44 protein-coding genes, 1 tRNA gene, 1 pseudogene and 1 other annotated feature (1 of these 47 running past the window's edge) are annotated in these 57671 nt (G+C 46.0%); of the genes and pseudogenes, 14 read left to right on the forward strand and 32 right to left on the reverse strand.

Features of this window, described 5'->3' with window-relative positions; genetic code table 11:
- Positions 1-214 precede the first annotated feature (214 nt).
- The 4 genes from QUA25_RS09015 to crtD all read left to right on the forward strand — a co-directional run bounded on the left by QUA25_RS09015 (position 215) and on the right by crtD (position 4895).
- Positions 215-871, forward strand: coding sequence for a HEAT repeat domain-containing protein (locus tag QUA25_RS09015; RefSeq protein WP_333037129.1), 657 nt, complete (start codon positions 215-217; stop codon positions 869-871).
- Between the two features lie 222 nt (positions 872-1093).
- Positions 1094-1456 carry a hypothetical protein gene (locus QUA25_RS09020; protein WP_333037130.1) on the forward strand — a complete coding sequence of 121 codons (363 nt, stop codon included), beginning with the start codon at positions 1094-1096 and terminating at the stop codon, positions 1454-1456.
- A 220-nt stretch (positions 1457-1676) separates the two neighbouring features.
- Entirely contained in the window at positions 1677-3095 is a 1419-nt protein-coding gene (locus QUA25_RS09025; RefSeq protein WP_333037131.1) for a ribbon-helix-helix protein, CopG family, read from the forward strand.
- Positions 3096-3278: 183 nt separating this feature from the next.
- A complete protein-coding gene (crtD, locus tag QUA25_RS09030; RefSeq protein WP_333037132.1) occupies positions 3279-4895 on the forward strand; it encodes a C-3',4' desaturase CrtD in 1617 nt (538 codons plus the stop codon).
- Between the two features lie 144 nt (positions 4896-5039).
- Here the strand turns inward: crtD and rplL are convergent, their stop codons facing one another.
- The 9 genes from rplL to rplS all read right to left on the reverse strand — a co-directional run bounded on the left by rplL (position 5040) and on the right by rplS (position 9616).
- Entirely contained in the window at positions 5040-5432 is a 393-nt protein-coding gene (gene rplL, locus QUA25_RS09035; protein WP_333037133.1) for a 50S ribosomal protein L7/L12, read from the reverse strand.
- A 138-nt stretch (positions 5433-5570) separates the two neighbouring features.
- Positions 5571-6179: a 50S ribosomal protein L10 gene (gene rplJ / locus QUA25_RS09040; protein WP_333037134.1), complete on the reverse strand. Its 609-nt coding sequence runs from the start codon at positions 6177-6179 to the stop codon at positions 5571-5573.
- 29 nt (positions 6180-6208) lie between these two features.
- Positions 6209-6381 (reverse strand) — a sequence feature (ribosomal protein L10 leader region).
- A 110-nt stretch (positions 6382-6491) separates the two neighbouring features.
- Positions 6492-7205, reverse strand: a complete 714-nt coding sequence (gene rplA / locus QUA25_RS09045; protein ID WP_190663916.1) for a 50S ribosomal protein L1 — start codon at positions 7203-7205, stop codon at positions 6492-6494.
- 199 nt (positions 7206-7404) lie between these two features.
- Positions 7405-7830 carry a 50S ribosomal protein L11 gene (rplK, locus tag QUA25_RS09050; RefSeq protein WP_006635588.1) on the reverse strand — a complete coding sequence of 142 codons (426 nt, stop codon included), beginning with the start codon at positions 7828-7830 and terminating at the stop codon, positions 7405-7407.
- 3 nt (positions 7831-7833) lie between these two features.
- Entirely contained in the window at positions 7834-8472 is a 639-nt protein-coding gene (gene nusG / locus QUA25_RS09055; protein ID WP_242721257.1) for a transcription termination/antitermination protein NusG, read from the reverse strand.
- Positions 8469-8702: a preprotein translocase subunit SecE gene (secE, locus tag QUA25_RS09060; RefSeq protein WP_172186534.1), complete on the reverse strand. Its 234-nt coding sequence runs from the start codon at positions 8700-8702 to the stop codon at positions 8469-8471. The genes nusG and secE overlap by 4 nt, the downstream gene beginning before the upstream one ends.
- Before the next feature lie 143 nt (positions 8703-8845).
- Entirely contained in the window at positions 8846-9055 is a 210-nt protein-coding gene (locus QUA25_RS09065; RefSeq protein WP_333037135.1) for a hypothetical protein, read from the reverse strand.
- A tRNA-Trp gene (locus tag QUA25_RS09070) sits at positions 9026-9098 on the reverse strand. Before QUA25_RS09070 ends, QUA25_RS09065 begins: the two co-directional genes overlap by 30 nt.
- A 134-nt stretch (positions 9099-9232) precedes the next feature.
- Positions 9233-9616 carry a 50S ribosomal protein L19 gene (rplS, locus tag QUA25_RS09075; protein WP_333037136.1) on the reverse strand — a complete coding sequence of 128 codons (384 nt, stop codon included), beginning with the start codon at positions 9614-9616 and terminating at the stop codon, positions 9233-9235.
- Between the two features lie 40 nt (positions 9617-9656).
- Here rplS and QUA25_RS09080 point away from each other — a divergent pair, with 40 nt between their 5' ends.
- Positions 9657-11036, forward strand: coding sequence for an inorganic phosphate transporter (locus tag QUA25_RS09080; protein WP_445242205.1), 1380 nt, complete (start codon positions 9657-9659; stop codon positions 11034-11036).
- Positions 11037-11347: 311 nt separating this feature from the next.
- Here the strand turns inward: QUA25_RS09080 and QUA25_RS09085 are convergent, their stop codons facing one another.
- The 6 genes and pseudogenes from QUA25_RS09085 to QUA25_RS09105 all read right to left on the reverse strand — a co-directional run bounded on the left by QUA25_RS09085 (position 11348) and on the right by QUA25_RS09105 (position 23187).
- Positions 11348-12670, reverse strand: coding sequence for an acetamidase/formamidase family protein (locus tag QUA25_RS09085; RefSeq protein WP_333037138.1), 1323 nt, complete (start codon positions 12668-12670; stop codon positions 11348-11350).
- A gap of 94 nt (positions 12671-12764) precedes the next feature.
- The gene (locus QUA25_RS29450) at positions 12765-13022 is read right to left on the reverse strand and encodes a HepT-like ribonuclease domain-containing protein (RefSeq protein WP_445242206.1); all 258 of its coding nucleotides are present in this window, start codon (positions 13020-13022) and stop codon (positions 12765-12767) included.
- A pseudogene (locus tag QUA25_RS09090) lies at positions 12964-13521 on the reverse strand (transposase); the annotation flags it as partial. The pseudogene QUA25_RS09090 and the gene QUA25_RS29450, both read right to left, overlap by 59 nt.
- Positions 13522-13638: 117 nt before the next feature.
- Positions 13639-13899, reverse strand: coding sequence for a hypothetical protein (locus tag QUA25_RS09095; RefSeq protein WP_333037139.1), 261 nt, complete (start codon positions 13897-13899; stop codon positions 13639-13641).
- A 260-nt stretch (positions 13900-14159) separates the two neighbouring features.
- Positions 14160-18209: an amino acid adenylation domain-containing protein gene (locus tag QUA25_RS09100; RefSeq protein WP_333037141.1), complete on the reverse strand. Its 4050-nt coding sequence runs from the start codon at positions 18207-18209 to the stop codon at positions 14160-14162.
- Positions 18210-18354: 145 nt separating this feature from the next.
- Positions 18355-23187: an amino acid adenylation domain-containing protein gene (locus tag QUA25_RS09105; protein ID WP_333037142.1), complete on the reverse strand. Its 4833-nt coding sequence runs from the start codon at positions 23185-23187 to the stop codon at positions 18355-18357.
- Between the two features lie 154 nt (positions 23188-23341).
- On the opposite strand from QUA25_RS09105, the gene QUA25_RS09110 reads away from it, so the two are divergent.
- A complete protein-coding gene (locus tag QUA25_RS09110) occupies positions 23342-24451 on the forward strand; it encodes an alpha/beta hydrolase (RefSeq protein ID WP_333037143.1) in 1110 nt (369 codons plus the stop codon).
- A 76-nt stretch (positions 24452-24527) separates the two neighbouring features.
- Here QUA25_RS09110 and QUA25_RS09115 read toward each other — a convergent pair whose 3' ends face one another.
- Together QUA25_RS09115 and QUA25_RS09120 are read right to left on the reverse strand one after the other, a co-directional pair.
- Positions 24528-25625 carry a HAMP domain-containing sensor histidine kinase gene (locus tag QUA25_RS09115; RefSeq protein WP_333037144.1) on the reverse strand — a complete coding sequence of 366 codons (1098 nt, stop codon included), beginning with the start codon at positions 25623-25625 and terminating at the stop codon, positions 24528-24530.
- A 237-nt stretch (positions 25626-25862) separates the two neighbouring features.
- Entirely contained in the window at positions 25863-29198 is a 3336-nt protein-coding gene (locus QUA25_RS09120; RefSeq protein ID WP_445242208.1) for a non-ribosomal peptide synthetase, read from the reverse strand.
- A gap of 538 nt (positions 29199-29736) precedes the next feature.
- On the opposite strand from QUA25_RS09120, the gene QUA25_RS09125 reads away from it, so the two are divergent.
- Entirely contained in the window at positions 29737-31524 is a 1788-nt protein-coding gene (locus QUA25_RS09125; RefSeq protein ID WP_333037146.1) for an EamA family transporter, read from the forward strand.
- Between the two features lie 107 nt (positions 31525-31631).
- The gene (locus QUA25_RS09130) at positions 31632-32192 is read left to right on the forward strand and encodes a Uma2 family endonuclease (protein WP_333037147.1); all 561 of its coding nucleotides are present in this window, start codon (positions 31632-31634) and stop codon (positions 32190-32192) included.
- Positions 32193-32238: 46 nt separating this feature from the next.
- Here QUA25_RS09130 and QUA25_RS09135 read toward each other — a convergent pair whose 3' ends face one another.
- The 4 genes from QUA25_RS09135 to QUA25_RS09150 all read right to left on the reverse strand — a co-directional run bounded on the left by QUA25_RS09135 (position 32239) and on the right by QUA25_RS09150 (position 36414).
- Positions 32239-34269 carry a bifunctional serine/threonine-protein kinase/formylglycine-generating enzyme family protein gene (locus QUA25_RS09135; RefSeq protein WP_333037149.1) on the reverse strand — a complete coding sequence of 677 codons (2031 nt, stop codon included), beginning with the start codon at positions 34267-34269 and terminating at the stop codon, positions 32239-32241.
- Positions 34270-34678: 409 nt separating this feature from the next.
- Positions 34679-35305, reverse strand: a complete 627-nt coding sequence (locus tag QUA25_RS09140; protein ID WP_333037150.1) for an FMN-binding negative transcriptional regulator — start codon at positions 35303-35305, stop codon at positions 34679-34681.
- 236 nt (positions 35306-35541) lie between these two features.
- Complete coding sequence (locus QUA25_RS09145; protein WP_333037151.1) at positions 35542-35976, reverse strand: MAPEG family protein; 435 nt, start codon at positions 35974-35976, stop codon at positions 35542-35544.
- A gap of 15 nt (positions 35977-35991) precedes the next feature.
- Complete coding sequence (locus QUA25_RS09150) at positions 35992-36414, reverse strand: DUF6220 domain-containing protein (protein ID WP_333037152.1); 423 nt, start codon at positions 36412-36414, stop codon at positions 35992-35994.
- 92 nt (positions 36415-36506) lie between these two features.
- On the opposite strand from QUA25_RS09150, the gene QUA25_RS09155 reads away from it, so the two are divergent.
- Positions 36507-37250: a LuxR C-terminal-related transcriptional regulator gene (locus tag QUA25_RS09155; protein WP_333037153.1), complete on the forward strand. Its 744-nt coding sequence runs from the start codon at positions 36507-36509 to the stop codon at positions 37248-37250.
- A gap of 128 nt (positions 37251-37378) precedes the next feature.
- Here the strand turns inward: QUA25_RS09155 and QUA25_RS09160 are convergent, their stop codons facing one another.
- The 5 genes from QUA25_RS09160 to QUA25_RS09180 all read right to left on the reverse strand — a co-directional run bounded on the left by QUA25_RS09160 (position 37379) and on the right by QUA25_RS09180 (position 39854).
- On the reverse strand, positions 37379-38452 hold the full coding sequence (locus QUA25_RS09160) for a M14 family metallopeptidase (protein ID WP_333037155.1): 1074 nt from the start codon (positions 38450-38452) through the stop codon (positions 37379-37381).
- A gap of 140 nt (positions 38453-38592) precedes the next feature.
- The gene (locus tag QUA25_RS09165; protein WP_333037157.1) at positions 38593-38715 is read right to left on the reverse strand and encodes a hypothetical protein; all 123 of its coding nucleotides are present in this window, start codon (positions 38713-38715) and stop codon (positions 38593-38595) included.
- Between the two features lie 18 nt (positions 38716-38733).
- Positions 38734-39153, reverse strand: coding sequence for a hypothetical protein (locus tag QUA25_RS09170; protein ID WP_333037158.1), 420 nt, complete (start codon positions 39151-39153; stop codon positions 38734-38736).
- A 119-nt stretch (positions 39154-39272) separates the two neighbouring features.
- Positions 39273-39491 carry a hypothetical protein gene (locus QUA25_RS09175; protein ID WP_333037159.1) on the reverse strand — a complete coding sequence of 73 codons (219 nt, stop codon included), beginning with the start codon at positions 39489-39491 and terminating at the stop codon, positions 39273-39275.
- 141 nt (positions 39492-39632) lie between these two features.
- Positions 39633-39854: a hypothetical protein gene (locus QUA25_RS09180; RefSeq protein ID WP_333037160.1), complete on the reverse strand. Its 222-nt coding sequence runs from the start codon at positions 39852-39854 to the stop codon at positions 39633-39635.
- Positions 39855-39942: 88 nt separating this feature from the next.
- On the opposite strand from QUA25_RS09180, the gene QUA25_RS09185 reads away from it, so the two are divergent.
- Positions 39943-40116 carry a hypothetical protein gene (locus tag QUA25_RS09185; protein WP_333037161.1) on the forward strand — a complete coding sequence of 58 codons (174 nt, stop codon included), beginning with the start codon at positions 39943-39945 and terminating at the stop codon, positions 40114-40116.
- 174 nt (positions 40117-40290) lie between these two features.
- Entirely contained in the window at positions 40291-45999 is a 5709-nt protein-coding gene (locus tag QUA25_RS09190) for an AAA family ATPase (protein ID WP_333037162.1), read from the forward strand.
- Positions 46000-46360: 361 nt separating this feature from the next.
- On the opposite strand, the gene QUA25_RS09195 is transcribed toward QUA25_RS09190, so the two are convergent.
- The 6 genes from QUA25_RS09195 to QUA25_RS09220 all read right to left on the reverse strand — a co-directional run bounded on the left by QUA25_RS09195 (position 46361) and on the right by QUA25_RS09220 (position 54635).
- On the reverse strand, positions 46361-47299 hold the full coding sequence (locus QUA25_RS09195) for a hypothetical protein (protein WP_333037163.1): 939 nt from the start codon (positions 47297-47299) through the stop codon (positions 46361-46363).
- Between the two features lie 222 nt (positions 47300-47521).
- The gene (gene ndhD1, locus QUA25_RS09200) at positions 47522-49108 is read right to left on the reverse strand and encodes a photosynthetic/respiratory NAD(P)H-quinone oxidoreductase subunit D1 (RefSeq protein ID WP_445242207.1); all 1587 of its coding nucleotides are present in this window, start codon (positions 49106-49108) and stop codon (positions 47522-47524) included.
- A gap of 550 nt (positions 49109-49658) precedes the next feature.
- Complete coding sequence (locus tag QUA25_RS09205; protein ID WP_333037164.1) at positions 49659-51704, reverse strand: NAD(P)H-quinone oxidoreductase subunit 5; 2046 nt, start codon at positions 51702-51704, stop codon at positions 49659-49661.
- A gap of 224 nt (positions 51705-51928) precedes the next feature.
- Positions 51929-53380, reverse strand: coding sequence for a Tic22 family protein (locus QUA25_RS09210; protein WP_333037165.1), 1452 nt, complete (start codon positions 53378-53380; stop codon positions 51929-51931).
- A gap of 118 nt (positions 53381-53498) precedes the next feature.
- On the reverse strand, positions 53499-53876 hold the full coding sequence (locus QUA25_RS09215) for a thioredoxin family protein (RefSeq protein ID WP_333037166.1): 378 nt from the start codon (positions 53874-53876) through the stop codon (positions 53499-53501).
- 45 nt (positions 53877-53921) lie between these two features.
- Positions 53922-54635 (reverse strand): NnrU family protein, encoded by a 714-nt coding sequence (locus QUA25_RS09220; RefSeq protein ID WP_333037167.1) that lies wholly within the window; start codon positions 54633-54635, stop codon positions 53922-53924.
- Positions 54636-54871: 236 nt separating this feature from the next.
- Between QUA25_RS09220 and QUA25_RS09225 the strand changes: the two genes are divergently transcribed.
- The 3 genes from QUA25_RS09225 to QUA25_RS09235 form a co-directional block, all read left to right on the forward strand.
- Complete coding sequence (locus tag QUA25_RS09225; RefSeq protein ID WP_015174889.1) at positions 54872-55876, forward strand: LysR family transcriptional regulator; 1005 nt, start codon at positions 54872-54874, stop codon at positions 55874-55876.
- Between the two features lie 118 nt (positions 55877-55994).
- Positions 55995-57440: a serine/threonine-protein kinase gene (locus QUA25_RS09230; RefSeq protein ID WP_333037168.1), complete on the forward strand. Its 1446-nt coding sequence runs from the start codon at positions 55995-55997 to the stop codon at positions 57438-57440.
- A gap of 13 nt (positions 57441-57453) precedes the next feature.
- Positions 57454-57671 carry the start of an asparagine synthase-related protein gene (locus tag QUA25_RS09235; RefSeq protein ID WP_333037169.1) on the forward strand. 1456 nt of this gene lie beyond the right edge of the window, so the window shows 218 of its 1674 coding nt (coding positions 1-218); it begins with the start codon at positions 57454-57456; its stop codon lies beyond the right edge, outside the window.

Below are 57671 nucleotides of genomic sequence, written 5' to 3' on the forward strand. Positions count from 1 at the left end.
CTATTTCAGTTTAGTTGATTGCGGGATATTTGACAGGTATCCGTGACGTTAAAACCGCATAAGTTAAACGGAAAAACTTTTTGACTCCAACTTTTTACAACTGATAAAAAAATTCCACACACATCTGCGGAATGTGGGTTTGAATCTGCCCAAAATCCGGGAATAATTGCTAAAATTGTAAATAAAAGTAACAAAAGTAAATTTTAATTGGCTTATGGAAATTAGCGAAATCCAAGCAGCGCTGCAAAGTTCGGATTCTCAAGAGAGGCTGCGGGGGGTAACGGCTCTGAGAAAGTGCGATTCTGCGGTGGCGCTACCGATGTTGCTGAGCAAAGTGGAGGATCAGGAGTTTATCGTGCGATCGTGTGTGGCGATGGGATTACGCCAGATTCAAACTTCGGAAGCTTTTGCGGCGCTGTTAAAAATGATGCAGTTCGATCGCGATCCGAACGTGCGAGCAGAAGCCGCTAACTCTTTGTCAAGGTTCGGAACCGAGGCAATTTCTCATTTAGTGGAAGCTTTTCGCCGCGATGATAATTGGCTCGTCCGCCGCAGCATTATGGCTCCTCTGTATGAAATGCAGTGTCCTGATGCAGTATTTGAAATTTGTGCGATCGGTCTTGGCGACGAAGATTTACCTGTTCAGGAAGCAGCAATTGACGGATTTGGTGTGCTGGCAAATACCCAGAAGCAAGAAGAGGCATTGCAGCAATTATTACCTCTAGTAAGTTCGGATTACTGGGGAATTCGGCTGCGAGTTGCTCGCGCCCTGAGCAAATTTGACAATCCTCAAGCTCGCGCTGCTGTGAGCTATTTGGCAAAAGATCGAGATCATCGGGTTGCAGGTGGGACTTTGGAAGCTTCGCTGTAAAACAAGGGCTTACAACCTCAAGCAGACCTTAAACTCTTAAACCCCCCCTAGATTAGCCCGATCGCCCTCCCAATATTACGGATTGTTACTTTGTTTCTAATAAACGAGACAGGGGCGATCGGTATGCTTGACGCTCGCTCTTAGTTTTGCCATCTGAGTTAATTCGCCATGTACCAGCCTTTTTGGGAATACCTAGAGCAATAGCTGTTTCAAAGGTTTGATTTGCAAAGTCGGGCTATTCCTTCGGCGTTGGAAGTTAATGTCAGCCGTGGCAAAACCCCCGCTACTATCGGCAGTTGGTGTTACGACTGTCGGCAATTACGGAAAATCCGCTACACTTACATCGATGCGGGTGAATCTGCTCAACTTTTTAATGGCGTGATTTATCCGACTCACAATTACGATTTGCCGCTGTTGGGAATTCACCTCTTGTCTTTGGGCAAGAAGAAAATTTTGGTGCTTCTCGACTTTCAGCCGCTATTTAGAGATGAGGCTTATATAGCAAAATACTTTCTGGCGGCTTATTTGGATTTGGTCGATCGCGCCGAACCGGTGAAATCGGGCGCAAAGTTAGATAGTATCTAACAAGCTCAACTGTTATATCTGCGGTATCGTGCCGAAAAAAAAACCGTGCCAGGGAATCTTCACGGGGTTCTACGGCGAGGAATCGACCGAATGGTATATTCACGAATTTTTGTTCAATTGGGAACAGAAGCTGGCACAATTGGTAAGTAACAAGAATTAATTTTAATAGAAACTTCAGCCACTACACTTATTAGTGTAGGTTGGCATGAGGAAAATGCCAATGGTCAAAAAAAATCGCAATGTAGTTAGTTCCAATTCAGAAAGTAAAGTCAAAGTCGGACTTTCGCTGACTTCTTCTAGTGCCGATCGATTAAACGTGATCGCTCGCAAGCTCGGAATATCAAGGTCAGAACTCCTAGAACGCTTGGCACAAGGCGCTCTGGATATTTCTAAGGACAAGACGGAAGTTACTGTCACTTGGAAAAAAGGTGAAGAAACGGAGGTAGATGCCCCCGACTTGCAAGGGGAAACACCCGAAGAAAGCGAAATTAATGAGGCTGTAACGGCAGAAACTCTATCGGACTCGGTGAGTGTAAAGCCAAATCCGCTGCAAGAAAGTTACGAAACTTTACAGCAGCAGTTGACTGAACGCGAAAGTTTGATCGCTTCTTTGCAGCAGCAATTAGCTACCGAAAAGCAAAATCTCGAAAGCCAATTGCAAGAAACAGTAGCCAAGTCAAGTTACGAAAGTTTACAGCAGCAGTTGAGTGAACGTGAAAGTTCGCTCACTTCTTTGCAGCAGCAATTAGCTACCGAAAAGCAAAATCTCGAAAGCCAATTGCAAGAAACAGTAGCCAAGTCGAGTTACGAAAGTTTACAGCAGCAGTTGAGTGAACGCGAAAGTTCGCTCGCTTCTTTGCAGCAGCAATTCGCTACTGAAAAGCAAAATCTCGAAAGCCAGTTGCAGGAAACAGTAGCCAAGTCAAGTTACGAAAGTTTACAGCAGCAGTTGAGTGAGCGCGAAAGTTCGCTCGCTTCTTTGCAGCAGCAATTGGCCGAAAGAGAACACCGGGAACACGAGTTTCAGCAACAGCTAGGCGAAAAATCCAGTGTTCTGGAATCTCTGCAGCAACAGCTAGGCGAAAAAGAACACCGGGAACACGAGTTTCAGCAACAGCTAGGCGAAAAATCCAGTGCTCTGGAATCTTTGCAGCAACAGCTAGGCGAAAAATCCAGTGCTCTGGAATCTTTGCAGCAACAGCTAGGCGAAAGAGAACACCGGGAACACGAGTTTCAGCAACAGCTAGGCGAAAAATCCAGTGCTTTGGAATCTTTGCAGCAGCAACTAGCCGAAAAATCCAGTGCTCTGGAATCTTTGCAGCAGCAATTCGCCACCGAAAAGCAAAATCTCGAAAGCCAATTCCAGGAAACCGTGTCGAAGTCGAGTTACGAATCTTTGAAGCACGAGTTAGCAGAAAAGTCAAGTGCGATCGGCGACTTCCAAGTTAAACTGACCAAGTTGCAATATCTGGAAAATGAATTGAGCCAGAGTGCGGCGATACAGCGAAATTACGAGGCTTTGCAGCAACAGTCTCAAGAACAGCTAAGAACCATCAAAGCTTTACGGGAACAGCTAGCTCAAATGCAGGCTGTGGCGGGGATTGGCGAAGCTTATCTCAACAAGTGGCGGCGTCCCTGATTCTGCCATCGGCTACGGCAAAAACTCCGGTTGCTTTGGGCGATCCGGCTGCACCTTACCCCTGAAATGTCCTGTCAACTCGGACTCCTTCCTCTTGTAGCGATAGATTTAAAACTGTCGCCACAAGAGCTTTTTATTGCCAAATATGAGCATACTATTAAGAAATATTACAATAAATAAATTATGAGAGGCGATCGCACCCCTTTTGGCAAATCCAATCCAGCAGACACTAAGGGCCGCGTCACGGTAATTGGAGGCGGAATCGGCGGGCTGACAGCAGCAGCTCTGCTAGCCCGCAGAGGATACAAAGTGCTAGTCTTAGACCAGGCGATCGTCCCCGGAGGATGCGCTTCCACCTTCAAACGCAAAGGCTTTACCTTCGATGTCGGCGCCACGCAGGTTGCAGGATTGGAACCCGGAGGCATTCACCACCGAATTTTCTCAGAATTAGACATAGAACTTCCCGCCGCCACACCCTGCGATCCAGCTTGTGCGGTGTTTTTGCCGGGAGAAACCGCACCGATTAGCGTATGGCGAGATCCGCAAAAGTGGCAGGAAGAAAGGCAGCGGCAGTTTCCTGGAAGCGAAGCTTTTTGGCAATTATTGTCTGCATTGTTCAAAGCTAGCTGGAACTTTCAAGGGCGCGATCCAGTTTTACCGCCCAGAAACTTATGGGATTTCTGGCAATTAATTCAAGCTGTTCGCCCCGATACTCTAATTACTTTGCCTTTCACTTTTATGACAGTGGGAGATGCTTTGCGGCTTTGTGGGTTGGGCGACAATTTGCGCTTGAAAACTTTTCTGGATTTGCAGTTAAAATTGTATTCTCAAGTCGATACCGAAGAAACGGCGCTACTTTACGCGGCGACGGCTTTAGGAGTTTCGCAAGAGCCACAGGGATTGTATCATCTACAAGGAAGTATGCAGGTATTGAGCGATCGACTGGTAGAGGCGATCGAACGAGACGGCGGCAAAGTTTTGTTGCGGCACACAGTTGAAAGTATTGTCACCGCCAACGGCAAAGCCACCGGTACAGTGATTCGCAATCAAAAAACAGGCGAAGTTTGGACAGAAACTGCCGATCGCATTGTTGCCAACGTGACCGCGCAAAATTTAGTAAAATTGTTGTCAAGGGAGCCGATTGGCGGAAATGCAACAGATAATTTATCCGTTAAATCAGAGAGTTCAGAGACAACACACAAACTCCCAAATCAAATGGCAGGCTACAAATATCGAGTTGATAAATTGCCGCCCGCATCCGGGGCATTTGTCATCTATTTGGGAGTGCATGAAAGCGCAATTCCGGCCAATTGTCCGCCGCACCTTCAGTTTCTCTACGATTACGACGGCGAGATTGGGGAGAATAATTCATTATTTGTTTCTGTTAGCCATCCGGGTGATGGCCGAGCACCGAAGGGCATGGCGACAATTATCGCTTCCTCATTTACTGATACTCGAATGTGGTGGAATTCTGTTGATTATGAAGGATTAAAGCAAAAATATACCGCAGGGGCGATCGCGCGTTTGAGCGAACATTTCAATTTGACGCCAGAGTTGATCGTACATCAAGAAGCCGCCACACCCCGCACCTTTGCCCACTACACAGCGAGAGATAGAGGCGTTGTAGGTGGAATCGGGCAGCGAATACCAACCTTCGGGCCATTCGGATTTGCCAACCGCACACCAATTAAAAATTTGTGGTTAGTAGGCGACTCCACCCATCCCGGAGAAGGCACTGCCGGTGTTTCCTATTCTGCTTTAACAGTAGTGCGACAAATGGAGACCGCCTCTAAAATCTAAGAGGACACGGCAATGCCGTTTCCCTACCCCAAAAATAATTAATCGCGCGAGAGATGTAACTATCGCGCGATTAATTTTAGGGAATAGTTAACAGTCAACCATCATTCCGGTGTCACCGGAATTGATATCAACTACATTCTCTGACTACTTGATAGAAATTTTTGCGCCCACAGCTTCAAGCTGTTTCTTCATTTCTTCAGCAGCTTCCTTAGCAATAGCTTCCTTAACTGCTTTCGGTGCGGCTTCTACCAAATCTTTTGCTTCCTTCAGGCCCAGACCGGTAATTGCGCGGACTTCCTTCAGAATGGCGATTTTCTTGTCAGCAGGAACTTCTTCCAGCATGACAGTAAATTCGGTTTGCTCTTCTACGGGTTCAGCAGCGGCTCCACCACCTGTACCGGGCATCATCATCATGCCGCCGACAGGAGCCGCAGCGCTGACGCCGAAAGCTTCTTCAATTTGCTTGACCAATTCAGAAGCTTCGAGCAAAGTCAGAGACTTAAGTTTTTCCAAGATTTCATCAGTTGCAGTAGACATTCGTTAAACTCCTAGTTCGATTGTAGGTTTGGGATTTGGAATTTGAGATTTGCTCATTCATCATTAGTTTTTCGTCTCCAGTCTTCTATCTATTGCTAAATACTAATGACTGAGGACTAATGACTAATTACTAATGACTTACACAGATGCGCTTTCTGCTTGTGCTTCTGGTTGCGCTTCTGCTTGTGCTTCTGGTTGTGCTTCTGCTGCTACTTCTGCTGAATCGCCGTCTTTTTCAGCATAAGCTTTAAGACCGCGAGCGATCGAAGTAGGAACTTGATTGATACCCACAGCCAACTTGGTTGCGACACCGTTGATAGCGCCAGCAATTTGAGCCATGAGTTGTTCTTTCGACGGCAGATCAGCTAATGCTTTAACATCAGCTTCTTTCAGTACCCGTCCTTCCATCACGCCGCCGCGAAGTTCAGTCTTCTTAGAGACTTTTTGGAATTCTTGGTAAGCTTTAATCGCGCCGCCAATATCTTCTTGCACGAACAGAAATGCCGACGTACCGGTCAGCAATTCCTGTATCGGCTGCCAGGTTTCGTTGCCTTCAACCGCAATTCGCATCAGCGTGTTTTTTGCCACTTGGCAACTGCTGCCTTTCGGACGCAAACGCCGACGCAAATCTGTAATTTCAGCAACAGTTAAGCCCGTGTAGTCGATCACGATCGCCAGTTGAGATTCGCTCAAGGTTTGCTTGAGGTCTGCAATAATCTCATTTTTTACTGCTAAAGTTTTGCCCATACTTATTTCACCTCCTTTTAGGATCGAAAACTGCCCACCAAAAACCCCGACCTTAGAGCCGGGGCAGAGAATTAAAAATTAACAAGTCAGAATTAAAAATAGAAAATTTCTAATCTTTGAGTCTTGAGTTTTTATTTCTTCAGCCTCGGCAGGAAATTAAGCGGTCGGCACCTGCGGTCTTCAGCTTATTGATTTTTGATTAGGCTATCATCAGAAGGCAGAGATTAGCAAGGGTCTGGCGTAAGTCTTGTGAGAGATTTACACAGACAGCCGAAGCTGTCTTTTACCTTCTGCCTTCTGCTTAATTCTGTACTAGGCAGCATCAAGTTTGGTATCGCGCAGAGCACTGATATCGACTTCGATCGACGGGCCCATTGTTGCGGATACGTACAAACTGCGCCAGTAGCGACCTTTAGCACCAGAAGGACGGTTGCGGTCAACAGTTTCTTGCAAAGCATGAAGGTTGACGAGCAAATCTTCCGCTGAGAAAGCTGCCTTGCCAAACATAACATGAACGATGCCAGTTCGATCGGCACGGAATTCTAGTTTACCACCTTTAAACTCGTTGATCGCCTGAGCAATGTCAGTCGTCACCGTGCCACCTTTCGGAGAAGGCATCAAACCGCGCGGGCCCAACAACCGACCCAATTTTGCCACCAACGGCATCACGTCTGGGGTAGCAATCAGGCAATCGAAGTCCATCATGCCCTTTTGAATTTCATCGATCAACTCTTCCGAACCAGCAATATCCGCGCCGGCATTCAAAGCTTCTTTAACTTTTTCGCCCTTAGCAATCACCGCAATTCTGACTACTTGACCAGTTCCTTTTGGTAGCGATACAGTTGTCCGCAACTGTTGGTCAGTATATTTCGGGTCAATTCCCAAACGGATGTGAGCTTCAGCAGCTTCGCCAAACTTAGCGGTTGCTGTTTCTTTCAAAAGTTGCAGAGCTTCCAGCGGTAGATAAGGTCTGTCTTCAACTTTCTTTTGAAGTTCTTGCAGTCTTCGCGATACTTTCTTTGCCATTGCTATCTCCTGGGGTCAGTTGATTTTAGAGTTTAGATTTTAGAATTGAGCCGTTTTGGCCATTTCAAATCTAAAACATTTGCGATTCTTAGCGAAGCTTTGCTTCTCCCCCTGAATCGACTTAGGACTTACGATTTGAGCTTGAAGATTTTAGCTTCAAAATCATGAATTACTGACAACTGCCAACTGGCAACTGACTTTAATCCGCGATCGCCACGCCCATATTTTTAGCCGTTCCTGCCACAATTTTCATAGCAGCCTCAACATCATTAGCATTGAGGTCAGGCATTTTGGTTTCAGCGATTTCTCGTAACTGAGCCTGTGTAATCGTCCCTACTTGCTTGCGGTTAGGTTCTCCCGAACCTTTAGCAATGCCAGCCGCTTTTTGAATCAAAACCGACGCCGGCGGGGTTTTGAGAATAAACGTAAAACTGCGGTCTTCAAAAACCGAAATTTCTACCGGAACCACCAGACCTGCTTGGTCTGCGGTTCTAGCATTGTACTCCTTGCAAAACATCATAATATTGACGCCGTGCTGACCCAGAGCTGGGCCGATCGGAGGAGCTGGGTTGGCTTTTCCCGCCGTAATCGCCAACTTAATTACTGCAACAACTTTCTTTGCCATTAGTTAGTTCTGTTTCTGAACCTGATTGAACTCCAATTCTACAGGCGTATCGCGCCCAAAAATCGAGAGTAAAACTTTGAGCTTGTTTCGTTCCGGGCTAACTTCAATCACATCACCTTCAAAATCCTTAAACGGCCCGGAAAGTACCACAACGTGGTCTCCAGTAGACATCGATACTTTGACAACTGGTTCTGATTCCTGAGCGTTTCTGAAGATCCGTTCTACTTCCGAATGACTCAGAGGTAGCGGTTTGACGTGACCCCTGCCGCGCCCGTAGCGGCGTTTCTGCTCTGCCCCGACAAAATTAATTACATTCGGGGTATTCTTGATCACCTGCCACGTATCCTCGTCCATAAACATACGGATGAGTACGTAGCCTGGAAAGATTTTTTCATCTGACTGCCGCCTGGAACCGTCTTTGCCGACTTTGATTGCCGGAGTTTGCGGAATTTCTACTTGAACGATGCGATCGGCAACATCCAAAGTTTGAATCCGCTGATCCAAGTTTGCCTTCACCCGCTTCTCGCAGCCAGAGGCAACTTGAACAGCATACCAGCGAGCATCAATCTCCGGCACATCTGGCGATGCTGCCTGTCCAGTCGCTTCTGTGGAATACTCAGATTCTTCTGATGCAAAAGTCATGGCCCAAACACCTTTCCCGCGCCCCAGTTAAAGAAGTTATCCACCAAATAGATCAGACTTGCTGAGAGGATTACCATCAAAAGCACGGCCAAAGACTCGCTGATTAGCTGCTGCCTGCTGGGCCAAACCACTTTGTCGAGTTCTTCTCTAGTTTCCTTAAAAAAACCCGCAGGGTTAAACCCAGGCGCCGTTATTTCTTGAGTTTCTTGAGCTTCGTCTTTTTTCGCCACGATTCAATCCCCCTTGCGATTTTAGATTTTAGATTTTAGCTGGTGTGAGTGGCTCGCGGCTCTCAGATTTTGTGACACTAACCACTTACGCCCAAGTCCCAAATCTCAAATCTAAAGCCACGACTTTTTACAAGCCCAACCAATCAACGGCGTAAATGCCGATCGCCGAAACCGATGATCGAGAAGCCACACCGAGCATTTGTTAATGGCATTTTTTGCGAACCGCCCACAAAAATTAATTCTACCCGAAAGTTTGCGGTTTTGACTGTTGCCAGCCAATAGTCCGGGCGCTTTCGGGCAGAATTTAATGTTTGGTGATTCAGCGCGCCCTGGAGGACTTGAACCCCCGACATCAGGTTTTGGAGACCTGCGTTCTACCAACTGAACTAAGAGCGCACAGGTGAGGTTGCTGAAATTCGCTTAACCTCTAGATTTCTATTTTAACACAGTGCGCTCGTAAATGGGAAACTTTTTTTTGAAATTTTTTAATTTCCCATGAACCATGAACCAAATGGAAGCTGGGTGCATTCCTACAGGGAGCGATCGAACCGCTGTTTGACGCGAGTAGCTTTGCCCACCCGATCGCGCAGGTAGTAAAGTTTTGCTCTGCGGACTTTCCCGCGGCGCATCACTTGGATCGTAGCGATGCGGGGCGAGTGAATCAAAAACACCCGTTCCACGCCGACGCCCTGAAACACGCGGCGGACGGTGATTGTTTCATTAATCCCGCCGTTACGCATGGCAATCACAGTCCCTTCGTAGGGCTGAACCCGTTCTTTGTTACCCTCTCTAATTTTCACGCCGACTCGCACTGTGTCGCCGACGTAAATTTCGGGAACTTGTTTATTGAGTTCTTGCTTGACTCTATCTATTTCTGCCGTCTCGATAGAACGGATTATTTCTGCGCCTTTCATCGGATTTACCAAAACTCACAATCCCTTATCATATATCGAAATGCCCGTTTTATGTCAAAAAAATTCTATGTTAGATACCTCTGGGGTCGTATTTCTGCAACTAGGGGCAATGGCCGCACTCGCCTTGTACGTCGCCGCCAACTTGGGAGCCAACGATGTCGCTAACTCGATGGGAACATCCGTAGGCTCGAAGGCGCTAACGCTGCGACAGGCAATAATTGTTGCAGGCATACTGGAGTTTTCCGGCGCAGTGCTCTTCGGGCAAGGAGTTTCCGAAACTCTCGCAACAGGAGTTGTGAATGCACAAGCGTTCGCTGCCAAACCGCAAGTATTTTTGATCGGGATGGTGTCAGTGCTGATAGCTTGCGGGATATGGCTGCAAATCGCTACCAGTCGAGGTTTGCCGGTTTCTTCATCCCATGCAGTGGTGGGCGCGATCGCGGGTTTTAGCTGTGTTGCAGCGGGAATTAATGCGGTTGATTGGCGAACCATCGGCACAATCTCCCTAACTTGGGTGGCGACTCCTGTTGCTAGCGGTGCTTTAGCCGCACTATTTTACAGTGTCGTGAAGTATTCGATTCTCGATCGGCCAGATCCTCTATCTCAAATGCGCGAGTGGATACCTTGGCTGAGTGCAGCAATGCTGAGCGTATTTGGGATAATTGTACTGCCGTCAGTTGTGAATGTCGCTTTGGTGCAGACAGGGGCGATCGCCGCCGCGCACGATCGATTTGGCTGGAATCTTCCAATTCACGATATTGTCATTGGCATTGGGAGTATTGGGGCGATCGCCTTGACACTCAATAGCTGGAAAAAATTAGAATCAGTTGAAAACCCAGAAGGCAGAGGGGAAAAGGCAGAAGGAATAAGTACAAACTCATCCCCCACTCCGACACACCGTCACTCTCTCATCGAGCAACAAATGGCGAGATTTCAAGTCTTGAGCGCTTGTTTTGTAGCATTTTCCCACGGTTCCAACGACGTAGGAAATGCAGTTGCTCCCCTAGCTGCGATCGCCTACATCCGGCGCACAGGTTCCTTTCCCTCAGAGGATTTCAGCGTTCCCCTGTGGATTTTAGTCCTCGGAGGCGCAGGAATAGTCATCGGTTTAACCCTCTGGGGCAAAAATGTAATTGCCACAGTCGGCGAAAAGATCATCGAACTCCAACCAAGCGGCGGATTTTGCGCGGAATTAGCCACAGCCACCACAGTCTTGCTAGCATCCCGCTTCGGTTTGCCAGTTTCCACATCCCACGCTTTAGTGGGTGCAGTCGTCGGAGTCGGGCTGATCAAAGCTTGGAAATCAGTACGCTTGCAAACTTTGCTGTCAATTGGTTCGGCTTGGCTGGTGACAATTCCGATCGCAGCAGGTTTGGCTGCTATCATCTTCAGCATCGCCCAATCCCTTGGGCAATTTTAGATTTTAGATTTTAGATTGAGGCATTTCAGAACAGTCATCAGTCAACAGTCAACAGTCAACAGTTAACTAATCCGGCGTTGCTGAATACAGGTATGAATGGAAGATTTCGGAATTGCTATAAGCCAAGTAGGGTGAGTTTTGTAACATCAAGCGAAAAGTTGCTTCATACCGTGAATCAGCAACGCCCAAATTTAATTCTGGTAAGCCAAGTTAATGATCTTCAAGTCCCCCTTTTGTTGGCGTAGCCTGTCCAAAGGACATAGGGGGATTTAGGGGGATCCCACCACCACTTATCTGAACGCAAACTGCTGTTAACTTCTGACCCAGAGAGACTTGGGCATCAAGCAATGTAGATGTTTTGCTCCCGGCTCTATTTTGCCAATCCGTGCATCCATGGCTAAACTGGCAAGGGAATAGGCATCAAGGGGTACAAGTCCTTTTAGGGTCTGCATTCTCTCAATTAGACTCATGGCCGCCATGTTCATAGCCTGCATTGCATCACCATCGATGGCATGGGTGACAAAACTATCTGAGGTATCAGTGGTAGGGTTAGGGGCAAGGACTGGAGTTGGTTGTTTCGGTAACATGCAATAGACCCCTTTTAGTTGATTGACCACCTCTGCTACTCGACAATCACCGTAGTTTGCCATGTATTGACGAGCTTCAGTACTGTTTAAGCCTTTAGATTCAGCAAGAAATTTTAGGGTTTCTTCTTCCAGAATATTGATTGCAATATTGAGGTCTCGATCATAACCCATCGTTATCCAATGAGTATCTGACTCAATCCGTGGCCAAGTCAGGCGTTTACCCTTAATTACTTCTACAGTCAGGTTCAGTTCATTAAAGGCAGACTCGATCGCTGTTAAATTAATCTCACCATTACCTTGCACCGCATGGGAATCCCCAGACCACAATAAAGCTCCATCCACAAACACTGGTAAGTAAATCGTTGTGCCTTCTACTAGTTCTCTACAGTCGAGGTTTCCGCCAAAAGGTCCAGGGGGTACGGTGCTATATTGTCCACTTTCAGCCCTCGCCACCCCAAGAATACCGGGGAACGGACGCACAGGTAATTCAATCCCCGGCAAAAATTCTGTAACCCCACGCTTGAGGTCAAGGAAGAAATGTTTTACTTGGGGTTCAGGGAATCTAGTTGGGAATTGCCCTAGGGCAAGATTACCCGGCAGGTTCCAGTTGGAGCCATAGGTACGAGGCACAATCCGATTAATTTTGACTTTGAGAGTATCTCCGGGTGCTGCGCCCTCTACAAAGATCGGTCCTGTAATCGTATGGGGTCCACGACCGGGATTATTTACCCGCAGTCTAGTAATTTCTTCGATCGATACCCCCGGCAAAATTTGATTCATGGAAGCCATCATGGTTTCCATGACAACGGTGTCCCCTGATTTAATCCGAGCGCGGGGTGTCTCTGCATTATTAAACCAACCCCATTGGACTGTCTCATCATTGGCTGGCAGTAAATACACACCACCCTGATACTGTCCCACATATCCTTCCTGTAAAGCTGCCATTTCCGGTCGATTGGTTGGAGTTTGAGCAGTCAATTTATTTGGTAACAAGGTCGCAGCCGCAGCTACAGTCCCACCAAGAAGAAAACCACGTCGATTCGGCATAGCTTGCTTTTTTATGATAAATGTCTGTAATCCTCTGATCCATCTAGATCAAAGCAAATATATTATTCAGGCTTATTCTTTTAAAATTTGTTATCTAAAATACAAATAGCTTACAAAAGGAATAAACACTCACCATAAATCCATATCTTAAAGATGACAGATTTTGAGCATATTTACATCTAATGTCTGAAAAAATAAGGATATTTCTGAGTCCGGTGATTTTTCGCCACTCAATTTCTGGATATTGAGACCGTACTTCTAGAGGGATATTTTTAACGGGACTTAAACAAATTTCAAGCCCAAATAAAGCCCAAACTAGCTTTGTAAGCAGAGAATACCTCCCAATTTTCATTCAGCCACTTGACAAACCTAAAAGATATTGCTGTCCGAAATGCTTCAAGCGCTTCCGTAAAGGTGTTTAAAGGTTTATTTGCCCATCTACGTCTTAATCCGCAGGTTTTGGTATGCCAGAGGATAAAACTGTAGGCACAAAATACCAAAATTAAATGCCTCATTAGACTGCGTTTATCTCTCACTTGATATTCTTTTAACCCTAACCATCCCTTGGCTTCTCGATAGAAAACTTCTACCCAATTTCTTTGGGAGTATGTCTTTACTACCCACTCTTCTGTTGCTGTTGATAACTCCACATTAGTCATCAAATAATCAATTTCACTGGCTTGTTCGACAGTCGCCGCATTCATGACGATGGCTACTACTTTCTTGCCTGTATACTTTGATAACTCGATTTCCATTGTCGCTACCCATAAAGTTCTGGGTTTTTCTCCTGGGAGTTGAATAAGCGTGAAAGTTTCGGAGGGTAAGGCTCTTGCTAAATCATCTACTCGAATTTCGGCGTTGCTGAATACAAGTATGAATTAAAGTTTTCGGAATGGCTATAAGCCAAGTAGAGTGAGTTTTGTAACATCAAGCGAAAAGTTTATTCATACCGTGAATCAGCAACCCCACTAATCCTTCTGATTGCCTCGGTTGGGATAAACTCGTGAAGGCAAAAGCTTCCAAGCCGCAGCATCTGCACCCCAGTTGCGAAAAATCTTCACTGAAGCGAAAATTTTAGCGAAACGCCAATTATAGCAACGTTTCCAGTCAGGAGGCCACTGGGCGGTTTCGTCAGCGGCTTGCAAATCTCTGACTTCAGCTTCGAGTGCTGCGGCGTGGCGCTGCATGATGATTTCTAGTTGCAAAAAGTGTTCTTCGGGCGATCGCAATTTTTTGACATCCTAACTACAAGGGTGATAAGCTGTTCTGCACTTAAATTGTATGTTAAAGAACAATCAAACTCTTGTGGGGAGTAGGGTTGGGCGTCCCGCCCGCCCTGAATATACAATTTAAATGCGCGACAGCTTAGACATCTCCAGAAAAGCCAGCTTTGAACAGGCAAGATGCCTGTTCCACAATAATTATTGGAGATGGCTAATAGAAATTTCGCACATCAAACCTGGTTTCGACGCATAAGCACGCGGGCCACTCAATCACTTAATTCCTCCTCAAAGCAATGCTTCAGCTTTTGAGCCAGTACCTCAACGTTAGGCTTTCTCAGCATAGTCAGGTGATTCCCAGGAACCCTAATCACCTCTACTTTTTCCGTCGTTAATTCACTCCAGCCAACAGTCGGATCTTGAGGACTCATGCTTAGCTGTTCCCTCGATCTAAACAGAGTAATTCGCTGCGGATAAATTTTCGGTACATAGCTGAGAGTTGCTTGACTATTAGCCTGAAATACAGTAAACATCGAGGGTATTGCCAGCTCGTGCCAGCTCCGTTCTTTTGACTCCTGAGATAGAATGCTAACCATAACGGCCTGTTTCCAATTCCAGCGATGCAAAAAATTAGCTGCCAAATTAAGCATCTTATTTAATTTCGGAAATTTGGCAGCAATACCGCCACTTTGAACATTTTCTGGCGCAGCCACCAAGCGAAAATAATCTACTACAAAAGGCCAAATAGAGCGGGAAACAGTAGTCAGAATAAACTTGCAACCGTCCCAAAAAGAAGGTTTGTTAGCAGAAACCGGCGCTAAAGTATCCAGCACAGCAAGCAAAGCCACTTCATCCCCCGCTGCGAGCAACTGTTGAGCCATCTCAAAAGCAACCAAACCTCCAAAAGACCAACCTCCTAAAAAATAAGGCCCTTTTGGTTGAACGGTACGCAAGGCTGCGATGTAGTCAGTCGCCATGTCTTCAATGCTAGTTAACGGAGAACTTTCGCCGTCAATCCCCTTTGGTTGCAGCCCGTAAAACGGTTGATTTTCTCCTAGCCCAAACGCTAACTCGATATAAGGAAATACCACGCCAAAGATGGGATGGACGCAGAAGAAAGGCGGCTTTTTACCGCGAGGCTTAATTGCAACTAAAGGCGACCATTCCAGAGAATTTGTTTCTGAAGATAGCGAATCGGCTAAACCTTCAATTGTCGGATTTAAAAAAAGAGCAGACAGCGGCAACTCGCGCTGAAATTGCTGGTTAATCTCATTGATGAGGCGGATTGCCAGCAGGGAATCTCCACCCAAATCGAAGAAGTTGTCGCGAATGCCAACGCACTCGGCGTTGAGGATTTCGGCCCAAATTTGGGCGAGGGTTGACTCGGTTGGTGTGCGAGGTGCAATGCAGCTTTTATCTATGGAATTGCTAGTTAGAGTTCCCGGTACAGGTAGGCGCTGGCGGTCGATTTTGCCATTGGGAGTTAGGGGCAGAAAATCCATCGCCACAAAAGCATTGGGAATCATGTAATTGGGCAGTTGTTGTTTGAGGAAATTGCGTAGTTCCCCGGGATTAAGGGTCTGATTGTGATTGGCGACGACATAAGCAACTAGGCGTTTGTTGCCGGACAAATCATCCGCAGCAACCGCTGCTGTTTCTTTGACTGCTGGATGCTGAACCAGCAGCGCTTCCATTTCTCCCAATTCTATTCGATAACCGCGAATTTTTACCTGTTCGTCTGTGCGGCCTAAAAACTCAATATTGCCGTCGGGAAAATAGCGAGCTAAGTCACCTGTTTTATAAATTCGTTCTCCTGCTTTCTGGCTAAACGGATTAGCAATAAATCGCTGGGCGGTTAATTCGGGGCGGTTCAGGTAGCCTCGCGCCAATCCGCTGCCGCCGATGTACAATTCACCGGGAATTCCAACGGGTACAGGCTGTAAATTTTTATCTAAAATATAGAGTTGAGTGTTAGCTATTGGGCGGCCGATGGGCGGTTTTTTGCTATCGCCAATTTCGGCCAAACTTGACCAGACTGTCGCTTCTGTAGGGCCGTAAGCGTTAAAAAATCTGCGCCGGGAAGCCCAGCGTTTAACAATATCGGGGGAACAGGATTCGCCAGCACAGATGATTGTTTGCAGTGCGGGAAGTTTGGCGTTTGGAAGGACAGCTAGCAGCGAGGGGGGGAGGGTAGCGTGGGTAATAGCATTGTCCTGCAAAAATTGGATTAATGTTTGTCCTGGCAACAAAGATTCTTTCTTGGCACAGTAAAGTGTTGCTCCGGTTCCCAAGGCCATGACAATCTCAAAGATTGAGGCATCAAAACTCAGGGATGCGAATTGCAAAATGCGGTGATTTGAGTTTAAGTTAAAAGCTTCTATTTGAGCTAGGGCTAAGTTGTATAGTCCCCGATGTTCTATTAAAACGCCTTTAGGTTTTCCGGTTGAACCAGATGTGTAAATGACGTAGGCTAGGTTTTTTGGTAGGATATTTGTAGTTGGGTTTTCTGGGCTTTTTCGGGCGATAATTTCTCTGTCGGAATCCAAACACACTACTGAAAAAACTCCGTAATTTTCCGGCTGCGTTAAGTTTTTTGCTAAGTGCTGCTGAGTTACCAAAATCGACACCTGAGCATCTTCTAACATGAAGTTAAGGCGCTCTTGAGGATAAGTTGGATCTAAAGGCAGGTAGGCTGCGCCTGCTTTGATAATGCCTAGCAATCCGACGATCGCATCTAAGGAACGTTCTACACAAAGGCCCACTAAAATTTCTGGTGCTGCTCCGAATTGCTGCAAGTAACGTGCAAGTTGGTTGGCTCGGCTGTTGAGTTGGCGGTAGGTTAACTGCTGGTTTTCAAAGACGGCGGCGACAGCATGGGGCGATCGCGCGACTCGATCTTCAAATAGCTGATGGAAACACTGGTTTTGCGGATAATCTCTCTGAGTGTCATTCCAATCATTTAATAATTGCTGGTATTCTGGCGCTGTCAGCAAAGCCAAGTCGCTGAGGTGCTGTTTGGGATTGGCAACAATGGCTTCGAGCAGGGTTTGGAAATGTCCCGCCATGCGCGCAATTGTGGCGCTATCAAATAAGTCTGTGCTGTAGACAAATTGCCCTTGAATACTTCCTGCATTTTCCCACAAATGGCACTCTAAATCGAGCTTGGCGGTTCCCGCGTCAAAGTCGATCGCCTCTCCAACGATTCCCGGCAATTCTAGCGCTGCTACAGGAGTGTTTTGCAGGCTGAAACTAACTTGAAATAGGGGGTTGCGGCTCAACTCGCGATCGGGGTGCATTTCCTCGACCAACTTCTCGAAGGGCAAATCTTGGTGCGCGTAGGCTGCCATTGCGACGTTTTTTACCCGATGCAATAGTTCCCGAAAAGTTGGGTTTCCCGAGAAATCTGCACGCAGCACTAAACTATTGACAAAAAAACCGATTAATGCTTCTATTTCGCTCTGGTTGCGATTGGCGATCGGCGTTCCTACTGCAATATCTACTTGTCCTGTGTAGCGGTACAGCAAAGTTTGAAAAGCGGCTAGTAGAGTAATAAATAAAGTCGCGCTTTCTTGCTGGCTCAATGACTTTAGCGCCTCGCTCAAAGCAGGTGATAGTATTATAAATTGTTTGGCGCCGCGGTAGGATGGAACGGCAGGTCTTTGCCTGTCTGTTGGTAGATTGAGGGTGGTAATTCCGTTTAACTGCTGCCGCCAATAAGCTAACTGGGTTTCTAATACTTCGCCGGGGAACCATTGGTGCTGCCATTCTGCAAAGTCGGCGTACTGCACGGGCAGTGCTGGCAAGTGCGAGATCCCATTTTTTACAAAGGCTGTGTAGAGCGTTCCCAGCTCTCGAATTAGCACTCCAATCGACCAACCATCAGCCACAATATGATGTAAATTCAGCAACAATATATGTTCTGTTTCACTGAGTTTTAGAAGCGTTACTTTGAATAACGGCCCGGCGGCTAAATCAAAAGGGCATTGCGCTGCATCGGTTGCGAGTTGCAGCGCTGCTGTTTCCTGCTGATTTGGCGATAGATTTTGTAAGTCGATTGTGGGGAGAGATACCGTTAAAATGGGAGCAATAACTTGTACGAGTTCCCCTTCCAAAAGCGTAAAAGTAGTGCGTAAAGTTTCGTGCCGCTGCACAATTTCATTGAAAGTTTGCTCTAAGCATCTTAAGTTGAGCGAACCAGTTAAGCGGAGCGCTGCTGAGACATTGTAGAAAGGATTGCCCGGTGCTAATTGATTGAGGAACCAAAGCCGCTGCTGAGCAAACGATGCCGGGAAGACGAAAACTTCTATTTCTTGCTGCATATTTATCGAAATTGCACCTGTTCAACAGCCATCATTTTTATTGAATTTCTAGATTATCTCTTGCACTCATTCACAAACCCTCTTAAAATTATCTGCGTTAATCTGCGTTAATCTGCCTTATATCTGCGGTTGACCGATCAAAAATTTATGCAAGAGGTCTATTAAAAGATGATAGCTTCCGCCGCCGACTATCGCGCGAAATCGGCACTAAAGCCGGAGCTTCACTTTTAGAATTCTTATCTTTCAAACTCTCAACAATCTTAGATAATTCTGAAATTGTTGGCGCTTCAAAAACCCGGCGCAAAGGCAACTCTACCCCGAAAGCATCTCGCACTCTAGAAACAAGCTGAGTCGCCAGCAGCGAATGGCCTCCTAATTCAAAGAAGTTGTCCCGGATACCCACTCGCTTTATCCCCAAAACCTCAGCCCAAATTTTCACTAAAACTTCCTCAATAGAAGTATGAGGCGCAACATAACCGCCCACCCATTCTAACTTAATCGGCTCCGGTGCAGGCAAAGCGAGGCGATCGACCTTTCCGTTAGCCGTCACCGGTAGCGACTCCAGCACCACAAAAGCCGACGGAACCATATATTCCGGCAGTTTTTCTGCTAGATAAGCCTGCAACTGCGGCACTAATTTACGCGCTGCTTTAGCTTGTAAGGGATTGTTAGCATAAGAGCCCCAAGGACGCAAGTTATCGCTTCGGGTTTCTCCCACAAAATCTCTAATTTCGCCCCGTGCAAACATTACATCGTAGCGCCCTTGACTGTCGGAATTAGACCAACTAATATTAACATTATACGGAACTTCCAAAGCATACCACGCTTCGGGATATACTCCTAAATTTTCGACTTTTTCCACGGCTTTCTGCAACTGACCTGCCGTTGAAAATTTATCGACAACAGACAGCAACTCTGCCGCCTTAACTGCTGCCGTTACCCGCGCATTAGGCACATTAGCAATTCTTAAAACATCGAGTTGATTTTGCACTAATATTTGTTGCACCTTGGTAACAGTCAGATTCTGATTTTCATCCAACCAATCCAGCCGTTTTTCTGCGCTGCACTCCCCTTTCGGCGCTGATTTTGGGCGTGCTGTTTCAGACGCAATATGCAAAATAGCATTGTACCGAAAATCAGTTAACTCATTGTGGTAACTACCGCGAATTAATTGAATCTCTACGCCACCAATCTGCGGAAAGCGCTGCTTTAATGCGTTAAAAAAATCTGGTTCAATAACTAACTCTGTTTCTTGAAAAATTTGCATTTGTACTCGCTGCTGCAACTGTTCGCCAGAGAGAGAAGGTTCGGCTTGATACAGTTGTACGGAAGCGTGGAAAGCTGCCAGCAACGGCAAGCTGCGGACATCTCCGATGAATATAAAGCCGCCGGGGGCAGTTGCTTTCACCGCACCTTCTAGCACCTGCACGAGATAGTCGATATTCGGGAAATATTGCACGACAGAGTTGAGAATTACTGCGTCAAAAGCTGCTGTCTCTACTCCTTCCAAGTCTGTCGCCATTTTCTGAAGCAGCGTTACATTAGCTAACTCTTGATTTGCCAAGTGCTGCCGAATATAGTTGAGCGAAATAGGTGAAAAGTCTGTGCCGCAATATTGAGTGCAGCGAGAGGCAATTTGGAACAGCAACAAACCTGTGCCGCAGCCAATTTCTAACACTCGGCTAGGCTGCAAAGCTAAAATTTGGGCCGCTTGATTTTTCGCCCAGTCGCGCATCTGTTCTGCTGGGATTGGCTGATTAGTATAACTGCTATTCCAGCCGACAATATTAAAGGTTGGATCTGAGTCAACAGCAGGTTGATTGTAAGTTTCATTGTAGAGCATTTGCCACTGCAAAACCTGTTCGTCCTGCAATTGCATTATTTGGTTTTTTTCGCTGGCACTGCTATATTCTGGATTCAGGGCAATATAAGCTACTAAACGTTTATCTCGTTGTCCATCTTCCGAAGCTATTGCTACAGTTTGCTGCACGGCCGGATGTTGAGTTAATAGTGTCTCGATTTCTCCTAATTCGATGCGGAAACCGCGAATTTTTACTTGTTCGTCAATGCGTCCTAAAAATTCAAGGTTGCGATCGCCTCTGTAGCGCACTAAGTCGCCGGTTTTGTAAAGTCGCTCTCCTGAATTTGGTTTAAAAGGATTGACAATAAAGCTTTGTGCGGTTAAATCTGGGCGGTTGAGGTAGCCGCGAGCGAGTCCGTTTCCGCCGATGTACAATTCGCCAACAACCCCGATCGCCACTGGCTGCAAATATTTGTCTAATATGTAGATTTGAGTGTTAGCAATGGGGCGGCCAATTGTGGGGGCGATGTCTGTTTGCTCTGTTGCAGGAATATAACCGGAAGTTGTGACGACGGTGTTCTCGGTTGGACCGTAATTATTTACTAGCTTAAATGGATGGGATTTTAAAGGATGTTGTTGCAGTTTTTCGCCACCTGCGAGCAATATTCGCAACGCTGTTGTTTGAGGCCAATCTAATAGCAAAACTTTCTCGGCTAAAGGTGTTGGCAAAAAGCTAATGGTGATGGCTTTTGATACTAACCAGTTTTGCAGTTTTTCAGGATCTCGCCTGATGTCATCTTCTGGGAAGTAGATGCTAGATCCTGCGGCGAGATAAGGCCAAATTTCCCACCCGCAAGCATCAAAGCCGATCGCTGCTATTTGCGTTGCTCGATCGCCCGCTGACACCCCAAACTCTCTTTGATGCCAAAAAACGAGATTTAGCAAGCTCCCGTGCTCAATTTCCACTCCTTTCGGCTTTCCCGTGGACCCGGAGGTGTAAATCGCGTAAACCAGATTTTCGGCTGTGGCTGCGCTGGTGGGATTGTCGGCGATTTCTTGGGAAATCATCTCCCAGTCTGTGTCTAAACAAACTATCTGTAAATTGGGCGATTCCCTGCGGGATAGCTTCGCTTGACGCAAATTCTCTACCCATTGCTGCTGAGTTAACACAACAGATAATTGAGCATCTTTTACCATAAAGCTCGATCGCTCAGCAGGATAGCTCGGATCTAAAATTAAGTAAGCTCCTCCCGCTTTCAGGATACCCAACATCCCCACAATCAGATCGAGCGATCGCCCGCAGCAAACCCCGACTAAAACTTCCGCCCCAACCCCCATTTTTTGCAAATAATGTGCTAGTTGGTTGCTGCGGAGATTTAGCTCTCCATAGGTGACTCGCTCCTCTCCAAATACCAGCGCCACCGCATCCGGTGTCCGATCGGCCTGCATTTCAAATAGCTGATGGATGCACAAATCTTGCGGATAATCCACCAGAGTATTGTTGCATTCAACTAACAAATGATAGCGCTCTTGGGCGCTCAAATATTGCAAGTTGGCAATTCGCTGTTCGGGATTTGTCACAATGCTTTCTAACAAGGTTTGAAAATGCCCGATCAGGCGGGTAATCGTAGCTTCATCAAATAAATCGGCGCTGTAAATAACCATGCCGCTGATGCCCTCTGAGCTATCAACCCACAGCTTATTGCTGGGCGATTGGTTGCTTCCCGAGCTGTTGGGCGATCGCTCCCACAAATGAAACTCCAAATCAAACCGCGCTGTACCAACATCTAACTGCTGCGGGCTGAGTGTTAATTCTGGCAATTCTAACCGATTCCCCGGCGCGTTTTGCAGCGCAAACGCCACCTGAAATAAGGGGTTTTGGTTCAACGCGCGATCGGGGTGCAGTTCTTCTACTAACTTCTCAAACGGCAAATCTTGGTGAGCGTAAGCTCCTAATGCTACCTCTTTGACTCGGTTTAAAAGTTCCCGAAAAGTTGGATTTCCCGACAAATCTGTACGCAGCACCAAACTGTTGACAAAAAAACCGATTAATGCTTCAATTTCACTGCGGTTGCGATTGGCGATCGGCGAACCTACAACAATATCTTCTTGCTGCGCGTAATGGTAAAGCAACGTTTTAAAAGCTGCCAGCATTGTCATAAACAGCGTCACTCCTTCGCGCTGGCTCAACGTTTCTAAAGCCTCGCTCAGTTGTTTTGGCAGTTGCAAAAATTGCCTTTTGCCTCGGTAACTTTGAATTGCTGGTCTGGGTCGATCCGCAGGCAAATTTAGCAGAGAAATGCCGTTTAACTGCTGCCGCCAGTAAGCAAGCTGCGTTTCTAAAACTTCCCCTTGCAGCCATTCGCGCTGCCATTTTGCAAAATCAGCATACTGGATTGACAAAGCCGGTAAAGGCGAAGGTTTTTCCCTCGCAAATGCCGTGTAAAGCGCGCCTAATTCCTGAATTAGCACTCCGATAGACCAACCATCGGATACAATATGGTGCATATTCAGCATTAGTAAATATTCCGCATCATCTAACTGCAACAATGTGACTCGCAGCAACAAGTCATTGGACAAATTGAAAGAGCGTTGAGCTTCCTCAGCCGTGAGCCTGTTTGCTTCAGTTTGTCGAGATTCCTTTGGCAAATTTCGCAAGTCCACTACATTAATTGGAAGGTGGAAAGCAGCAGCTATTCTCTGAACGGGTTGGCCCGAAACTACGGCCAAAGTCGTGCGTAAAGCTTCGTGGCGGCGCACAATTTCATTGAAAGTTTGTTGCAGCGCCGCAAAATTGAGCGAACCTGTCAAACGCAATGCTGCGGGAACATTATAAAAAGGATTGTTCGGTACTAATTGGTCGAGAAACCACAAGCGCTGCTGTGCAAAGGAAAGCGGTAAATTTCCGTCCCGTCCCATCGGAACAATCGGTGTAGGAGTGAAACTAGAAGTACGATTAGCTGCTTTTAAAAATGAAATAATTTCGGCTTTTTTCTGAGAAATTTCGGCGCGCAGTTCGGGTGTAAGAATTCCTTCAGGAGCGTTGCAGCGCAGGCGATATCCCTCAACAAAAATATTAATATCTAGACTGCGAAGGTAAGATAAAAACTCAACTAACTCCACCCTGACAGAATCTCTGGCATTTGGCGATGAACTCGCTATTGTTGGATCGGGCATTTTGAGTCATCCTGTCATTACTTGGGCAAATCAATCAAAGAAATTCCACCAGCGCACAAGTTAAGAGCTTAACCGATCGCTTGCTTACTGTGGCCTAACCTGAGTATGATTCTGTTTGAATCCGCAACCAAAATCCTACCCAAGGTTTCAGCTTATGCCGTTCATGCCCTTCAATTTTCTGTTTCTATGGCTGGTGGGACTGCTGTCCATCGGGGTACTTGGCGGAGGTATATACATTATTTACGAATGGTACATCGGCGCACTTGTAGGGATTTCCTACTTAGTCAGCGGAGTCTTAATGCTTCTTTGGTCTGTTGGTGGCCGCTTTATCAGTTTGCCGCTGTTCCGCCGCCCCGGCGCTGACGAACCCAAGCCGACGCGGACGGGTACGGTGCAGCGCATAGAGAGGCCTGATGGCACTATTTTACAAGTAGAATTCTACGGCCCAGAGGACGGACAGCCGATTATTCTCTCCCACGGTTGGGGGCCGAACAGTATGGTTTGGTATTACGCGAAACGGCAACTAAGCGATCGCTTCCGAGTGATTGTTTGGGATCTTCCAGGTCTGGGAAAATCCACTCGACCAAAAAACAGCGACTACTCCCTAGAAAAATTTGCCCGCGATCTCGAAGCCGTCATTGCCATAGCAGGAACTAAACCTGTTATCCTACTCGGACACAGCATGGGCGGCATGATTTCTCTAACATTCAGTCGGCTGTTTCCAGAACTTCTCGGTAGTCGAGTAGCTGGTTTAATTCTGGTAGATACCACTTATACTAATCCCGTCAAAACCGCTATTTTTAGCGGTTTATTACGCGCTTTGCAGAAGCCGCTGCTTCAACCTATCCTCTATCTCACAATAGCTCTTGAACCGATTATGTGGGGAATGACTTGGCTGAGCTATCTCAATGGTTCACTGCACATCAGTGTAGAATTATCGGGATTTAAAGGCACTGAAACGCGCGGTCAATTAGAGTTTTCCGCTTTCTTATCAGCCTTGGGTTCTCCCGGCGTTCTCGCTCGCGGCACATTGGGAATGCTCAAATTTGACGAAACAAAAACTTTGCGATCGATTGACATTCCTGTGTTGGTGATATGCGGCGATTCAGATATTGCCACTACCCCCCCAGCTAGCTTGCGAATGAAAGCAGAATTACCTCAAGCAGAGCTAGTTACTATAAAGCGAGGAGGACACATGGCATTAATGGAACACAACCAGCAGTTTGCCGAAGCTGTCAGGGCATTCTGCACTGAAATTTCGTGACTAAAAATGTGATTTAAAATCCTGTAGGTTCTGGCTGGGGATACCCTATTTTTCTTCTTAGTCTTAATGTCCCGAACTAAAGAAGAATCTTTGATAAAGTGATAATAAAGCTTGTCCCCTTGCCCTCTACACTTTCAACCGCAAGTGTCCCTTTATGGGCTTCAATAATACTCTTTGCTAAAAATAATCCTAATCCCCAGCCAGTTTGCTCCTCGGCACAAATGGTTCGACGAAATTGTTGAAATAGGATGGATTGAGCGTCTAGCGCGATCGGATCGCCTTCATTATGGATAGTAAGGCTGATCTGCGTTTCAGTTTGCTGGATCGTGAGTGTAATAGGCGTACTAGGCGCACCATATTTCACAGCGTTAATTGCTAAATTTTCAATCACCCGCCGTATTTCTTTACGGCTGCAAAAAGTCCTCATTTCAGAATTAGAGACTACAACAAACCGCTCTCCATACGCGAAGCTCAAATCTTCTACCACCTCTTGGACTAGCATCACAAAATCGCATTCTTCAAATTCAATCTTTAAGCTCTGCCCTGCCCGCAGCCGACTCGCATCAAGCAGATTTTGAATCATCGAATCCAGCCGATTGATCGCACTGAGCATCCTCGCCGCCACATCCATATGGCTGTCTCCTCGTTCAAGCCGCCGCAGAGTTAGTTGAGTTCCCATTTTTACGACATTGATGGGATTTCTCAGGTCGTGAGTTAACGTCACCATAAATAGTTCTTGAATATCTCGCAGCGTTTCGGAGAATTGAGTAGCAGCGTCATTAACGGCTTGCTCAATCGAGCCGATAATAATGTCTCGATCCTGCACTCCTAAAGGTGCTTCTTCTTCTAAAACTTGAAATATTACTTGACGGAGGAGGTGATACTCGAAAATGAGGTGACTCATGGAGTAGTCCGCATACCCCGCCCGTTCATGCCCATGCAGCTTGCCAATCCGCGTACTTTCTACCTCGTCGGCTGTAATTCGCGCAGATGTCCTGACAATTCTGTTTGAGAGTTCATCTACCAGTTGGTTTAAGTAGAGAGGTAGGGAATCTTGCAAGACAAGAGAATCTTGATGTGTTGATGCGCTGACTTCCTCACGCGCCCGCTTCTCCCACATCCGCATAATTTTTTCAGCATTTTGTTTAAGATGGTCAGACGCTTGGTTGGACATCGTTTCGGATTTTCTTGATGACTGGCTGTTGAGAAAACATTTTCTCCCTTATTTTTAATGCCCTGCAAGCAATTTTGCAAGTATATAGGCAGCCTCAGCCTTTAGGAGGTTAGGAAGTAACAGGTCTACATCTCCTCGTGAAGCAGACTTGAATATCAGTTCCCATTGCGGTAATTTCTACCGACAGGCAAATGCCAATTCCACAAAACAATCAAAATCATCCAATTATGTAAGCCCTTAAAATTCCACATCTTCGCGCTCATTTTCGTCTGTTCTGGGAGTATCCAAACCAGTCGCTGCCCAGCGCATTGTTTCAATGTATTTTGCCAGACTCGCCACAGTCGGAGCCTCAAAAAAATTGCTGACCGATAACTCGACTTGCAAAGCGTCTCGGATGCGAGAAATCAACTGAGTTGCTAGCAGGGAATGCCCGCCTAGTTCAAAGAAATTATCATAGATACTAACCTGCTGTTTTCCCAAAACTTTAGCCCAAATTTTCCCGATCGCCTTTTCGAGATCAGTCCGAGGCGCTACATAGTTTTCTGTTAGATCCTCGCTGTCTGTATCTATATCAGGCAAGGCGCGGCGGTCTACTTTGCCATTAGGCGTCAGTGGCATATTCTCCAACACTGCATAAGTTGCAGGAACCATATATCCTGGTAACTTTTCTTTCAAAAATTGGCGCAACTCACTTGACTTAAGATTTTGAGTTTCTAATTTTTCCTTAATGCCGTCAGGAATAACATAAGCTACCAAATGTTTATCGTCGGGGATGTCTTCCCTCACAATTACTACTGCTTCGCGCACTTGTGGATGCTGGCACAAAGCCGCTTCAATTTCTCCCAATTCTATGCGGTAGCCGCGAATTTTTACTTGGTCGTCAACGCGGCCTAAAAACTCGATGTTGCCGTCAACCTGATAGCGGCCTAAATCACCTGTTTTATAAAGGCTAGAACCAGATTTGTTGCTAAAAGGATTGGGAATGAATGCAGCAGCAGTTAAATCAGGCTGGTTGAGGTAGCCTTTCGCCAGTCCGTCACCGCCGACGTACAATTGACCTATAACGCCGATCGCCACTGGCTGCAAATCCGCATCGAGGAGATAAATTTGCGTGTTGGCGATCGGGCGGCCGATAGGGATAGATGTTGCGGTTTCGGGTACGTCTTGCACGCAATAATAAGCCGAAAATGTGGTATTTTCTGTAGGCCCGTAAACGTGAATTAATTGAGTGGTTTGCGCCTGTTTTAGAACTTTTTTAACCCATCTCATATCGACCGTTTCTCCGCCAAACAGCAAGCAGCGCAGCGAATTAAAAGCTTGGGGTAAAACTCTAGCAATTTGTTGAAATAAGGCAGTTGTTAAAAACAAAACTGTGATTCCTTGTTGGCGCAGTTCTAAGGCTAAATCGTGAGGCGAAAGGGTAATATTTGTGCTAATCCCCACGAGTTGAGCGCCGTTAAGCAAGGCTCCCCAAATCTCGAATGTGGCTGCATCGAATGAAGCGTTTGATGCTTGGGCAATTTTATCGGTAGGTTCTATTTTTATATAGTTGGTGTTGAGTACCAGCCGATTTACTGCTTTGTGGGTGACAGCAACTCCCTTGGGTTTTCCTGTAGAGCCAGATGTGTAAATAACGTAAGCTAGGTTGTCTGCTGTTACGGTGTTGGCGGGATTTTCGGCGCTTTCTTTGGCTATGTCTTCCCAATCGCGATCGAAGTAAATCACCGAGTTTGAGAAGTCTCGGAAATTCTCAATCAATTTATCTTGAATTAGCAAGACTTTAACTCGAGCATCTTCCAGCATCAAGTTTAGCCGATCGCGCGGATAGCTCGGATCTAAGGGTAGGTAAGCCCCTCCCGCTTTCAGTACAGCCAACATTCCGACAATTAGGTCGATCGATCGCTCTGCACAAAGCCCCACTAAAACCTCCGCCCCCACGCCCATTTTTTGCAGGTAGCGCGCCAGTTGGTTGCTGCGACTGTTGAGTTCTCTGTAAGTCAGGTGCTGGCCCTCGAAAGTTAGGGCGACATCCTCCAGATGCTGCTGGACTCGCTCTTCAAATAACTGATGAATGCACTTATTTTGAGGATAATCTGTCCGAGTATCGTTCCATTCTCTGAATAATTGATTCACTTCATTCTCGCTCAATAAAGGTAAGTTAGCGATTCTTTGTTCGGGATTAGCCACAATGCTTTCCAGCAGCGTTTTAAAATGCCTCAGCATTCGGGCGATCGTAACTTCATCAAATAAATCCGTATTGTACACAGCTAAGCCTCTGAGTCCTTCCGAATCTTCCCAATGTTCGCCGTACCTGCTCCTAAAATTATCGGAAGCTTCCCACAAATACAGCTCTAAATCAAAGCGCGTTGTTTGAGTCTCCAAAGGAAAAGAAATCAACTTTAATTCTGGCAATTCTAGCTCGTCCACAGGCGCATTTTGCAGCCCGAATACAACCTGAAACAGCGGGTGGCGATTCAACGATCGCTCTGGGTGCAATTCCTCGACGAGCTTCTCAAAAGGCAAATCTTGGTGAGCATAAGCTCCCAGAGTTACTTCCCGCACTCGGCCCAAAAAATCTCGAAATGTCGGGTTTCCCGAGCAGTCTGTTCGCAGCACTAAAGTATTGACAAAAAAACCGATTAATGCTTCTATTTCGCTGCGGTTGCGATTGGCGATCGGCGAACCGACAACAATATCTTCTTGTTGCGAGTAGCGGTAAAGCAAAGTTTGAAATGCAGCCAGCACTGTCATAAATAAAGTCGCTCCTTCTCGCTGCGAGAGCGCTAAAAGTGCGTTTTTTAGCTTTTTAGGCAGTTCTAAATATTGAGTTTTTCCCCGATAATTTTGCATAGCTGGTGCAGGGCGATCGGTCGGCAAATTTAACACTGAAATCCCGTGCAATTGCTGCCGCCAATAAGCTAACTGAGTTTCTAATACTTCACCTTGCAGCCATTCGCGCTGCCACTCGGCAAAATCGGCATATTGAAGTGATAATTCTGGGAGGGGAGATGGCTGTTGATTTATCAAAGCTGTATAGATAGCCTCCAATTCTCGAATTAGTACCCCGATCGACCAATCATCGGAGGCGATGTGGTGCATATTTAGCAAGAGAATATGCTCGGTTTCTGTCAGCCGCAGGATGGTTACTCGCATCAGCGGCCCGGTGGATAAATTGAAAGGGCGGAGAGATTCTGCTGCAGAGAGTTTCTTTGCTTCTGTTTGCCGTTGTTCTGGCGGCAAATCTTGCAAGTCTAATACTTTTAAATTAGTCTTGAAATCGGGAGAGATTATCTGCACTGGTTGACCTGATACCGCTGCAAAAGTGGTTCGCAAAGTTTCGTGGCGCTGCACTATTTCGTTGAAGGTTTGCTCTAAGGCTGTTAAGTTGAGGGAACCAGTTAAGCGCAGTGCTGTTACTACATTATAGAAAGGGTTTTCCGGTGCGAATTGGTCGAGAAACCACAAGCGCTGCTGGGCAAATGAGGCGGGAAAGACAAAGACTTCGCCTTCTGAGGAAATATTCAGTTTTTCTATATCCTTTGTAAAGGAATTGTCATAAATTTCGGAGGCCATATCTGTTGCTCTTGGGGGATGAGATGTGTTAATTTTTGGATGGCGCGGGGGTGGCTTTTTCAGGGTGCGATCGCCTCTTAAAACTTTCGCGAGCAAAAGATCGGAACTGTTAAAATCATAAACCTGGGTGCGGGAGTGCGGGAGAAAGGCGGGCAAAAGAAACCGGATTTCTGGCCGCAGCATTAAGTTATCCATTGAGGGGCTAGGAGTGCGACCCCCCAATCAAATTTAGTCGCGGAAGGGCCTCTTAGGCTTGTGATTCGGGTGCAATCGGGTGAGTTAGATGCGAGAATTACCGGGAGCAATCCGTGGAGAGGTCATGCTGTAGTATGATTTCTAATTGCACAAAGTGTTCTTGGGGCGATTCCCTACCGGATAGCTTTGCTTCACGCAATTTTCTCACATTTGTAGCTTAGCGACTACTATTGATTCAACAGTGTCCGCAATCTTTTAGAGCCACTCACTAGAACTTGCGGCCTGATTTGGCAAAATACTTAAGAACAGTGAACGTGCAGTTTAAATTAGAGGTTATAGGCTAATGGCGCAGCGGAACGTATACTCGTCAAAGGGCGAGCCAGAGGATGCACAATCAGCAGAAGAAGTCCTCCACTCAGTAATGCAAGAACTGGACGCTTTGCATCAAAATGTCAAAGGCCAGTTAAATCAAGACATTACTCGGCTGCAAACTGAAAAAAATCACCTGATTGAAGATATTGAAGACCTCCGGGAGCAATATCGCAAATTGCAGTCTCAGCAAATGGAATCTCTGTCGGGGCGATACATTCAGCAGCAGCAATTGTGGCTGAAGCAGTTGGCTCAAGTTTTGGCTCACAATTTGCAGGATTTGTTGGTGCAGCGGTTCAACGAACTCAGCGCTAACTCTGGAAATTCTCTCAGCAGCCCGATTCCCAGCGGCGAGTTCCCGATACCCCTGCCGCCGAGCAACTACGACGAACGAGCCTCGCAGTTGCTGGCGGCGCTGGATGAAAGGATCGATCGCAGTTTCCAGATGCTGGAACAAGATTTAACGAGTTACGAAAGCGAGCTTTCCGTGCGGCTCAATAACATGAAAACCCTTGAACTGCAAGGGGAAGAGCTGTTACAAAATCTCGTAAACCGCATCAGGGAAGAACTCGAATCAGAAGAAGAATATCTTGAGAATCCTTTCGATGCTCAAGATTCCTATGTCGAGGAATCAACTAATTCTGTTAATTCTGTTAATTCTGTCCGCCCGCAACTTCAGCAGCCAACACCTGTGGAAACGCCGCGAGAACCGGTTCCACAGCCTTCTTCAGCGCCACCGACGGCACCCGCTAAAGTAGCTTCTCAAGTGCAGACAGGTTTGGTGCTGGCTTTGTCTTCGGCGGTGGTATTGTCGCTGTTTAATGTTTGTTTGAGAATTCTGATTAAAGGCAAAAATCCTCGGGTGGTTTTTGGGTTGTTTGAATTTCCGGGGGTGGTGACTCCGGGTTTTGGAAATTCTTTGTTGATTTTGTTGATGCGGCTGATCGTGGTGATGGCTTTGATGCCGATATTGGCGACATTTCTGTATCCTTCTGTGTGGAAAGATATTAGGCGGTTGTTCCAGTCGGGCGATCGAGCTTTGTGGAGTAAAGTTTTAGGAAGCGCATTTTTTCTGTTTTTGTCTCAGGTTTTGATTTATTTGGCGATCGGCAATATTCCAGCGGGGATTGCGATTACGATTTTCTTTATTTATCCGATCGTCACCGTACTAGGTTCTTGGATCTTGTTTGGCTCTCGCCCCAGCACAGTCGGCTTTTTGGCGATAGTGGGGATTACCGCAGGTTTGATTTTAGTTGGGTGGCCGAGTTTTGCGGTTCAACCTCCGGGCGGCGGCAATGTTGGAGTGGGAGTCACGGCGGCACTGGCTTCTGGGATTACCTTTGCAGGTTACGTATTGCTGACGCAAATGGCCGCGGGCAAGTTGCATCCAATTCCTTTTAGTTTAGTTAATTTCGCCGCGATTTTTGTATTTTCCTCCCTGAGTTTGTGGGTGCCGCTGTCGGAAAATTTTTCTCCTAAAATCGACCAAAATGTTTGGCCCGGTTTGATTATGGGAGGCGTGGTTTTAGGGGTGCTGACGCTGTTTAGCTATCTTTTGAATAATTTTGCCATCCGCTTTGCCGGGGCCGCCTTAGCGTCAGTAATTGGCACTTTGGGGCCGGCGATGACCGCACTCTTCGGTTTTCTAATTATCAATGAGAAGTTGCAGCCTGTAGCAATTCTGGGCATGGCTGTGGTGACGTTGAGCGTGGCTGCTATGAGTGTGGAACGCATAGTCACTCCTCAAAAGAAGGCTAGTTAAGGCAAGAATTTGTCCTTCATAATAGATATCAGAACCCCGACTTTTAAACAGTCGGGGTTCTGATATCTATCCCATTTAAAATCTAAAATCTAAAATCTACTTTACCTATGACTACAGTCATTAAAATAACGCCCAACTTAGAGGAGTTCCTCAAACTTCCCGAAACGGAGCCAGCTTGCGAATATATCAACAAAGAAATCATTCAAAAACCCATGCCTCAAGGTGAACATAGCAGATTGCAAGGTAAGCTTTGCAATGTCATCAACCAAATAGTCGAAACACCAAAGATTGCTTATGCTTTTCCAGAGTTGCGTTGCACTTTCGGCGGTGTATCACTCGTCCCAGATGTAGCAGTATTCCGGTGGGAAAGAATTCCTTTTCTACCATCGGGTAGAATTGCTAACCGCTTTGAAATTTATCCAGACTGGGCGATTGAAATTCTTTCTCCCGAACAAAGCCAAACAAAAGTGCTTGCTAAATTACTTGCTTGTTCGCAACAAGGCACTGAATTGGGGTGGTTAATGATTCCAGAAGAAGAAAGTATTTTAGCGGTATTTTCCGGCCAAAGAGTGGAGTTGTACGAAGGTGCAACTGATTTGCCAATACTTAATGGGATTGAGTTAGAATTGACTGTTGAAACAGTTTTTAGCTGGTTGAGTTTTAGTTAAGTTAAAAAGTTTGTGAAGCGGAACTATCCCAAGGGAATCGCCATTCTTAAACAACAGAAACAACCACTCTAAAACCAACAATACTAGCCTTGCAATCGGGCTGATATCTGAGGCGACACGCGCTGCGACAATTCGGAGGATGATCGTTCCAAGAACCCCCCCGCAACAACCTCAGCGAACAGTCCCCGTCAGACTCCCAAACGCTACCATCCGCAGGCGCACCGTTATAATTATTGTGCCAAGAATCCGCGCACCATTCCCAAACATTTCCGTGGAAATCGTACAATCCGAAAGCATTAGGTTTAAAACTGCCCACATCTGTCGTTTGAAAGCGATAAACTCCCTTCGGCGCGTCAGCGTAATTAGAATTTCCGTTGTAATTGGCTAAGTCGCTGGTAATCGTTTCCCCAAAGTGAAACGGCCCCGTAGTTTTCCCCCGGCAAGCATATTCCCATTGGGCTTCGCTAGGCAAGCGATAATTCTTACCAGTTTTGCGAGAAAGTCTCGCGCAAAACTCCACAGCCTCGTACCAAGATACATTTTCTACAGGTCGATTTGCACCTTTAAAACGGGCAGCATCGGGATTGAGAAATATTTTAATTTCCGGCAGCGCCGCAACTGCTTTCCACTGGGCCTGAGTGACTGGAAATTTGCTAATATAGAAAGATCCTAAAGTTACTGGGTGCTGCGGTTTTTCGTCGCTGTCACCCCGATTTTTTGGAGAACCCATGAGGAAAGTACCGCCAGGAACAGATACCATTTCCAGCAGTGTACTGCTACCAAGATGTTCTTCAAAAAAACGCGCTTGCCCGCTGTTAACATTAGTTTGCTTCCCGCGCTTGTCTACTGTCACCACCTGAAATTTAAAAGTGCTTTTGACAGCGGGCATTCTCTGCGAGGCCTGGTTCGGAGGCGGATTGGTGCGGGATTTTACCCTGCTATTGAGAGAGATATTGCTATTGATTTGCCCGCTTTGATTGAGCGGAGTATGGATAGCAAGGGGCCCTCCCTTGGTCACAGAAGAATTTAAAGCAAGTGGGCCTCCCTTGGTCACAGAAGAATTTAAAGAAAGTAGTCCTCCCTTGACAAAAGGGGGTTGGGGAGGTAAACAATAGAGATTTAAAGCTTTAATTACTTCATCAGCAGATTGATATCTATTTTTGAGATAATCTTCAATTAACTTATCTAAAATTTTTGTCAACTCGCTGCTAATTTTTGTGCCTGCTGGCAAGCGTTCTCTCCACATCCAGCCGCCGTTTATCGGGTCATAAAGGTCATCGGAACCGTCAACTTTTGGCAAACATTGAGTTAGCAGTCTCAGGCAAGTTATTCCCAAACTGTACAAATCGCTTCCGGGGAAAACTTGACCGCGCATTTGTTCTACAGGCGAATATCCGGGCGTTCCTACCGTCGTGCCTACTTTGCTCATCAGCGAGCCCGTCACTTGCTTGGAAATACCGAAATCTATCAAAACTAACTCTCCCCGCTCTCCCCTTCGGAAAGCTGAATTCCGAAAATTTCCCGCCTTTGGCAGGGAGGAGCTAACAGAGGTGCGGCGCCGCATGATATTCTCAAGTTTGATGTCTCGGTGAATGACATGGCGATCGTGCACAAATTTCAAAATCGGCAGTACATCTGCCAACAACTGCCAAATTTTTTCTTCGCTAAAAACACCCTGCTGAGTTAATTCTGCTAGTAAAGTTTGCCCCTCAATCAACTCTTGTACTAAATAAAGTCGCTTGTCTTGTTCAAAATAAGCAATTAATCGAGGAATTTGGGGATGTTCACCGAGTTCGTAAAGTCGTTTCGCTTCTTCTTTAAACAATTGTGAGGCTTTTTCAAGTGCTGAGGTTCCTTGAAATTGGGGTACAAACTGCTTAATTACGCAGGGATCGTCCATGCGATCCGTATCTACCGCTTCATAAGTTCTCCCAAATCCCCCTTCGCCCAACAGTCGAATCACGCGGTAGCGGTTTCTGAAGAGAGGCGTGAGGTCGGACTGGCCGCAACTTTGACAAAATTTAGAGTTGTCGGGATTGAAAGGATGAGAACACCTGGGATTAGAACAGTAGAACATATCTGGGAAGAAATGATCCGGTTAAGGTTATGATATACCTTTTATGTCGGTCTGCCTCCTCATGGAGCTATAAAAATTAGAAAGAGATTTGAAGAAAAAAAATCATATCCCGATCGACTAATTTTCGCAACCCTCTCACCGCCGATAGTCCTCGTCGCAGTCCCCAATCGACTTATACAAATCTCTAGATTTCTCAGCAATAGGGCCGAACCGATCGACATCGGTAGTATTTAGTATCAAATTAAACACTCTAGAATTATCTGCCTAATGTTCGGATACTTCCAGCCTAAGACCAAGGATTGAGCCCCACAGCAGGTGGGTCTAAAACATCATTAAAATTAGTCAAAGCTAAATGTTTAATTTTCCCTTCATCCTAAATTTAAGCAGCAGCAATTGTGCGCTCCACAGTCTAATTCGATTCCAGGTTCTGTTTCATCTCGACACCCACCGCACGAGCGGCCGAATCTAAACTCTGTAGTAGTGTGTTTGACACAGTTTCTAGATCGACTTGGCTGCGGTTTTGACTGAGCTTGTACTTTCTTTCCAGTCGAGTTACAGTCATCTCAAATCCTACAATACCATCCATCATCCCTTCACGGAATTGATTTGATAAACCGTCCCAATGCGATTGGTAGTCAACCTCGTAGGCGTCTATCATCTGATTTATCATCTTGTTCATGGCTTTTGGTGAGTCATTGAGCATGATGATTTTGGGAACACCATACGCATGAACAGCAATATAGTTCCATGTTGGTACGCTCTCGTGTTTTTCATACTGTGTAGGGGAGATGTAAGCGTGCGGCCCGGTAAAGATAGCCAATGACTCAGCAGATCCGAAGGCTTGCCATTGAGGATTTTGCTTCGAGAGATGACCGCTCAATTTTACGACCTGCCCTTGCATTGCGATGACGAGAGGAATATGTGAAGCACAAGGTACAGCCTCTACGCTAGATACCAATGTTGCAAAACTATTGGCTCTCATGAAAGCAACCAGTTTATCAAGATTGTCTTCTTGAAAAGCAGTTGGTCTATACATGGAAATTTAATCGGGAGCTCAATCTCTCGTCCATTATACTACTCGCACAGAATTGAAGAGCGATCGCTCTACTGGTAATTTTAAAGTATTGGGTATTGCGATCGCGATCTAACGACTCGGTTCAGTGGCAGATCGCCCAGCCAGACCCCAAACACACACGCAGAAACAGGGTGGAGTTTCCGCTGCACCCTCATTGTTCGGCGCCTGTTGATAACTTCTACCTCCTTTGAACGAGGTTAATTGATTGTGCCAAAGTGGATAAGCGCTGCGCGGATCGCGATGAACCACACCGCGAGTGTGGCAAATAGGTAGAGGTAGAACCGAAGTATGATGAGATTGAATGTGCAATGAACAGCACTATGCAATGTACGAAATACAACGAATACCCACGCGGCGTTCACATACACTGTATCCACCTGCTTTGTGATGAACAGGTATAGGACAAGCGCATAGAAAAGTACCGGAATCTCGAACAGGTTTTTTAGGTTATCCGATGGATTGGATACGCTTGGTGGCGAAATTTGTGCCAGTGCGCCCGGTACAGCAAGTTCATTCGGAGCGAGCTTGATACTGCTGATAAAACTGATACGGCGGATGTACATATACACCCAGACTAAGAATGTTAGAAACACTGTTGCAAAGAAGGGACTAAAAATTGTATCTTGCGTCATTTATACCTCTCAAATTTAATGGTTATGATTGTTGGTGGGCGAGAAAGTGCGCCCTAGGGAATGTACAAGGCTTGAAGAAACATAGAGTAATGTAAATCCAATTAGAGGATGGAGTATTTCCAGGTGAAGAGGACTGTTGAGATGAATGCTGGAAAATTGTAGCCCAAGCAGCACTGGCAAACTTGCGGCGAGATTTCGTATTCTGCGTGAGAAGGGCGCGATTAACGACCATCCCAGTAATACTAATGACAGCCCACTGTACCCTCGCACGAACCAAACATGAATATTCCACCATGCAGGATTATTGAAGTAGGCAACTCCAACCGTTAATAACTGAGCAATCAAGCAGACATTAAAGATGATTGAAGTCACATAAAAGCTGATGAGTATCACACGTGTGGGAGTGCGCTCAGGCTCGATTTCCGAACTGGTTGTCATGTCAAGTTGCTTTGGAGTTTACAAGGATAATATAATTCGAGTATTGCAATGCTTCTAGACCTCGATCGGGTACTCTTTTTGACACCATGACCATGAACAGTCCCTTGCAGCTTTTATTTGAAGCGCTCGACCAGGTAAAGGACGAACAAGATTTGCGATCGCAAGTCCTGCCCAAAATCGGCGAGTATTTTGCAGCTAAACGATCGGGAATCTTTTTCTTCGATCAACTGCCCTTGGTAGATAGTAATCTTCAGAAAATACTGAAAGTTGGGCTATCGATCGAACACAATCCTGTTGTGCGTTATTTAGCGGAGCGCCACGCTCCTGTCCATGAAGCATTGGTGGCATCTCCCAAGGTTTGGACAATAATTTGTCCCCGACCCGATCATTGGCACGTGATGGCGGGGCCGATTGTCAGTCGCGGTCAATTAATGGGTGTAGTGGGTTGCACCCGCGAACAGTCAATGCCCGCTTTCGATACAGAAAATCTAGCGGATTTGAGTGCGATTTGTTTGCACTTGTCTGTTTGGGCTGCAACAGTACGCGAAGCGAAGCTATCCCGTAGGGAATCGCAACACCAACCTTTCAAGACCTCACGCCTAACGCCTCGTGAATTGCAAATTGCCGAATTGGTTGCTTTGGGGCGAACCAACGCAGAAATCGGGAGGGAACTTTGGATTACTGAGAATTCAGTGAAGCAAGCTTTGAAGCGAATGTTCCGTAAGCTTGAGGTTTCGTCTCGTGCAGAAATGGTTGCACAGCTTTCCGCGACAAAACACCATTTGCCAAGTGTAAAAAGCTCTCCATCCCACTTGATGCAGAACATCCACCAATAAACTTAACGCTAGAAACATCAAGAGCGATCCTCTTCGAGGGCTTCGCTAACGCATTGAATTGAAGGGCGATCGATCTACTGGTATTTTTAATGTATTCAGTATTGCGATCGCTTACCGTCGCAACTCCTTCAGTCCATCAACGCTCGTTTACAAACATCAAGTCCTTGAGTTAAGCATTGTTCTCGCCACTTGCGAGATCTGGGTGCAAACATTTCTACCAACTGGTTTTTTGTCCATTCATAGTTCTGGTCTGACTTACCCCACCAGTAAGCACGATTCTCCGCCCGCAATGCCTTCAAAACTTTAATCGTTGAGTAAGTGCCAAATTCTGCAGTTAGTAAATCATAGCGACACTCTGGTAGAAGAGCTTGGCACCATGTTTTTAATCCACCGCGAATTGGATATGACACACCTTCTGTATTGTTCGGTTCTATTGTTTCTGCTCCAAATCGTTGAGCTAGTCTTGAACAAGATTCTGATGTTGCAGATCCGTTAAACAAAAGCTTATAAGTTCCCCAGCGCCCTAAACCTGTGTGGAAATCAATATGCACTACCTCAGAAGCATTACCAATCCATTGGGGCAAATTGCTAGCCAGAATCTCTTGAGTTTTGGATGGAGCATGACCGCCAAAAAACAGCCCCTTTGGAAAATCGTATTGCCCTACAGGAAAAGTGTTTTTCAAACTCGTCATTCCATATTTCAAAATCAGCCAGAGAGATTGAAAAATATAAGGTTCAAAGCGTGATGGCGACGACGTTGAATTTAGAAAGGAATTGAATTTAGGATAATCCTTTGGGCTGCCATCAAAATTTTCTTCAGATAATAAAAAGTTACGGTTTATGTCTATGTTGTTTTCATTCCAACGTCGTCGCCATGCAAAACCATAAGGATTCAGAGCATGAATAAATATAACCTTAAAATCAGGCGACAACGATCTGAGAAGTTGGTGATTTTCTAACAAGGTAAGTTGAATTGCAGAGCCCAGAAAGCCTTCTACTCCATGCAAGCCACTAGAAATGACTACACATCGTCGTGGGTTGGAAGAACCACCGATAGCCACATCAATAGTTAATTCTTCACCAGTTGGACTAACCTGCTCGATTGGATAGGCAGTGTCCTGATAACCGACAGATGAAGATGCTGCTCGAAATCGCTCTCGTGCCGTAATGTAGTTGGGTGAAAATGCTTCTGAATAGCTCATAAATTTTAATTACCCACCAGTAAGCTTACAACTATGCTTCAACAAATAACTCAGAGCGTATAACTATTAATTATACTGTAGTTGCTGTCTAACACTTCGATCGCCCAAACTAATATCACACTATCCATAGGACAATAAGGCTAGAAACTCAGAGAGCGATCCTCTTCGAGGGCTTCGCTAACGCACCGAATTAAAGAGCGATCGCCCCCAGGTAATTTTGAAGTATTGGGTTTGGCGATCGAGTGTGGGAAACTACAATTCATCAAATGAATGATTAGATATTACTTTGTAGTTTGGGGCAATAATTGATTTAGTGCACCACACAAGTATCCCTTCACCGTGTCTTTACTTGCACCCACCCCACTGGGAAGGGTAAAGATCATCTCAACATTTAATAGATTGCCGTCCATTGAGGCAAATACATCAATTGGCAAAGCACGCTGAAATGCTGTGGCGGGATTTTCTGCTTTCATTACACCTAAGTTCAGATCCGTGCTGAGAGTCTTGATGCCTTCGCGGGCCAAAATGGGTCGTAATTGGGAAAATGCTCTCTCTATCGATAACCCCTCAACCTGAACACGTGCAGAAAAGGCGGCACCATTCAAAAAGTCCCCCTTTTTTTGAAAGCTTTCCTCGCAGGTTGTGGCAACAGCGGGGGTGGCTAAACATATGAGAGCTAGAGTCAAGACAAGCGATCGCATATTAGCTTAGTTATAAAAATGAAACGAAACAATCATCAAGATTATGATGACCCATTATAGGATTGTTTGGCAAGTGATGCAAATACCTTCGATGGTTTTTAGCATGAGTTGCAGTCCGGTTAGCATTCGCTGCTATCCTCCCAACTAGAGAAACTAGAATAATTAAGGGTAAAGACTAAAAGAGCGATCGTACTTAAGTGAACCTCGTAGTGAATAGAAGGTCGATTTAATGCTCGATTCTCATCTTCCAACCACATTTTACTCGCTTCACGTAAGTTCGCTTGTATGTCGTCTAAAGTTTCTCCTTGAGAATGCGCTCTCTTAGAAAACGGAAACATAGAGTACATATAAATCAGGGTCAGAGTCTTTCGGAACCACCCCAGTGAACGTTCTTATGAATTCCAACTCTAACAGCTTGACTTTCAAGCAAAATCCAATAAAATTAAGTTTAGCCTATCTATCACCTACCATACGTGAAATTACTTAGAGAGACGCTCAATGACACTACCTACAGATGCAGCAAGTTTATATCCAATAGGGATACCCAAAAGTCTAGCATTTGGATGTTTCGCACTCAGGTAATCAGCAGCGTGTAAACCATTTTCATCAACTTTAGAGTCGCCTGTTTCTATATCAAGGATGACCATCTTGCCAATATTATCTTCTAACTCAATTTTTGGGGGTATGCTGCTCTCATACAAATGTTTCGCTCGACGCGAACACTAGCGCTCGGTCGCAGTGCTGCAAATATGTGGTAGTAGGATGTATAATAGTAAGTTGGAATAATTCATGCTGAAACAGGTAAGCTACTGGGATGTGAAAAACCTGAGTTCGGAAAACTTTAAGCATCTGTGCGAAGTACAGCGAGAGACGTTTAAACAGATGATTGAGGTAGTGCGATCGGATAATTTATGTGAATGCGCCTTCTTACTTGTCCAACTCCAGCAGAAGTATTATAGATAAATATCCGACCCTGATGCACTTTAGCATTGAATGAGCGGATAAAATATTGCCACTTGCTAATAAGCTGATTCCCTGCTCGTTTAATTTTTCCCAACAGGCGATCGAACATCGCCGCCTCCGATTTCCCTCTATCAATTCCAGGCCAGAATAATCGTACTCATGGAAAAAACGAATATGAAAACCACGCTGCCAGGTTACAAACTCTTATCGTTGCCGCTTCATGAAGGTGTCAATACAGTTATTTATCGGGGGGTTAAGCAGTCGGAGCAAACTCACGTTATAGTAAAAACCCTCAAAGCCGAGTATCCCACAATAGAAGAAATCGCCCGGTTGAGACATGAATATAAAATCCTCAAAACTCTTGACATGGCAGGGATTGTCAAAGCTCACTCTTTACAAAAGCATAATAACGGTCTGGCGCTGATATTAGAAGATTTTGGGGGAAAATCTCTGAAAAACCTAATCGCAGCTAAACACCTTGAAATAAGCGAATTTCTAAGTCTGGCAATTCATTTGGCAGAGACCCTAGCTCAACTGCATGAAAATAAGATTATCCATAAAGATATTAAACCGCAGAATATCATTATCAATTCCAAAACAGATAAAATTAAAATCATAGATTTTAGCATTTCCACGTACCTAGAGCGAGAAAACCAGAGCCTCAGCAATCCCAACTTGCTAGAAGGCACCCCCGCCTATATGTCTCCAGAGCAAACCGGGCGGATGAATCGCTCAATTGACTACCGCACCGACTTTTACTCATTAGGTGTCACCTTTTATGAAATTCTGACTGGAAAGCTGCCACATCAAGCCACCGACCTCCTGGAATTAATTCACTGCCATATCGCTAAAAGACCAGTGCCACCCCATGAGCATATCGGTGAGATTCCCGAAGCGATTTCTGACATCGTAATGAAATTATTAGCCAAAACCGCTGAAGACAGATACCAAAGCGCCCTGGGGCTAAAAGCTGACCTAGAAATGTGCCGTCATCAACTGCAAACGCATGGGAAAATTGGCAACTTTCCCATCGGTAAGAGGGATAAATTTGGACAATTTCTTATCCCGCAAAAACTATATGGCCGCGAGCAAGAAGTAGCCACTTTGATGGAAGCCTTTGAGCGAGTCTCCGGCGGAAACAGCGAAATGATGCTAGTGAGCGGTTACTCAGGAATTGGCAAATCTTCCTTAGTGAATGAAGTTCAAAAACCCATTCTCCGGCAGCGGGGCTATTTTATCTCCGGTAAATTTGACCAATTAAAGCGAAATATTCCTTATGCTTCATTGATTCAAGCTTTCGCCGGCTTGATGCGGCACCTGTTAACAGAAAGTTCGGAAAAACTAGCGATTTGGAAACAGCAACTTTTAGAAGCTTTAGGCTCCAATGGCCAAGTCATAATAGATGTCATTCCCGAAGTCGAACTGATTGTCGGCCCTCAAGTAGCTGTTCCGCAATTGGGGCCATCTGAATCAGAGAATCGCTTTAATCGCGTGTTTAAAGAATTCATTCATGTATTTACTAAACCCTCACACCCCCTCGTCGTCTTTTTGGATGACTTACAGTGGGCAGATTCGGCATCGCTCAAGTTAATTCATCTGCTGATTTGTGACCCTGACAGCCAATATTTACTGCTGATGGGAGCCTATCGAGATAATGAAGTTAGTCCGACGCATCCGTTGATGCTGACGTTGGAGGAGATTCAAAAGAATGGGGCGGTTGTAAATAATATCACCCTCCGTCCTTTGGATATTGGCAACGTCAGCTTGCTGGTAGCGGATACCCTGAAGGAGTCTTCCGCTCCGAGAAACCGGGTTTCTGAATTGTCCGAGCTACTTTTCAATAAAACTCAGGGGAATCCTTTCTTCTTGACTCAGATGTTCGCTACTCTGCATCAAGAAAAGCTATTAACCTTTGAATTCAGTGCTGGGTGCTGGCATTGGTCATTGAACCAAATTCAAGCAGTAGGCATCACGGATTATAATGTCGTCGAACTGATTGCCAGAAATATTCAAAAACTCTCGGAGGAAACGCAGGATGTCTTAAAATTAGCCGCCTGTATTGGAGACAAATTTAATTTAGAGGTTCTGGCTATTGTCAATGAAAAATCTCAGTCGGAAACGGCAGCCCATTTGTGGGAAGCGCTTCAGGCTGGCTTGGTTTTGCCCCTGAGCGAAGCCTACAAAATCCCTCTCGTTTTTACCTCCGATGAAATGAGCAGGGAAGGAAATGAGACAATAGCTCCAGATTCTCCTCTGCTATCATGCTCACCTGGTCCTTTCCCTTACAGCCATCACGCGCCTATCGCTTACAAATTTCTCCATGACCGGGTGCAGCAAGCGGCGTATTCTCTTATTCCCGAATCTCAGAAACAACAGACCCATTTAAAAATTGGTGAACTGCTACTTGAGAATACTCCAGCAGACGAGATTGAAGAAAATATTTTTGAGATTGTCAATCAGTTAAATGTTGGGGCTGACTTCATCACCGATCAGCCCAAAAAAGATCGTCTAGCCCGATTAAATTTAATAGCTGGTCGAAAAGCCAAAGCAGCGTCAGCTTATGAAGCTGCTGTCACCCAACTAAGAGTAGGGTTAGAACTCTTGGCAGAAAACAGTTGGCAGAGTAACTACGATCTGACACTAGCACTCTATGTAGAAGCGGTGGAAGCAGAATATATTAATACCAATTACGAAAAGTCAGCAATTCTTGCTGAAGTTGTTCTGCAACAAGCTAGCACCCTGCTCGAAAAAGTGAAAGTATACGAGCTACAAATCCAGTATTATATGGCTCAAAATCAGATGTTAAAAGCCATTGATACGGGACTGCAAGTGCTGGATATGCTGGGTGTTTCCTTGTCAAATGACCAGGGTAACGGGGGTTTTCTGGTTGAGTTGCCAAATATCGCAGACTTAGACAATATCCCAGAGATAACAGACCCTTACAAAATAGCCGCTTTAAGTATACTGACTTCTCTTATTTCTCCTGTTATTACTGCTAATCCCGCAATTTTGGCTCCACTTGCAGTGACTTTGGTTAAAATCTGCATGGAGTATGGTCATTCGCCTTTTACTGCTTTTGCGTATGCTTTTTATAGTGTAATACTGTGTTCGGTAATAGGGGATATAGATGCCGCATATCAGTCGGGTAACTTGGGATTAACGTTGTTGAATAAATTTAATGCTAACTCGCTTAAATGTAAAGTTAATCAATTATTTTATGGCTTGGTTATACACTGGAAAGAGCCAGCTAAAAAAGCTTTAGTCCCCTTACTGTCAGCGTTTCAAAGTGGAGTGGAAACTGGAGATATAGAATATGCCGGTTATTGTGTTACTGTCTATTGTGCGAGCATATTTTTAACGGGCGAACGATTAGACATTGTAGAAGAGGAACAAGAGCAATATCTAGATTTAGCGCTCAAACTAAAACAAGATTATTCTATCTATTACATCCAAATATTTCACCAATTGACGCTAAATCTTCAAAATGAATCTGAGACCCAATGTCAGTTGGCGGGCAAAAGTTTTAATGAAACACAAATGTTGCCTGTTTTTCTTGAAACTAACAATAGAATTTTGCTGTTTATAACTTATCTAGCCAAGACAATTCTATTATATCTATTTAAAGAACCCAAGAATGCCGTTGCCAATGCCAGTTTAGCCGCCGAACACGCAGTCAGCGTGATGGGAATGGTAGTTAGTGCTCCTCACAACTTCTATTATTCCCTTGCTCTACTCGCTGTTTATCCTCAAGCTTCACACGCCGAACAACAGCAATACATCAGCTTAGTTGAAGCTAATCAAGAAAAAATGCAGAAATGGGCATTTCATGCCCCGTCTAACTTCCAGCATAAGTACGAATTAGTGGAGGCGGAGAAAGCGCGGGTATTGGGTAAAATTGGCAAAGCGATGGAGTATTATGACGCTAGCATTCAAGGAGCCAGAGAACAGGGATACATTCAGGAAGAAGCCCTAGCTAATGAACGGGCTGCTGAGTTTTATTTCTCTCGCGGGCGGGAGAAGATAGCGGAGATTTATTTGACGGATGCTTACTATGGCTATCTTCGCTGGGGAGCCAAAGCAAAAGTGCAGGATTTATCAGAAGAATATCCTGAATTCTTCTCGCGAATACTGACTAAAGAAACCCCCAGCTTCGACGTATCACGGACGACGTGTTCGACGACTACCGGGAGTTTTGCAGCACTGGATTTCGCCTCTGTGATGAAATCTTCTCAAGCTATTTCTGGCGAAATTGTTCTGGAAAGTCTGCTTTCTAAGTTATTGAAAATTGCGATCGAGAATGCTGGGGCTGAAAAAAGCTATTTAATTTTGGACAAAGATGGTCAACTCGTGGTAGAAGGGACGGCAAGCATAGATAATAATGAGGTAGTCGTGCTGCAATCCGCACCAATAGAAACTACTCAGAAATTGCCTTTTTCTCTCCTCAATTATGTGGCTAGGACTCAGAAAAATGTGGTTTTAAATGATGCGAGTCAGGAGGGAATTTTTACCAGGGATAGCTATATAGTTAACGCCCAACCCAAGTCAGTTTTATGTATGCCGATCGTCCATAAAGGAAAGCTCATTGGTCTGCTTTACTTGGAAAATAATCTGACAAGGAGTGCGTTTACTCCCGATCGCCTAGAAGTTTTAACCGTGCTCTGTTCTCAAGCGGCGATTTCCCTGGAAAATGCCCGACTCTATGCCAATTTGTCTGAGGCGACTGACAACCTGAAACAAGCCAATGAGCAATTAGAAGATTACAGCCGGACTTTAGAACATAAGGTGGAAGAGAGGACGCAGGAATTAAAAGAAAAAAATCTGCTCCTGAGCCAGGAAATTCGCGATCGCGTGCAGATAGAGCAAGCTCTGCGAATATCAGAAGCGCAACTAAAAAAACAAGCCGAACAACTAGAGCTTTCTTTCCAAGAACTCAAGCGCACCCAGACCCAGCTAATTCAGACTGAGAAAATGTCCTCCCTGGGACAGATGGTTGCCGGGGTGGCCCACGAAATCAATAACCCGATTAACTTCATATATGGCAACCTAACTCACGTCAGGACTTACTGTGAAGATATACTAGGACTGGTGAAACTCTATCAAGAACAATACCCCCATCCCACAGCAGCGATTGTTGAGGATATTGAGGCAATCGAATTAGATTTCTTGATGGAAGACTTACCCAAAGTGCTGGATTCGATGAAGGTGGGGGCAGACCGAATTCGCGAAATTGTCCTCTCCCTGCGAAACTTCTCGCGACTGGATGAAGCGGAAATGAAAGAGGTCGATATCCATGAGGGCATCGATAACACCCTATTGATTTTGCAGCACCGACTGCAAGCCAAATTAGACCAGCCTGCTATTCAAATAATTAAAGAGTACGGCCCGCTGCCGCTGGTGGAGTGCTATGCGGGCCAACTGAACCAGGTGTTTGTAAATTTACTGGCGAATGCGATTGACACTCTTCATGACCAAAGGGGGGCGCGCACGATCGCAATTCGCACCTCAGTGGGGTATGGGGAAGAAGAAAAATCCCCGATTTCCAATCCCCCCCTTGCGAAAAGCTCTACATCTTCTTCGGCTGAGGTGGATTCCTCCAAGCTCGGCGTGACCCGCAAAGCTCCCCAATTTGTTGTGATTCGCATTTGCGACAATGGCCCCGGTATGACAGAGGAAGTGAACCGGCGGTTGTTCGACCCGTTCTTCACGACGAAACCTGTAGGGAAGGGCACCGGTCTGGGGCTGTCAATCAGCTACCAGATTGTGGTAGAAAAACATCGCGGACAGTTGAAGTGTGTTTCTCATCCCGGCCAGGGAGCAGAGTTCATCATTCAGATTCCTATTAGACACGACTCTCAAAAATTGGCTTTGCAAAGCCAAACCTGATGATTAGTTGTTATTGCTATTTCCTGTAGTCCTAAACAGATAATCATAAGTTCTAGTGATGAATAGACATCTTGAAAAAGTCTGGGCGCAATTCCTTCTCTGCGCCTCTAATTCTATTGAGCTTTATGAAGATTTTAAACTGGAGTGAGTTCATAATTATAAATTATAGCTATCAGTTACACTGTAAATATGATACCTCACTTACTCCGGGCGATCGACCTTGACAAATATCGCACTCTTGGCCGAACAATAAGGATAGAAATTCAGAGAGCGCTCGTAGCGAATTGAAGGGCGAGTCAACAGATTACCTCTAAACGGTCGGGTGCATGGGCGTTGTTATGCCGTGTCCACTGGGGACACCTTAATCGTATGCTTTTGAATTCATGTAATGTCCCATTTGACCTTCACACATTAAGCAACCTGATAAAAAACTATCTTCTAAATTTCCAGCAATAAATGCATCACAGTATCCACAGCAGCCTACATCGTTATCGTTGTGGACTTTATGGCACGAAAAGCAAATCCATTTGTCCCCTAATTCCACTACCGATGACTCCGTTTCACAATCGTTACAGTGAGCAAAACTATCTACATCTTCAGCATCATCATTCAGCTCAAAAGAGTTACTACATGAGCTACAACTCAAAGAGGGAAAAATATTAGATTTCTCTTGAGCTTTGATTAAATTTGAGTGGCAGACTGGACATCTAATATTTTCTACTATATGCTCTAACACCGAGCTTTTAAAGCCCAATTTCTCCCAGGATTGTCTACAATTTTCCTCTGCGGCTTTGTACACCTCTTCTGTTTCTAATAGAGTTTCCCAGCACTCTTCACCAAGAAGGTTAAACGGTTCTTCCTCTAAATATCGACTAATGAAATCTTGAATTATAAAAAATGACTTGACAATGACTTCACGAACTGCGCTAGGCGACTTATCTGGATAGTAATGTTCTATCTTATTGCGGAGCTTATTGAGTTCTTGAAATCTTTTCCAATCATATTTTATCTTCAGGTCTTTAAATCTTTTCTCAATTGTGTGAACATCTACTGTTTTCTCAGTATCTCCAACAAATAAGATGTTACCTTGGTCACCACGAATAGGCTTGATCGATTGTTTGATTAAAACTTCGTTGTCACCTTCCTGTTGTGGCGATAAGCGCTTTAGTTTTTCTTTATATAGAAGAAGTATTCCAGCGCAAATGTTTCTCACTGCAGATAGGTATCTTCTGTCGTCCTCCATCAGATAGTCTTCAACACCCACCTGTATGGAGTCAATGGCGTTTTGAAGCAGCGACATAACTTACCTGTTTGAATATAGGGGTTAAATTCTAAATTTAAGCTAAGCGATCACTCAGCAGCATGACTATTAATTATACTGCCTACTCCCTTTGTTTTTCAACCCAAATTTTAATTGCTTGAGAGCCAAAGTTTCCCTGATTTGTCTATCAATAAAAATAGAAAACCCCCAAACTCTATCTTTCTAAGATTTTGGGGGTTTTCTTCCTAAATCCAGTTTAAATTACAACTTACTCGGCTCGATCGCCGGTGCGCGCAAAGACACAGTTTTATCCGCAGCAGCCTTAGCCACCAAAGAAGGCACAGAATCGCGCAACTTTGCAGTCAACTGTACAGTAGTCGCATCGTAAACCTGAGTCAGCATCTTCGGATACAAACCAATGCCAATAATCGGCACTAACAGAGCCGCAATAATAAACACTTCTCGCGGTTCCGCATCCACCAACTCTTCGTGTTCCGACAATTCCTTATTTTCAGGGCCGTAGAAGATTTCACGCAGCATCGACAGCAGATAAATCGGAGTCAAAATCACCCCGACAGCAGCTAGAAATACCACGCAAACCTTAAACACTGGATTGTAAGCATCGCTGGTTGCAAAACCCACAAACACCATCAATTCTGCTACAAAACCGCTCATTCCCGGCAAAGCCAAAGAAGCCATAGAACAAGCAGTCCACATCGCGAAAACCTTACGCATTTTCTGCCCCACACCGCCCATTTCATCGAGCATGAGGGTGTGAGTACGATCGTAAGTGCATCCTACCATAAAGAACAAACTCGCCCCGATTAAACCGTGGGAAACCATTTGCAGCATTGCACCGCTAATTCCCAAATCGGTAAACGAAGCTATCCCAATCAGCACAAACCCCATGTGCGAAATCGAAGAATAAGCAATTTTCCGCTTCAAATTGCGCTGAGCAAAAGAAGTTAATGCCGCGTAAACAATATTTACCACACCCAAAATTACCAAGATGGGCGCGAAGGTAGCGTGAGCATCTGGGAGCATTCCCGCATTCATCCGCAGTAAAGCGTAACCGCCCATTTTTAGCAGAATTCCTGCTAGCAACATATGGGCGGGTGCGGTTGCTTCCCCGTGAGCGTCAGGGAGCCAAGTGTGCAGCGGAAAAATTGGCAGTTTGACGCCGTAAGCTATTAAAAAACCTGTATACAGGATCAATTCTACATTGGGGGCATAATCTTTAGCTGCGATCGCCCGCATATCGAAAGTCACCGTATCGCCGTAAAACGCCATCGTCAGCCCGCCAAGCAAAATAAACAGCGAACCGCCTGCGGTGTACAGGATAAACTTAGTTGCTGCGTAGAGGCGCTTTTTGCCGCCCCAGATGGACAAAATCAGGTAAATCGGGACTAATTCCAGTTCCCAAACCAGGAAAAACAGCAACATATCCTGCACGGCAAAAACTGCGATTTGGCCGCCGTACATTGTCAGCATCAAAAAGTAAAAAAGCTTCGGTTTAAATGTGACAGGCCAAGCAGCTAAAGTAGCCAGCGTAGTAATAAAACCAGTCAGCAGAATCAGCGGCATTGATAAACCGTCAGCACCCACCGACCAATTCAAATCGAGTTGCTGCACCCAAGTATAGCTTTCTACCAGTTGCAAATCTGGATTGCTGAAGTCGTACTGAGTGTAAAAAGCGTAAACAAGTAGGGCAAAATCGATTAAACCCACAATTAGGGCATACCACCGCACCGTCTTGCCATCCTTATCGGGAATTAAAGGAATCAGCAAGGACGCAGCAATGGGAAACAGAATTGTTGTTGTTAACCAGGGAAAGTTAGCTGTATCCATTGCGTTTTAAAATGATCCATCAGTTATTAGGTTTAAACACATTTTGGCAATTTTAGCCTAAATTTTATACTTTCTTTAGACGGAACATTTTTTTTTGCTATTATTTGGACAAATTATGCGATCGCAACAGTTAAGTTTAATGAAAGATTTATTTCTATAGCAATCCTCGCATCATTTGTGAATTTCTTACTCCCTCCCCTTGGCAAGGGGATGGTTGGGGTGGGGTAAAAAATTTATGACTCCTGCAAGGATTGCTATATTTGCTAATTGTCAATTGTGATTTATTAACCTAATACCATTTTTTAAAATATCTCCTAGTGGGGATACGGTCATGCCCAAAGCGTGTAAACTTAAGCCTAAAATCCTTGATAAATATTGCTTTTACCTGAGTCTAGATCCTCCTAAATCCCCCTTAAGAAGGGGGACTTTGAGAGCATACTCTTGTTCCCCCCTTATCAAGGGGGGTTAGGGGGGATCTAGACTTCGAGACAAACAAGAGATACAGTCGGTTTGACATTAAGTTGACACTAAATGCCGTGTCCCTAAAGATTTAACCGACTCCAGAAACGATCGCAAAACCCAGAACTGCGACAAACACAATCAGGGCATAAAATTGAGCGCGACCGCTCTCAAAGTATTTCAAACCTTCGCCGCTAACCAGAGTGATAAGCCCTGTTAAGTTGACTACACCATCGACGACTCGCAAATCCACTTCCATGACTTGCCGCGCTAAACGGCGGCTGCCTTTGACAAAGAGAAAATCGTTGATATCGTCGAGATACCACTTGTTGAGGGAGAACTCGTAAAGCGGTTTGATTTTTTGCGCGATCGCACTTGCGTCAATTTTACGGCTCAAATACATCAGAGAAGCCAAAGTAATGCCCAGCAAAGCAATACCTACAGAGCTTCCGCCCATAATCAAAAATTCCGTCAAATTGAACTCAGCAGCGTGTTCCAAAACTTCTTCGAGAGATTCCCCTGGCGCGCGAACAAACTGCTCGAAATAATTGGCAAACGGCGTACCGAGAAAACCGATAAACACAGAAGGTACTGCTAGCAAGACTAGCGGCAGAGCCATTGTCAGAGGAGATTCGTGAGGCAAATGGTCGTGCTCATCGTGACTGTCGCCAGTTGATGCCAATTCCTTAACGTTCATCGCTCCCGGGCCAAAAACAACACCGGGTTGCAAGAGTTGCCGCTTGATAGCGCTGTCATTGCCCCGAAATTCGCCCTCAAAGGTGCTGAAATACATTCGGAACATATAAAACGCGGTCATCCCGGCCGTCAACCAGCTAACAGCCCACAGAGCCGGATTTGCTGCGAAGGCGCTGGCGAGGATTTCGTCTTTTGACCAAAAACCGGCAAACGGGGGAATGCCACAGATTGCCAAATTTCCGATTAAAAAGCAAGAAGCGGTAATCGGCATATATTTCCGCAAGCCGCCCATGACTCGCATATCTTGAGCGAGTGCGGGGTTGTGGCCTACAACTGCTTCCATACCGTGAATCACTGAACCTGAACACAGGAACAGCATTGCTTTGAAATAAGCGTGAGTCATCAAGTGGAAAAGTCCGGCACTGTAAGCGCCGACGCCCATTGCCATCACCATGTAGCCGAGTTGGGAGATGGTGGAGTAGGCTAAGCCTTTTTTGATGTCATTTTGGGTAATCGCGATCGAAGCACCCATAAATGCCGTAAAACAGCCGGTGCAGGCGATCAAATTCATGACTGCCGGCAGCCCTTCAAACACCGGGTACATCCGAGCGATCAGGAATACGCCAGCGGCTACCATTGTCGCGGCGTGGATCAGAGCAGAAATCGGTGTCGGGCCTTCCATTGCGTCTGGCAGCCAGACGTGGAGGGGGAATTGAGCGGATTTAGCTGCTGGCCCCAAAAATATCAGGACGCCGAAGATTGTCGCCAGAGTCGCCGAAAGAGCACCGGATTCGACTAAGGAGTGCAGGCGTTCGCCCATCACGCTAAATTCAAAGCTGCCGGTGGCCCAGTAAATGCCGAGGATACCCAGCAGTAGGCCGAAGTCGCCAACGCGGTTGGTGACAAAAGCTTTTTGGCAAGCGTCAGCAGCGGGTTTGCGATCGTACCAAAATCCGACTAGCAGGTACGAACACATACCTACGAGTTCCCAAAAAATGTAAATCTGAACGATGTTCGGGCTGATTACTAGACCTAACATCGACGCGCTGAAGATGCTCAGGTAGGCGTAAAAGCGCACGTACCCGTCATCGTGAGCCATGTAGCCGTCGGTGTAAATCATCACCAAAAAGGCGACCGTAGTGACGATCGCCAGCATCACCGACGTTAGGGGGTCGATGATATAGCCCATATTCAGCGAGAAGTCGCCTGCAGAAGCCCACTGAATAGTGCGGGTGTAGGGTGCGTGGCCCTGTAGTTGACTCCACAGCAATGCGAAGGATAGTACCATTGACCCTCCGAGCGCGGAGACGATTAATATCGCATTCGCTTGTCGGAGTTTGTTGGTTGCCTGGTTAAAGGTGATTAAGCCTAGACCTACTAGCATTGCGCCTGCCAGCGGCAGGACTGGAATCAGCCAAGCATATTGATAAAGCAGTTCCATGACTGATAGGTAGTTTAAAGTTTCTACTAGATTGACAAAACTGTAAACAATTGTGACACAGGCTTGGACGACTGGGCATAAATGCTTGATTTTTTTTGAAGTATGCTGGGTTGGGGGCCTTATCGATTTAGGTTTTTAGGAGTTAATGTGCCATAAATTTCACCCCGAACGGAGTCGGGATGAATGAATGCCGCTGAAACTGATATTGCGGAGGTCGATCGCGATTACCCCAAGTTCAGAATCGAATCTGTAGTGGATGCGATGAATGTGGAACTGCGAACAGTTGCGGGTTCTGCATTTAAAACATTCGCTAAAATGTCGCCATTAGCTAACAAAATTAGCGTGTTTGCACCCTCGGCATTGAAATTGAGGTCATTAAGACTGATACTGCCTGCGATCGCAATTCTATCCCCTTGATTTAAATCGGTAATTCGATCGGCAAAATTGGCATCCCGCACCCCTGCATCAACATCTATTTTGATAATAAAATTATCTATTTCGCCGCCGCCCGTAAGAATGTCAAAACCTGCATCGCCTAATAAAAAATCATTGCCTTCGCCGCCGTTGAGAGTATCATTTTCTCTACCTCCCCGCAAAAAATCACTGCCACTTCCGCCGTCTATACTATCATTATCTTGACCGCCGGTGAGCAGATCGCTACCATCATCTCCGAAAATTAAATCGCTGCCTTTGCCACCCCGCAGCAAGTCGCTACCAGCGCCGCCGCGCAGCACATCATTTTCAGCATTCCCATTAATTACATCATCATCTGATGAACCACTCACGGTATCGTTACCGTCTAAGGCTCGCACGCCGCCAGGAAATTGAGTCGCACTGTTTGGAGGTATTTGAAATAAATCATTGCCAAGAGTTAAGTCAAAAAAACCTCCGCTAGCGGAGGCAGTCAATAACTTATTAAAAACGCTCAACTGCTCAAAGTCTGTGATACTTCCAGAAAGCTGGCGCACAAAATCCAGCGACTCCCGCGACGGAATCAAAATCATTTGGGTCAAGAACTGGTCGTCCTCAGTACGCAAAGCTTCCAAAACGCTCTCCAAGTTCACCACCTCAATCTTAATTGTGGCTGTCACGCTGGGCTGCTGCTGCTGCTTAAAACGATCGACCATTCCCTGCAAATCCTCCTTGTTAAAAAACAAGGGAATCACCTCTTGCTGGTTGCGCTGAATCGTCAAATAACCATTTTCCGGGCCACCTCTGGCCAAAAACAGAGGTACACCGTTGAACTCGTTAACTTGTTGACCAGTCTGCTGAAGTACAGTTTTAGCCAACTGCACCTGCTGCGGAGCCGGAACGTAAGAAAATTGGATCTCCTCCGGCTTGCCTTTATTTGCTTGAGAAAGCTGGTAAATTTCCCCTAGCGACACCGGCGTCACGCGCACGGAGGCCGCCAACTGAGGGTTTGTAGTTTTCAGTCGATCGATAAAAGCTTGAGCATCCTGCTGGCTGATAAAAATTCCTGTCACCGAATCATTGCCGCTTTGACCCTCACCTTGTTTGGGAACAGTAGCGATGAGGGGAGCACCAACCGCATCTGTAATCACAAACACCGGCACCGAGCGCAGCTTTTCGTCAATTTCTGTATTAGACAGTGCTAATGCTTGGAGATTTCCCGCTTCCGAGGCAGGGAGCAAGTCAACCTTAACTAAATTAGACATGGTGGTATTAACACGTGTTAAATTCGTTAAATCTTGTACTTACCGGCACAATAGGTGTTATATCCCCGATTTTTTTAAGAAGTCGGGGTTCTAACAGCTATGGGACTTCTTAAAGATGTTACCTGTTGGCTACTTCCTGAAGTTGCAGCCGTTGAGATGGGGAAGCTACGTGAGCCTCGAGCATCCAGGAATCCAGAGTCCGCCGCAGTTCCTCCCGCCCTTGGTAGTCTTCCAATCTAAATCGAACTTTATCGCCCTCAAACAAAATCAGCGTGGGCAGACTTGTCAGCCGATAAGTGTGGGCCAACTTGAAACATTGATCGGCATTCACTCCTACGAGCTTGACTTTTTCTGCCCACTGTGCCTCAAAAGTCTTAAGCGTGGGGTCGATCGCGCGGCACAAACCGCACCAAGGAGCCGAAAAGTGAACTAAAACGGGGGTAGAGGCTTGAAACACCTCTTGTGCAAAAGTGCGTTCGCTAACCGACAACACCATGAGCCCTCAAAATTTAATAATTTTTTTTCTATTCTAGGGATCATGCTACCAGTATATGTTCCTAGTTACACGCATCAAAAAAGGATGAATTTCCCACAGCAGGCCCGTAAAAATGACTACACCTAGGTAGGAAGGGCGCAGAAATTCAAGCAAATCAAGGGTTTGACGCTTTTGTAGGATTGCCAAAAATGGAATTATTGAGGTTCGAGATTTGATGGTTTCAAAGGATTCTCCAAAACGAGCCTGAAGCCGCCTGTCGCCGTGCCACACTCCGAACAGGTGGTGAAGTACCAAACCGATAGAAGTGACGAGGGTAAAGCTAGTGCCAATCCACAGGGTGTGGGCCACGCACCAAATCACTTGTCCCACCATTTGCGGGTGACGGGTGATGCGAATGATGCCAGTTTCGTAGAGGTGAACTTGGGGCTTTTGGACGGCGGCAATTTCTAGGAGGTTGAAAGTTGCTGGGTACAGAAACAGAAAGGAAATTGCCGAAAGTATCCAAACTGCGGGTTTAACTCCGGGTAATCCCTGTACTTGCCAAAGCTGTACGCCGTCGTAGCGGTGGTTGAAAAAGTAGACAATCAGAATGACGGCTAGCGGCAAACTGACTAGGGCAAACAAAACGCGGTAAAGTCTCGGCCCGATCAGCTTTTCACCTTTGGGCCGGAGGGCTGCTAAACCGCTGTGGGCGATCGCAAAAACCAGTAACAAGCCCAGAATAACTAAGTGGGAGTCGAGCGCCAAGTCGATCGTCATTGCAAATATTAAGAAAAGTTATTGATTCTCGGCCAATTTGTGTCACAAAGTATCTATGGGAGCATTCAGCGGTTATCAGTCAGTTAACTGTTCACTGTTCGCTGTTGACTGTTGACTGTTCGCTGTTCGCTGTTGACTGTTCGCTGTTGACTGTTCGCTGTTTGCTGTTCGCTGCCTACAGTCAACCGTCAACCGTCAACTGACAACTGACAACTGACAACTGACAATTTAGATATATGTCTGACCTTCCTTTCACTTTAGACCAGTTACGCATTCTCAAGGCGATCGCCTCTGAAGGAAGCTTCAAACGCGCCGCGGACAGCCTCTATGTATCCCAGCCAGCAGTTAGCTTGCAGGTGCAAAACTTAGAGAGACAGTTGGACGTGCCGCTGTTTGACCGGGGGGGGCGGCGGGCGCAACTGACCGAAGCCGGACACCTGCTGCTGAGTTACGGCGAGAAAATTTTATCGCTTTGCCAGGAAACTTGTCGAGCTCTCGAAGACTTGCAAAATCTCCAAGGCGGTACTTTGATCGTCGGCGCTTCTCAAACAACGGGAACTTATTTGCTGCCCCGGATGATCGGGATGTTCCGCCAAAAGTACCCGGATGTAGCAGTACAGCTTCACGTTCACTCGACCCGCCGCACGGCGTGGAGTGTGGCGAACGGGCAAATCGATTTGGCAATTGTTGGCGGAGAGATTCCTACCGAACTTGTAGAAGCTTTAGAAATTGTTCCTTACGCTGAGGACGAACTGGCTCTGATTCTCCCTCCGTCCCACCCGATGGTACAACAAGAAACTATCCAAAAAGAAGACCTTTACAAATTGCAGTTTATATCCCTCGATTCGCAGTCTACGATCCGCAAAGTAATCGATCAGGTACTGACTCGTTGCGGCATTGACACGCGCCGCTTGAAAATAGAGATGGAACTAAATTCGATCGAAGCCATTAAAAATGCCGTTCAGTCGGGGCTGGGAGCTGCTTTTGTCTCGGTTTCGGCGATCGAAAAAGAGTTGCTCATGGGCGTCTTGCACAAATCTCAAATGGACGAAGTTTTGGTAACTCGCATTTTGTCGCTGATTTACAACCCCAACCGCTACCGTTCTAAAGCAGCAGAGGCCTTCAGCAATGAAATTTTGCCGCAGTTTGCTACTTATTCGACCATCTTGGAGAAGAAAGAACCCCCTGCCCTCGATTTGGGATTCATAGAAATAGCAACTCCCAACTCGGCGGGAAGTTAATCTCTTAGGTCGCTGGCAGTTAGCAGTTCGCGGTTAGTTGAGAAATCGAAATCTGGTTTAACCATCACTTTTTCTTCGTTCTTCCCTTTTCCTTCTTCCCTCTTCTTAGCAAACAAAAATGGAAGTTTACTGCACCCGACCGGGCTGCCCGCGCCCTCAAAACTATTTTCCCGACCTCGATGACAGTTCGCTGCTGAAAACCGTGCAGCAAAAGTTTTGCACGACTTGCGGGATGCCCCTGATTTTGGGCGGGCGCTATTTGCCCGTGAGGTTGTTGGGTCAAGGCGGTTTTGGGGCGGCATTTTTGGCTAGAGACCGCTATACTCCAGCGATGCGGCAATGCGTTGCTAAACTTTTGCAGCCGTCGGTAAGTCTGACTCCGCCACAGCTACAAATCGCTCAAACTCTGTTTGAACGGGAAGCGGCGGTGCTGGAAGAACTGGGAAACGAACATTCCCAAATTCCGAGTTTGCTGGCTTTTTTTGAGCTGACTGTTACGAGTTTGCAGCCGGGAAAAAACGATCAGTTTTTCTATCTGGTTCAAGAATTTATTGACGGTAAAAATTTGGAGGATGAACTAACTGTTAAAGGCAGGTTTTCGGAGGTGGAAACGGTGGAGGCGCTGCGGGAAATTTTGAAGGTTCTCGATTTTGTTCACTCTCGCGGTTCGATTCACCGAGATATTAAACCTGCTAATATTATGCGGGGTAAAAACGGTCGGCTTTATTTATTAGATTTTGGGGCTGTTAAACAAGTAACGCAAAGTGTTGGGGGTGCAAAAGCTTCGACTGGTATTTATTCTTTGGGTTACGCTCCGCCAGAACAGATGAGCGGGCAAGAAGTTTATCCGGCAACGGATTTGTATGCTTTGGCTGTGACTTGTATTACTTTGCTGAGTGGTTTGCAGCCGACTGAGTTGTTTGATAGTTACAGAAACGAGTGGAATTGGCAGTCACGGGTGCAGGTAAGTTCGCGTTTGGCTCACGTTCTCGATCGAATGTTATTATCAGCTCCCAGCCAGCGTTTTCAATCTGCGAGTGAGGTGGAAGCGGCTCTGATGTCTCGGCCTCAACAACATTCTCAACCACCTACAGTCGTGGTGGCGCCGCCTCCGATACCTCTTCAACCGACTCTGCCGCCTCCTGTACGGGTTCCTGCAACACCTCCAGGAGGGCTGCAACCTTCGCAGAGAGCGACTTTTTCGATTTGGGAGGTTTTGTCCGGGGCGGCGTTTACGGGTTTTGAGGGGGGGGTGCTGGCGATCGCCCTGACGAGTTTGCTGCCGTCTCCTGGCTTGAGTATCGGATTGTTGGGGATGATTGTGGCGGGTTTGATTTACGGCCTGTACCGCAGGGCGATCGAACAAACTGAGATGTTGATTATTGGTGCAGGTACTGTGGCTTTGCTGTGGTTTTTCCCGGCTTTACAGACGGCGGCACTTGCGATTTATCCGAATTCTCCGATCACGGGCGTGTTGTTTGTGGGATGGTTGGGTGCTTTAGGTGCGATCGCTGGAACAGCTATTTTTCGCTTGGTTTATAAGTTACTTTCTAATATTTTTTAAGCTAATTAAATCGATGCAAAATCAGAAGTTGATTAACCCGAATTGGGTCATTGCTTGGGGCCCAGAAGCCCGATCGCGCCCTGCAACTTGGGAAACTTCCGGTTTTGCCATAATCGGAGCTCAACCCACCTTCAGCCCCAATCAGCGATTTGTGCTGGTAGGTGACTGCTGCTTTGATCGCACTCCAATGCTCAAACAACAGATTGACACAGATGGATTGACCGATTTGGC

Source organism: Microcoleus sp. Pol17C6, from assembly GCF_036701145.1.
In the GTDB taxonomy this organism is placed as follows: domain Bacteria; phylum Cyanobacteriota; class Cyanobacteriia; order Cyanobacteriales; family Microcoleaceae; genus Microcoleus.

Excerpts from the sequence above, each read along its gene's own strand:
- QUA25_RS09185 (WP_333037161.1), top strand. The coding sequence starts at position 39,943 with ATGCTGAAACAGGTAAGCTACTGGGATGTGAAAAACCTGAGTTCGGAA.
- QUA25_RS09220 (WP_333037167.1), bottom strand. The coding sequence starts at position 54,635 with ATGACGATCGACTTGGCGCTCGACTCCCACTTAGTTATTCTGGGCTTG.
- QUA25_RS09165 (WP_333037157.1), bottom strand. The coding sequence starts at position 38,715 with ATGAATTGTAGTTTCCCACACTCGATCGCCAAACCCAATACTTCAAAA.
- QUA25_RS09085 (WP_333037138.1), bottom strand. The coding sequence starts at position 12,670 with ATGCCGAATCGACGTGGTTTTCTTCTTGGTGGGACTGTAGCTGCGGCT.
- rplS (WP_333037136.1), bottom strand. The coding sequence starts at position 9,616 with ATGAAAGGCGCAGAAATAATCCGTTCTATCGAGACGGCAGAAATAGAT.
- QUA25_RS09195 (WP_333037163.1), bottom strand. The coding sequence starts at position 47,299 with ATGTCGCTGCTTCAAAACGCCATTGACTCCATACAGGTGGGTGTTGAA.
- QUA25_RS09110 (WP_333037143.1), top strand. The coding sequence starts at position 23,342 with ATGCCGTTCATGCCCTTCAATTTTCTGTTTCTATGGCTGGTGGGACTG.
- QUA25_RS09170 (WP_333037158.1), bottom strand. The coding sequence starts at position 39,153 with ATGCGATCGCTTGTCTTGACTCTAGCTCTCATATGTTTAGCCACCCCC.
- QUA25_RS09225 (WP_015174889.1), top strand. The coding sequence starts at position 54,872 with ATGTCTGACCTTCCTTTCACTTTAGACCAGTTACGCATTCTCAAGGCG.
- QUA25_RS09140 (WP_333037150.1), bottom strand. The coding sequence starts at position 35,305 with ATGTATAGACCAACTGCTTTTCAAGAAGACAATCTTGATAAACTGGTT.
- QUA25_RS09135 (WP_333037149.1), bottom strand. The coding sequence starts at position 34,269 with ATGTTCTACTGTTCTAATCCCAGGTGTTCTCATCCTTTCAATCCCGAC.
- QUA25_RS09080 (WP_445242205.1), top strand. The coding sequence starts at position 9,657 with ATGCCCGTTTTATGTCAAAAAAATTCTATGTTAGATACCTCTGGGGTC.
- QUA25_RS09150 (WP_333037152.1), bottom strand. The coding sequence starts at position 36,414 with ATGACAACCAGTTCGGAAATCGAGCCTGAGCGCACTCCCACACGTGTG.
- QUA25_RS09100 (WP_333037141.1), bottom strand. The coding sequence starts at position 18,209 with ATGCAGCAAGAAATAGAAGTTTTCGTCTTCCCGGCATCGTTTGCTCAG.
- QUA25_RS29450 (WP_445242206.1), bottom strand. The coding sequence starts at position 13,022 with ATGAAAATTGGGAGGTATTCTCTGCTTACAAAGCTAGTTTGGGCTTTA.
- QUA25_RS09145 (WP_333037151.1), bottom strand. The coding sequence starts at position 35,976 with ATGACGCAAGATACAATTTTTAGTCCCTTCTTTGCAACAGTGTTTCTA.
- QUA25_RS09015 (WP_333037129.1), top strand. The coding sequence starts at position 215 with ATGGAAATTAGCGAAATCCAAGCAGCGCTGCAAAGTTCGGATTCTCAA.
- nusG (WP_242721257.1), bottom strand. The coding sequence starts at position 8,472 with ATGACTTTTGCATCAGAAGAATCTGAGTATTCCACAGAAGCGACTGGA.
- QUA25_RS09205 (WP_333037164.1), bottom strand. The coding sequence starts at position 51,704 with ATGGAACTGCTTTATCAATATGCTTGGCTGATTCCAGTCCTGCCGCTG.
- rplL (WP_333037133.1), bottom strand. The coding sequence starts at position 5,432 with ATGTCTACTGCAACTGATGAAATCTTGGAAAAACTTAAGTCTCTGACT.
- QUA25_RS09190 (WP_333037162.1), top strand. The coding sequence starts at position 40,291 with ATGAAAACCACGCTGCCAGGTTACAAACTCTTATCGTTGCCGCTTCAT.
- QUA25_RS09155 (WP_333037153.1), top strand. The coding sequence starts at position 36,507 with ATGAACAGTCCCTTGCAGCTTTTATTTGAAGCGCTCGACCAGGTAAAG.
- QUA25_RS09065 (WP_333037135.1), bottom strand. The coding sequence starts at position 9,055 with ATGTCGGGGGTTCAAGTCCTCCAGGGCGCGCTGAATCACCAAACATTA.
- QUA25_RS09120 (WP_445242208.1), bottom strand. The coding sequence starts at position 29,198 with ATGGCCTCCGAAATTTATGACAATTCCTTTACAAAGGATATAGAAAAA.
- QUA25_RS09105 (WP_333037142.1), bottom strand. The coding sequence starts at position 23,187 with ATGCCCGATCCAACAATAGCGAGTTCATCGCCAAATGCCAGAGATTCT.
- crtD (WP_333037132.1), top strand. The coding sequence starts at position 3,279 with ATGAGAGGCGATCGCACCCCTTTTGGCAAATCCAATCCAGCAGACACT.
- QUA25_RS09115 (WP_333037144.1), bottom strand. The coding sequence starts at position 25,625 with ATGTCCAACCAAGCGTCTGACCATCTTAAACAAAATGCTGAAAAAATT.
- QUA25_RS09175 (WP_333037159.1), bottom strand. The coding sequence starts at position 39,491 with ATGTTTCCGTTTTCTAAGAGAGCGCATTCTCAAGGAGAAACTTTAGAC.
- rplJ (WP_333037134.1), bottom strand. The coding sequence starts at position 6,179 with ATGGGCAAAACTTTAGCAGTAAAAAATGAGATTATTGCAGACCTCAAG.
- QUA25_RS09210 (WP_333037165.1), bottom strand. The coding sequence starts at position 53,380 with ATGTCTAATTTAGTTAAGGTTGACTTGCTCCCTGCCTCGGAAGCGGGA.
- QUA25_RS09160 (WP_333037155.1), bottom strand. The coding sequence starts at position 38,452 with ATGAGCTATTCAGAAGCATTTTCACCCAACTACATTACGGCACGAGAG.
- rplA (WP_190663916.1), bottom strand. The coding sequence starts at position 7,205 with ATGGCAAAGAAAGTATCGCGAAGACTGCAAGAACTTCAAAAGAAAGTT.
- QUA25_RS09125 (WP_333037146.1), top strand. The coding sequence starts at position 29,737 with ATGGCGCAGCGGAACGTATACTCGTCAAAGGGCGAGCCAGAGGATGCA.
- ndhD1 (WP_445242207.1), bottom strand. The coding sequence starts at position 49,108 with ATGGATACAGCTAACTTTCCCTGGTTAACAACAACAATTCTGTTTCCC.
- QUA25_RS09215 (WP_333037166.1), bottom strand. The coding sequence starts at position 53,876 with ATGGTGTTGTCGGTTAGCGAACGCACTTTTGCACAAGAGGTGTTTCAA.
- QUA25_RS09230 (WP_333037168.1), top strand. The coding sequence starts at position 55,995 with ATGGAAGTTTACTGCACCCGACCGGGCTGCCCGCGCCCTCAAAACTAT.
- rplK (WP_006635588.1), bottom strand. The coding sequence starts at position 7,830 with ATGGCAAAGAAAGTTGTTGCAGTAATTAAGTTGGCGATTACGGCGGGA.
- QUA25_RS09025 (WP_333037131.1), top strand. The coding sequence starts at position 1,677 with ATGGTCAAAAAAAATCGCAATGTAGTTAGTTCCAATTCAGAAAGTAAA.
- QUA25_RS09130 (WP_333037147.1), top strand. The coding sequence starts at position 31,632 with ATGACTACAGTCATTAAAATAACGCCCAACTTAGAGGAGTTCCTCAAA.